52 protein-coding genes (1 of these 52 cut by a window edge) are annotated in these 56,793 nt (G+C 55.0%); 29 read left to right on the top strand and 23 right to left on the bottom strand.

From position 1 onward, the window contains the following. Nucleotides 1-111: the end of an NUDIX hydrolase gene (locus tag H6F46_RS06450; protein ID WP_099531695.1), read on the top strand. The gene continues 444 nt to the left of window position 1, outside the view; 111 of the gene's 555 nt are visible here — the last part of the coding sequence; its start codon lies beyond the left edge, outside the window; it ends in the stop codon at nucleotides 109-111. Nucleotides 112-266: 155 nt separating this feature from the next. On the opposite strand, the gene H6F46_RS06455 is transcribed toward H6F46_RS06450, so the two are convergent. After that, a complete protein-coding gene (locus tag H6F46_RS06455) occupies nucleotides 267-1,727 on the bottom strand; it encodes a sensor histidine kinase (protein WP_190354010.1) in 1,461 nt (486 codons plus the stop codon). Nucleotides 1,728-2,160: 433 nt separating this feature from the next. Between H6F46_RS06455 and H6F46_RS06460 the strand changes: the two genes are divergently transcribed. Continuing rightward, nucleotides 2,161-3,579, top strand: a complete 1,419-nt coding sequence (locus H6F46_RS06460) for an FAD-binding domain-containing protein (RefSeq protein ID WP_190354011.1) — start codon at nucleotides 2,161-2,163, stop codon at nucleotides 3,577-3,579. A 49-nt stretch (nucleotides 3,580-3,628) separates the two neighbouring features. On the opposite strand, the gene H6F46_RS06465 is transcribed toward H6F46_RS06460, so the two are convergent. The 6 genes from H6F46_RS06465 to H6F46_RS06490 form a co-directional block, all read right to left on the bottom strand. Continuing rightward, nucleotides 3,629-4,033: a type II toxin-antitoxin system VapC family toxin gene (locus H6F46_RS06465; RefSeq protein WP_190354012.1), complete on the bottom strand. Its 405-nt coding sequence runs from the start codon at nucleotides 4,031-4,033 to the stop codon at nucleotides 3,629-3,631. A 4-nt stretch (nucleotides 4,034-4,037) separates the two neighbouring features. Then, nucleotides 4,038-4,448: a hypothetical protein gene (locus H6F46_RS06470; RefSeq protein WP_190354013.1), complete on the bottom strand. Its 411-nt coding sequence runs from the start codon at nucleotides 4,446-4,448 to the stop codon at nucleotides 4,038-4,040. A gap of 26 nt (nucleotides 4,449-4,474) precedes the next feature. Further along, nucleotides 4,475-4,876, bottom strand: a complete 402-nt coding sequence (locus H6F46_RS06475) for a type II toxin-antitoxin system VapC family toxin (RefSeq protein WP_190354014.1) — start codon at nucleotides 4,874-4,876, stop codon at nucleotides 4,475-4,477. 5 nt (nucleotides 4,877-4,881) lie between these two features. Then, nucleotides 4,882-5,292, bottom strand: a complete 411-nt coding sequence (locus H6F46_RS06480; protein ID WP_190354015.1) for a hypothetical protein — start codon at nucleotides 5,290-5,292, stop codon at nucleotides 4,882-4,884. 266 nt (nucleotides 5,293-5,558) lie between these two features. After that, nucleotides 5,559-7,223, bottom strand: a complete 1,665-nt coding sequence (locus tag H6F46_RS06485) for an EcsC family protein (RefSeq protein ID WP_190354016.1) — start codon at nucleotides 7,221-7,223, stop codon at nucleotides 5,559-5,561. A 178-nt stretch (nucleotides 7,224-7,401) separates the two neighbouring features. Then, nucleotides 7,402-7,776: a hypothetical protein gene (locus H6F46_RS06490; protein ID WP_190354017.1), complete on the bottom strand. Its 375-nt coding sequence runs from the start codon at nucleotides 7,774-7,776 to the stop codon at nucleotides 7,402-7,404. Between the two features lie 212 nt (nucleotides 7,777-7,988). Between H6F46_RS06490 and H6F46_RS06495 the strand changes: the two genes are divergently transcribed. Next, nucleotides 7,989-9,359, top strand: a complete 1,371-nt coding sequence (locus H6F46_RS06495) for an AAA family ATPase (RefSeq protein WP_190354018.1) — start codon at nucleotides 7,989-7,991, stop codon at nucleotides 9,357-9,359. Then, the gene (locus H6F46_RS06500; RefSeq protein ID WP_242027818.1) at nucleotides 9,320-10,234 is read left to right on the top strand and encodes a DUF4435 domain-containing protein; all 915 of its coding nucleotides are present in this window, start codon (nucleotides 9,320-9,322) and stop codon (nucleotides 10,232-10,234) included. The genes H6F46_RS06495 and H6F46_RS06500 overlap by 40 nt, the downstream gene beginning before the upstream one ends. A 169-nt stretch (nucleotides 10,235-10,403) precedes the next feature. Here the strand turns inward: H6F46_RS06500 and H6F46_RS06505 are convergent, their stop codons facing one another. Continuing rightward, nucleotides 10,404-15,119 carry a glutamate synthase-related protein gene (locus H6F46_RS06505; protein ID WP_190354019.1) on the bottom strand — a complete coding sequence of 1,572 codons (4,716 nt, stop codon included), beginning with the start codon at nucleotides 15,117-15,119 and terminating at the stop codon, nucleotides 10,404-10,406. A gap of 879 nt (nucleotides 15,120-15,998) precedes the next feature. On the opposite strand from H6F46_RS06505, the gene H6F46_RS06510 reads away from it, so the two are divergent. Both H6F46_RS06510 and H6F46_RS06515 read left to right on the top strand, forming a co-directional pair. Continuing rightward, nucleotides 15,999-16,310, top strand: coding sequence for a carbon dioxide-concentrating mechanism protein CcmK (locus H6F46_RS06510; RefSeq protein WP_099531705.1), 312 nt, complete (start codon nucleotides 15,999-16,001; stop codon nucleotides 16,308-16,310). Nucleotides 16,311-16,402: 92 nt separating this feature from the next. Next, nucleotides 16,403-17,047, top strand: a complete 645-nt coding sequence (locus H6F46_RS06515) for a Uma2 family endonuclease (RefSeq protein ID WP_234406471.1) — start codon at nucleotides 16,403-16,405, stop codon at nucleotides 17,045-17,047. Between the two features lie 124 nt (nucleotides 17,048-17,171). Here H6F46_RS06515 and H6F46_RS06520 read toward each other — a convergent pair whose 3' ends face one another. Genes H6F46_RS06520 through H6F46_RS06530 form a run of 3 tightly spaced genes read right to left on the bottom strand, consistent with a single transcriptional unit; the run spans nucleotide 17,172 to nucleotide 19,320 of the window. Then, nucleotides 17,172-17,465, bottom strand: coding sequence for a putative quinol monooxygenase (locus tag H6F46_RS06520; protein ID WP_190354020.1), 294 nt, complete (start codon nucleotides 17,463-17,465; stop codon nucleotides 17,172-17,174). A 60-nt stretch (nucleotides 17,466-17,525) separates the two neighbouring features. Further along, a complete protein-coding gene (locus tag H6F46_RS06525; protein ID WP_190354021.1) occupies nucleotides 17,526-18,215 on the bottom strand; it encodes a response regulator transcription factor in 690 nt (229 codons plus the stop codon). Beyond that, nucleotides 18,196-19,320 (bottom strand): sensor histidine kinase KdpD, encoded by a 1,125-nt coding sequence (locus H6F46_RS06530; protein WP_190354022.1) that lies wholly within the window; start codon nucleotides 19,318-19,320, stop codon nucleotides 18,196-18,198. The genes H6F46_RS06525 and H6F46_RS06530 overlap by 20 nt, the downstream gene beginning before the upstream one ends. A 318-nt stretch (nucleotides 19,321-19,638) precedes the next feature. On the opposite strand from H6F46_RS06530, the gene kdpA reads away from it, so the two are divergent. From kdpA to H6F46_RS06560, 6 genes are all read left to right on the top strand, one after another. After that, nucleotides 19,639-21,279 (top strand): potassium-transporting ATPase subunit KdpA, encoded by a 1,641-nt coding sequence (gene kdpA, locus H6F46_RS06535; protein ID WP_190354210.1) that lies wholly within the window; start codon nucleotides 19,639-19,641, stop codon nucleotides 21,277-21,279. Nucleotides 21,280-21,496: 217 nt separating this feature from the next. Then, nucleotides 21,497-22,222 carry an FkbM family methyltransferase gene (locus tag H6F46_RS06540; RefSeq protein ID WP_190354023.1) on the top strand — a complete coding sequence of 242 codons (726 nt, stop codon included), beginning with the start codon at nucleotides 21,497-21,499 and terminating at the stop codon, nucleotides 22,220-22,222. 353 nt (nucleotides 22,223-22,575) lie between these two features. Next, nucleotides 22,576-24,666 (top strand): potassium-transporting ATPase subunit KdpB, encoded by a 2,091-nt coding sequence (gene kdpB / locus H6F46_RS06545; protein WP_199291431.1) that lies wholly within the window; start codon nucleotides 22,576-22,578, stop codon nucleotides 24,664-24,666. Nucleotides 24,667-24,837: 171 nt separating this feature from the next. Continuing rightward, nucleotides 24,838-25,089, top strand: coding sequence for a potassium-transporting ATPase subunit F (locus H6F46_RS06550; protein WP_190354024.1), 252 nt, complete (start codon nucleotides 24,838-24,840; stop codon nucleotides 25,087-25,089). Between the two features lie 3 nt (nucleotides 25,090-25,092). Then, entirely contained in the window at nucleotides 25,093-25,674 is a 582-nt protein-coding gene (gene kdpC, locus H6F46_RS06555; protein ID WP_190354025.1) for a K(+)-transporting ATPase subunit C, read from the top strand. A gap of 155 nt (nucleotides 25,675-25,829) precedes the next feature. Beyond that, nucleotides 25,830-28,679, top strand: coding sequence for a cyclic nucleotide-binding domain-containing protein (locus H6F46_RS06560; protein ID WP_190354026.1), 2,850 nt, complete (start codon nucleotides 25,830-25,832; stop codon nucleotides 28,677-28,679). 186 nt (nucleotides 28,680-28,865) lie between these two features. On the opposite strand, the gene H6F46_RS06565 is transcribed toward H6F46_RS06560, so the two are convergent. Further along, nucleotides 28,866-30,239 carry a TldD/PmbA family protein gene (locus H6F46_RS06565; protein ID WP_190354027.1) on the bottom strand — a complete coding sequence of 458 codons (1,374 nt, stop codon included), beginning with the start codon at nucleotides 30,237-30,239 and terminating at the stop codon, nucleotides 28,866-28,868. Between the two features lie 109 nt (nucleotides 30,240-30,348). After that, nucleotides 30,349-30,489: a hypothetical protein gene (locus H6F46_RS06570; protein ID WP_190354028.1), complete on the bottom strand. Its 141-nt coding sequence runs from the start codon at nucleotides 30,487-30,489 to the stop codon at nucleotides 30,349-30,351. 165 nt (nucleotides 30,490-30,654) lie between these two features. Between H6F46_RS06570 and H6F46_RS06575 the strand changes: the two genes are divergently transcribed. The 3 genes from H6F46_RS06575 to H6F46_RS06585 all read left to right on the top strand — a co-directional run bounded on the left by H6F46_RS06575 (nucleotide 30,655) and on the right by H6F46_RS06585 (nucleotide 33,052). Continuing rightward, nucleotides 30,655-31,818, top strand: a complete 1,164-nt coding sequence (locus H6F46_RS06575) for a GuaB3 family IMP dehydrogenase-related protein (protein ID WP_099531714.1) — start codon at nucleotides 30,655-30,657, stop codon at nucleotides 31,816-31,818. A 300-nt stretch (nucleotides 31,819-32,118) separates the two neighbouring features. Beyond that, entirely contained in the window at nucleotides 32,119-32,706 is a 588-nt protein-coding gene (locus tag H6F46_RS06580; RefSeq protein WP_190354029.1) for a Panacea domain-containing protein, read from the top strand. Continuing rightward, nucleotides 32,678-33,052, top strand: a complete 375-nt coding sequence (locus H6F46_RS06585) for a hypothetical protein (protein ID WP_190354030.1) — start codon at nucleotides 32,678-32,680, stop codon at nucleotides 33,050-33,052. The genes H6F46_RS06580 and H6F46_RS06585 overlap by 29 nt, the downstream gene beginning before the upstream one ends. Before the next feature lie 139 nt (nucleotides 33,053-33,191). Here the strand turns inward: H6F46_RS06585 and H6F46_RS06590 are convergent, their stop codons facing one another. From H6F46_RS06590 to H6F46_RS06605, 4 genes are all read right to left on the bottom strand, one after another. Then, nucleotides 33,192-34,031: a nitrate ABC transporter ATP-binding protein gene (locus H6F46_RS06590; RefSeq protein ID WP_099531717.1), complete on the bottom strand. Its 840-nt coding sequence runs from the start codon at nucleotides 34,029-34,031 to the stop codon at nucleotides 33,192-33,194. A 92-nt stretch (nucleotides 34,032-34,123) separates the two neighbouring features. Further along, a complete protein-coding gene (locus tag H6F46_RS06595; RefSeq protein ID WP_190354031.1) occupies nucleotides 34,124-36,121 on the bottom strand; it encodes a nitrate ABC transporter ATP-binding protein in 1,998 nt (665 codons plus the stop codon). Nucleotides 36,122-36,201: 80 nt separating this feature from the next. Then, the gene (ntrB, locus tag H6F46_RS06600) at nucleotides 36,202-37,038 is read right to left on the bottom strand and encodes a nitrate ABC transporter permease (protein WP_190354032.1); all 837 of its coding nucleotides are present in this window, start codon (nucleotides 37,036-37,038) and stop codon (nucleotides 36,202-36,204) included. A 105-nt stretch (nucleotides 37,039-37,143) separates the two neighbouring features. Next, nucleotides 37,144-38,517 carry a CmpA/NrtA family ABC transporter substrate-binding protein gene (locus tag H6F46_RS06605; protein WP_190354033.1) on the bottom strand — a complete coding sequence of 458 codons (1,374 nt, stop codon included), beginning with the start codon at nucleotides 38,515-38,517 and terminating at the stop codon, nucleotides 37,144-37,146. 631 nt (nucleotides 38,518-39,148) lie between these two features. Here H6F46_RS06605 and H6F46_RS06610 point away from each other — a divergent pair. The 7 genes from H6F46_RS06610 (at nucleotide 39,149) to H6F46_RS06640 (ending at nucleotide 44,968) form a co-directional block, all read left to right on the top strand. Further along, nucleotides 39,149-39,403 carry a hypothetical protein gene (locus tag H6F46_RS06610; RefSeq protein ID WP_099531721.1) on the top strand — a complete coding sequence of 85 codons (255 nt, stop codon included), beginning with the start codon at nucleotides 39,149-39,151 and terminating at the stop codon, nucleotides 39,401-39,403. A gap of 470 nt (nucleotides 39,404-39,873) precedes the next feature. Then, a complete protein-coding gene (locus tag H6F46_RS06615; protein WP_347278292.1) occupies nucleotides 39,874-41,088 on the top strand; it encodes an MltA domain-containing protein in 1,215 nt (404 codons plus the stop codon). A gap of 101 nt (nucleotides 41,089-41,189) precedes the next feature. Beyond that, on the top strand, nucleotides 41,190-41,684 hold the full coding sequence (locus tag H6F46_RS06620) for a hypothetical protein (RefSeq protein ID WP_190354034.1): 495 nt from the start codon (nucleotides 41,190-41,192) through the stop codon (nucleotides 41,682-41,684). 52 nt (nucleotides 41,685-41,736) lie between these two features. Further along, nucleotides 41,737-43,107: a UDP-N-acetylmuramoyl-L-alanine--D-glutamate ligase gene (murD, locus tag H6F46_RS06625; protein WP_190354216.1), complete on the top strand. Its 1,371-nt coding sequence runs from the start codon at nucleotides 41,737-41,739 to the stop codon at nucleotides 43,105-43,107. A gap of 147 nt (nucleotides 43,108-43,254) precedes the next feature. Beyond that, the gene (locus tag H6F46_RS06630) at nucleotides 43,255-43,548 is read left to right on the top strand and encodes a hypothetical protein (protein WP_190354035.1); all 294 of its coding nucleotides are present in this window, start codon (nucleotides 43,255-43,257) and stop codon (nucleotides 43,546-43,548) included. 183 nt (nucleotides 43,549-43,731) lie between these two features. Beyond that, on the top strand, nucleotides 43,732-44,178 hold the full coding sequence (locus H6F46_RS06635; protein ID WP_190354036.1) for a type II toxin-antitoxin system VapC family toxin: 447 nt from the start codon (nucleotides 43,732-43,734) through the stop codon (nucleotides 44,176-44,178). Between the two features lie 370 nt (nucleotides 44,179-44,548). Next, the gene (locus tag H6F46_RS06640; RefSeq protein ID WP_190354037.1) at nucleotides 44,549-44,968 is read left to right on the top strand and encodes a hypothetical protein; all 420 of its coding nucleotides are present in this window, start codon (nucleotides 44,549-44,551) and stop codon (nucleotides 44,966-44,968) included. A 25-nt stretch (nucleotides 44,969-44,993) separates the two neighbouring features. On the opposite strand, the gene H6F46_RS06645 is transcribed toward H6F46_RS06640, so the two are convergent. After that, nucleotides 44,994-45,788, bottom strand: coding sequence for a TIGR01548 family HAD-type hydrolase (locus H6F46_RS06645; protein ID WP_190354038.1), 795 nt, complete (start codon nucleotides 45,786-45,788; stop codon nucleotides 44,994-44,996). Nucleotides 45,789-45,846: 58 nt separating this feature from the next. On the opposite strand from H6F46_RS06645, the gene H6F46_RS06650 reads away from it, so the two are divergent. From H6F46_RS06650 to aguB, 5 genes are all read left to right on the top strand, one after another. Beyond that, a complete protein-coding gene (locus H6F46_RS06650; RefSeq protein WP_190354039.1) occupies nucleotides 45,847-46,008 on the top strand; it encodes a hypothetical protein in 162 nt (53 codons plus the stop codon). 93 nt (nucleotides 46,009-46,101) lie between these two features. Beyond that, nucleotides 46,102-46,401, top strand: a complete 300-nt coding sequence (locus H6F46_RS06655) for a 30S ribosomal protein PSRP-3 (protein ID WP_099531728.1) — start codon at nucleotides 46,102-46,104, stop codon at nucleotides 46,399-46,401. Between the two features lie 341 nt (nucleotides 46,402-46,742). Then, the gene (locus H6F46_RS06660; RefSeq protein WP_190354040.1) at nucleotides 46,743-47,783 is read left to right on the top strand and encodes an agmatine deiminase family protein; all 1,041 of its coding nucleotides are present in this window, start codon (nucleotides 46,743-46,745) and stop codon (nucleotides 47,781-47,783) included. 23 nt (nucleotides 47,784-47,806) lie between these two features. Continuing rightward, a complete protein-coding gene (locus tag H6F46_RS06665) occupies nucleotides 47,807-48,142 on the top strand; it encodes a nucleotidyltransferase family protein (RefSeq protein WP_190354041.1) in 336 nt (111 codons plus the stop codon). A gap of 53 nt (nucleotides 48,143-48,195) precedes the next feature. Further along, complete coding sequence (gene aguB / locus H6F46_RS06670) at nucleotides 48,196-49,056, top strand: N-carbamoylputrescine amidase (protein WP_099531733.1); 861 nt, start codon at nucleotides 48,196-48,198, stop codon at nucleotides 49,054-49,056. Between the two features lie 279 nt (nucleotides 49,057-49,335). On the opposite strand, the gene H6F46_RS06675 is transcribed toward aguB, so the two are convergent. Further along, nucleotides 49,336-49,497, bottom strand: a complete 162-nt coding sequence (locus tag H6F46_RS06675; RefSeq protein ID WP_190354042.1) for a hypothetical protein — start codon at nucleotides 49,495-49,497, stop codon at nucleotides 49,336-49,338. Between the two features lie 282 nt (nucleotides 49,498-49,779). Here H6F46_RS06675 and H6F46_RS06680 point away from each other — a divergent pair, with 282 nt between their 5' ends. Then, the gene (locus H6F46_RS06680; RefSeq protein WP_099531734.1) at nucleotides 49,780-50,625 is read left to right on the top strand and encodes an S-adenosyl-l-methionine hydroxide adenosyltransferase family protein; all 846 of its coding nucleotides are present in this window, start codon (nucleotides 49,780-49,782) and stop codon (nucleotides 50,623-50,625) included. Here the strand turns inward: H6F46_RS06680 and H6F46_RS06685 are convergent. Further along, nucleotides 50,617-52,827: a caspase family protein gene (locus tag H6F46_RS06685; protein WP_190354043.1), complete on the bottom strand. Its 2,211-nt coding sequence runs from the start codon at nucleotides 52,825-52,827 to the stop codon at nucleotides 50,617-50,619. The genes H6F46_RS06680 and H6F46_RS06685 overlap by 9 nt on opposite strands. A 117-nt stretch (nucleotides 52,828-52,944) precedes the next feature. Here H6F46_RS06685 and H6F46_RS06690 point away from each other — a divergent pair, with 117 nt between their 5' ends. Then, nucleotides 52,945-53,598 (top strand): class I SAM-dependent methyltransferase, encoded by a 654-nt coding sequence (locus tag H6F46_RS06690; protein WP_099531736.1) that lies wholly within the window; start codon nucleotides 52,945-52,947, stop codon nucleotides 53,596-53,598. Between the two features lie 88 nt (nucleotides 53,599-53,686). Here the strand turns inward: H6F46_RS06690 and H6F46_RS06695 are convergent, their stop codons facing one another. From H6F46_RS06695 to H6F46_RS06705, 3 genes are all read right to left on the bottom strand, one after another. After that, complete coding sequence (locus tag H6F46_RS06695) at nucleotides 53,687-54,370, bottom strand: hypothetical protein (protein WP_190354044.1); 684 nt, start codon at nucleotides 54,368-54,370, stop codon at nucleotides 53,687-53,689. Next, nucleotides 54,367-54,963, bottom strand: a complete 597-nt coding sequence (locus H6F46_RS06700; protein WP_190354218.1) for a DUF3318 domain-containing protein — start codon at nucleotides 54,961-54,963, stop codon at nucleotides 54,367-54,369. The genes H6F46_RS06695 and H6F46_RS06700 overlap by 4 nt, the downstream gene beginning before the upstream one ends. A 188-nt stretch (nucleotides 54,964-55,151) precedes the next feature. Continuing rightward, nucleotides 55,152-56,675, bottom strand: coding sequence for a NupC/NupG family nucleoside CNT transporter (locus H6F46_RS06705; RefSeq protein ID WP_190354045.1), 1,524 nt, complete (start codon nucleotides 56,673-56,675; stop codon nucleotides 55,152-55,154). Between the last annotated feature and the right edge of the window lie 118 nt (nucleotides 56,676-56,793).

The following is a 56,793-nucleotide window of genomic DNA, read 5'->3' on the forward strand; positions in this document are numbered from 1 at the left end:
GTGTTGATGACTCCTGAAGTGTTTGAAGAAACAGTGCGATCGGGGGCGATGGTCGATGCCAAAACCGTCACCAGCTATTTTCTAGCCAAACCCTTTTTCAGCAGTCTCTAGCTCAGCAGTTCCTTGCTCAGAGACTATCTGATCAGTCATTTGGAGATCTTGCAAAGTACCCATAGTCGTCGGGGCCAGAAGCTCAAGCCTCTGATCTTTGTCGATCAATCAGGCTTACAGTTACAGGGGCATAGTTCTGGCTTTTCAGGTATCTTCTAAGGCGCGATCGGTAGCTTAATTGTAAATGTTGTGCCTTGACCAGGGCAGGAGTTGACCTCAATCACGCCATGATGCATATCTGTGATGATTTGGTAACTCACGGCTAACCCAAGTCCTGTTCCTTTTCCGATGAGCTTGGTTGTGAAGAATGGGTCAAAAATTTTGGCTTGAACTTCCTCTGAAATCCCTGAGCCGTTATCAGAAATTAAAATTTGAATTTGGTGCTCTGAAATCAGGGATGTTTGAAGCCAGATATGACGAGAAAAATGATTGAGCGAGTCGCTTTTTCGGTCAAATTGCCGTTGTTGATCGAGTTCTTCTAAGGCATCAATGGCATTGTTCAGAAGATTTAAAAATACCTGATTGAGCTGTGCAGGAGAGCAATAAATATGGGGTAAATTACCATAGGTTTTGTTAATGGTGATCTTTGATGTTAGTCCCTCGGCTTGTAAGCGCCCCTGCACAATAACTAAAACAGACTCCAGACTTTCATGAATATCCACAAACTTGAAAGTCGATTCATCCAGGCGTGAAAAGGTTCGGTAGGACTTCACAATGTCACCAATTCGCTGGGAACCTTGCTGCATAGATTGAAACAGTTGATAAATGTCTGTTTTTAGAAAATCAAGGTCGATCGCTTCCAGCTTATCTTGAATGGCTTGGCTGGGCTGAGTATGTTCTTGTTCGTAGAGTCGGATCAGCTCCAATAGCTCATCAAAATATTGACGAGCATGGGATAGGTTTCCATGAATGAAGCTAATCGGATTATTAATTTCATGGGCAAGGCCCGCGACCATGTTTCCTAGGCTTGACATTTTTTCCGCATGAATCAATTGCATTTGAGTTTGCTTGAGCTGATTCAGCGTGGCCTCTAAGCGGAGATTTTTTTGTTTTAGTTCGCGTTCGGTTAGTTGTCGTTCAATTTCTGCTGCTGAACGAGCCGCAAAAATTTTGAGAATGGCTGCCTGCTCCTCATAACTGCGGGTTAAGGGCTGGACGTGCAAACCAGCAATGTGACCAATCGTTTCTCCTGCCATATTACAAATTGGGATCCCTAGATAGCTCTCTGCCCCCATGGTCACGAGGTCAATGTCTTCAGGGAATTTTTGCTGAATTTTGCAATCATAAATTTGCAGCCCCTTGTTAACCACAACTCCACAGGGTGTTCCCTCCAAAACATAATCAAAATCCATACCAAAATCATCACCAGCCCAAAAAGCTAGGGTTTTTGCCTTAGGAGGTTCACCATCAATAAACTCAGCAATTAATGCATAGCGAATTTGCAACAGCTCTGCTAGATATCGAACACAGGATCGAAAAAACTCTTCGCCAATTTGAGAAGCAATTCCTTCAACAATGAGCTTTAAATCTGACTCCCAATGTCGATGTTCGGCCGTGTCAGCGGGCGCTAACGAATGTGTGAGCGCAGCGTCAGGTGTATGAGGCTGAGAGTACATAGTTGTTTGATGAATTGGGGATTGACTAGGGATTGATCGAGGATGGCAGCCCGATCAGCCATTAGAGGATAAAACTCGTTTGATCGTCACCTTGGAGGCTACTCACGATCGCGCCCAGTTGCTTGATGCTGGGATTAAACAAAATCGAATAAGTCATCCTACTGGCTTAAGCTCTTCCATTTCTTAAAATACTGATTGAGAGCTACACAACGCCAAGACATGTTACTTTTGATACATAGAAAAACGATTGATGATGACTAATTGGGCATTGCTTGTTTTGATGATTAGGAATTTAGATACAAAACATTACATTTTTCTGAATTGTGTACAATGGGGTTATCAGTAATAAATCATTTTGCCCCAGGATATCGCACAGAATCGCGAATCACGAATAGGCATTGTGTGGAAACTTTGCAGAGCTTTTGTGTCACCTATGTCCGAATTGCTGTTGTTTTGGCATCGAAAAGACCTGCGAATTTCCGATAATTTAGGTCTAGCCCAAGCCGTTGCTCGATCGCCCAAAGTTGTCGGTATTTTCTGTCTTGATCCTGGAATTCTTGATCGGGATGATGTGGCTCCCGCACGGGTGGCTTATCTGATCGGTTGCTTGGCAGAATTGCAGCAAACCTATCAAGAACGGGGTGGGGATTTCCTGATCCTCAGAGGGGATCCCACGGTGGAAATTCCCAACTTAGCCGATCGCCTCGGGGCTGTGGCCGTGGCCTGGAATTGGGATGTGGAACCCTACGCCTTGCAGCGTGATCGGGCCGTCTTGGCTGCTCTGAAGGAGCGGGGCGTTGCTGCTCAAACCCAGTGGGATCAACTGCTCCATGCGCCGGACGAAATTCGCACCGGCTCCGGCACGCCCTACACGGTCTATGGGCCCTTTTGGAAAAATTGGCAGTCCCGATCGAAAGTGGCCCCTGCTCCCACGCCCGATCGCCTCTTGCCCCTCACCGAAGCTGAACGGGCCAAAACCCAGGCTATCCCGCTGCCCACCGCTCGCCAATTGGGGTATCCCTGGGATGGGCCTTGGATTTTGGAGCCGGGAACCGCCGCCGCCCGATCGCGCTTGGAAACCTTCTGCCAACGGGCCATTGAAGCCTACGATCCTGATCGCAACTTCCCCGCCTTGGAGGGCACATCGGGCCTGAGCGCCGCCTTGAAATTCGGGGCGATCGGGATTCGGGAAATTTGGCAGGCCAGCGCCAGCGCCCTCGACCATGCCCGCAGCGAAGAAGCCATCAACAGCGTTCGCACCTGGCAACAGGAATTAGCCTGGCGCGAGTTTTATCAACATGTGATGTATCACTTTCCCGAACTTGCGGAAGGAGCCTATCGTGCGCCCCTCAAAACTTTTCCTTGGGAGAACAATGAAGCTCTCTTTGAAGCTTGGTGCAATGGCCAAACGGGTTATCCGATCGTTGATGCAGCGATGCGTCAACTGAATGAAACTGGCTGGATGCACAACCGTTGTCGCATGATTGTGGCCAGTTTCCTAACCAAAGATTTGATCATCGATTGGCGTTGGGGCGAAAAATACTTTATGCAAAATCTGGTCGATGGCGATCTTTCGGCTAACAATGGTGGTTGGCAGTGGAGCGCTTCCAGTGGCATGGATCCGAAGCCGTTACGCATTTTTAATCCCGCTAGCCAAGCCCAAAAATTTGATGCGGAGGGTGACTATATTCGCCAGTGGGTTCCTGAGTTGCGCCGGTTGGATACGGGATCATTACTCACGGGAAAAATCACCCCGATCGAGCGGCGATCATTGGGTTATCCCACCCTGATCGTTGATCACAAAATTCAGCAGGAACGCTTTAAGCAACTCTACAAAGCCCAAAAAGCCTAATCATCCAAATGAAGGGCTGAAAAGTCGGTTGTGGGCAAGGGTTAGCAGTTTAGCGAATTAACCAATTCTCCAATTGCAGTCCTTGCACGCGAGAGAGATCAGAATCGTTGGAAATCAAAATCCAATTTTGGGCGATCGCCGTTGCCGCAATCAAAATATCTGCATCTTGAATCAAGCAACCGCGCGATCGCAGATCCGCATAGATCTCGCTAGCAATTTCCACAATTTCTGGATGCGTCACCGGCAAGATATCCACAGTTTGATAAAACCGCTGAAAAGCCGACAGCTTATTGGGCGAAGGCCTTGCAAGCAAGCCGCGCTTAATTTCGTAATAGGTTATTGCACTAATCGAGATCGATGCCCCCCGCAATTTAGCCTGATTGAATCGACTGACTGTCAAGGGATTACCCACCATGAGTGCCGTCACAATGTTGGTATCTAACAGGATTCCCATGAAGTTAATGAGTTCCGATCGCAGCTAACTCCGCCAACTCTTCCGCAGTGCAAGTTTGGGTTAATTCCGCTGTTGCAGCACTGGCAGTAGCAATGTCCGTAATTGCCTTTTGCAAAGACTCTGTTGATTGTTGTAAGACAGCTTGGCAAAGATCAGGATCAGCTATCAGTAACTCCTTCAAGTGTTCTAACAATGCCGATCGATCCACCGATTGGGCTAAGTCTGATGTCAACAAAATTGGGTCGAGTAGGCGTTCTATGCGGGCGATCGCCCGTTCTAGGCTAGGTTCTGCGGGCGCGGCCGGCTCAATCGCCCCATGCCAGCCCAGGAGCGATCGTACCAAGTCCCAAATCAGCCGCAATCGATCGCCCACTGATAATCGCAGCGCTGCCGATCGCAAGTCTCCTGGATTCATCGCTTGATCCTCCACTATTTTTAGATTCAACGAATCAGCCAATTTTCTAATCGTAATCCTTGCACGCGAGAGAGATCAGAATCATTGGAAATCAAAATCCAATTTTGGGCGATCGCCGTTGCCGCAATCAAAATATCTGCATCTTGAATTAGGCAACCGCGCGATCGCAGATCTGCATAAATCTCGCTGGCAATATTGACAATTTCGGGATGCGTCACTGGCACAATATTAACAAACTGGCAGAATCGATCAAATAGTTCTAATTGTTTGGGTGCGGCCTTCGCTAATAGACCCCGCCGAATTTCATAGTAAGTTATGGCGCTAATGGCTACGGACTCAGTTGCCAATAACAACCGAAGCTGAGACAGCAGTTGAGAATCCCGTTTTAAAAACTCACTGACAATATTGGTATCTAGTAAATAAACCATTCGGTTTATCGCCCTTCAATCAGTTGCTGTAATTCTGCCTGATCCGCTTCAGATTCATCCTCACTGGCTGCGAGTAAGGCTTCAGTAGCTAACAGCAATGCTACTTTTTCTGATAACGCCGTCTCTGACATGGTTAATAGGGTTTGCCAATGGCTAGGGGATTGGGCAAACGTGTGGCGCAAGTTATCCAGCAAACGGGTCTTGAGTTGTGCTTGATAGTGCGGCTGGTGACTTGCCGCCTGGTCAATCAGTGGCTCAATTCGGGCGATCGCCTGTTCTAGGTTAGGTTCTGCGGGCGCGGCCGGCTCGATCGCCCCATCCCAGCCCAGGAGCGATCGCACTAAATCCCAAATCAGCCGCAACCGATCGCCCACTGATAATCGCAGCGCTGCCGATCGCAAGTCCCCTGGGTTCATCGCTTGATCCTCCACTCGATCGTCTGCTGTGATCTTGGCACAAGCGCTTCTGCAACGGGCGATCAGCTTAAATGGCTCAGGTGGCAGCGATTGCTGGTGGTGGGAAATTGCGGATCGATCGCCGGGTAAGGCGAATCATCGTCGCAGGAGATGATTCACAAGGGCAATCAAAACAATTCTTGGTAATAGCCAAGCTTGGCTTGATCAACTCAGTTCGTTATAGATGCCAGTTGAGCCTCTACCAGTTTATTCAGTGTTGCAAAATATTAATCTAAATCAAGATTGGCTGCCTGAAGTTGTACTTGAAAACGTGCTTTTAAGCGATTCAAAATTACCTGTTCTTCAGGCGAAACTGTTCCGTCAGCCGCAGCAATAGTCTGACATTTGGCTAATAAGGCAACCCCAAAATCATCATTTACAATTGGCAGCAAGTCATCCAGACTAGGTAAGGCTTGAAGTCCTGAATTTAAGGCTTCCATAGAAGCAGGGCTTAAATTTAAAGTGTCTAGTTGTGGGATAAGGCCTGCTAGAGTCTTATCAGGATGACCTGCTAAAAACATCCAAACTAAAATCCAATCCATAGCCACCTGATCATCGGCAATTGAAGCTAAGTAGCTAATATTGGCATTCTCAGTTTCTGAAAGCGCTGCTTCCAAAGTCAAGCTCTTATTGACTAATTTCGCTTCATAGAAACGGCAAGCTGCGTAACCCATGGCATAGATTGCAGCTGCATTCGTACTTGCACCAATAACGCTACCGGCAATGGGGATATTTTTACCAACTGCTGTAAGTCCCAGCCGCGCCGTAAGCTTACCAGCTGCTTGGCTACCACCAACTGAAAGACCTAAAATTGCAGCTACTTCTGCTTTGCGAGCTGGGTCTTTGAGATCAAACCCATATAAACAAGCAATCTGATAGACCAATTCTGCCTGTAGCAGTGCATTGGCAGCTATATCTACGGCAAATAGAGCCGCTGCAAGACCTGGCAAGCTAGTAGCTAGACCGCTGCCACCAGCAATAATTGACTTCTCTACCATCAAGCGATGAGCCAAATTTCCCATCTGATCATTAGGATATTTCGACTTCAATCGCTGTACATGAGTCTCCGCTTTCACAATATCAACATTGAAAATTGGCTCAAGAAATTTTCCAATGCTGGGAATCTTGGTTGCGATAGGCCCAAAAAATTGTTGTAGCTCTGGACTGTTATTGAATAAATCAATGACGTAGCCTGCTTGGTCGGTCAAATTCAAAGCAGCACTACCAAGTGCACCGCCCGCACTGACAGCTGCATTAGCAATTGCTCCACCTGCATTAACAATTGCTCCACCTGCGCCCACAGCTGCGCCACCAACAGCCCCAGCTGCTCCAGCAACCAAACCAGCGGCCCCCGTTGCAGCGTTGCCAACGGCCCCAGTTGCATAACCCAGGTGGCCCATTAATCCTCCCCAAAAGGAATTGCTTTGGGCTTGAGTTTCTGTTGCCAGGGTTTGGGATGTTTCTGCCAGTTCAATGGCTCCTTCTAGAGCGCCTGCTAAGGTCGAACTTGAAGCGTCAGGTAATTCTGGAAGAGGTATGGTAGTGGCTTCTGCATCAGTTGAGCTGTTGACTGGCTGCTCTTCTGGAGCTGGTGACTCACAGTGAAGGATGAAAGTTGATGTCCAGTCATCAAATGGCTCGCCTTGTTTACGGCCCAAAACTCGCACCGAGGAAATAACTGGTGACGCAAGGCTGGTTAGCCACTGTTTCATGAGAGGCACGAATGTGGACTGAGGCGGTGAAGTGGGAGCCTCAATCAGAATAGTTAGACAGTTTTCTTTTAAAATGGCTGAGGCTCTAACCCTTTTAGGATTGAGCCTCTCATTCATTAGACTGGCAATTGCCCTTGCGTTACCTCGTTTCGCTTCGATCAGCAATTCTTGACGAGACATAGGGCCTCCACTTCACAGGGAGTTTGAAGTACTAGAAATTATTTAGCATATATTCCCTTGTACCACCTACTAATCGTTAACCTAAATGGCTCACTAGCAGCGCCGGTCGTGACTGCGCCCATTCCTGACCTGAAAACGATCAACCAAGAGTCTCGCGGTGTTGGGAAAATTGATACGCTCAAGCTGGGTTAATGGCTGGGAATTCGATCGCGGGTAAGGGTTCGATCGGGGCGGCGGTCGGAACCCACTGACAGAAGCAAACTGCGATCGCCTCAAACGCGCTGCCCATCTCCCGGGGTTTATAAAGCTCAACCCGTGTGACTTGCCAATTGCTGAGGCGGCTGTGGGTGCTGGCGGCGGGAAATTGCGGATCGATCGCCGACTCAACCCGCACATAATCGCGCAATCGATAGCCCGGTTGAGGTAAGGGGCGCTGAGACGCATCGTAATACTCAGCCAAAATATCCGTCAGGCTACCGCTGGGCATCAGTTGCCGATCGTCCCACCCTTCCGCGTCGGCCGTTTCCGTTTTGAAAATGATGTAGCGTCCCATGGTCTGCCTCAGTCTTCAGGGATGAGCCGGGCTAGTGACGACGAGGCTATATCGCCAGTTGCCCATCGCCCACCAAGTAACAGTGATGCTAACTTAGAGGTATCGCCTTTCTATTACACATCTGTCAATTATACTATTTGCAGGATAGCGCAACTTTTGACCTGCACTTTGCCAAGTCTGCCAATAGCAAATTGTGTAAATCTAGAAAAAACATGAAAATTCAAAAAATCTCTGTTGATGGACTTTTTGATGTTTTTAACCATGAAATATCGTTGAATTTAAGTGAAAAAATTACAATTATTCACGGGCCGAATGGGTTTGGAAAAACAGCTATCTTGAGAATGTTGAATGGATTTTTTAATGCTCAATATTCTATTTTCAAAAAAATTCCATTCAGGAACTTCCAGATTGAATTTGTTAATGGGGATAGTGTGGCAATTAAAGGGAATACAAAAGACAAGATGCAAAGCCATTTACAAGACATCGAATTTGTCTATCGTGAGCCAGGACAAGAAGACAAAGTTTTCTGTTTAAAAAGCAACCAAAGAATGACAAAGCGAAAAATGTCAAATTTTCGTTTTGATCCTGATGTATGGGAGGAAGTTATACCCGAAATTCGCCAAATCGGAAGCAAACTGTGGCGAGATTTGCGCACAGGTGAACCTCTTACGGCCCAAGAAGTGCTCGAAAAGTACGGTCATCTTCTGACTGATGAAGGAAATCCATACACAGAAGATGACTGGTTAATTAAGTTAAAAAGTGATGTTCATATTCGGTTAATCGAATCACAACGATTATTAAATTTTCTTCCGAGTCGTTCTTCTAGAAGCTACTCTGGTTCACCTTCAATGTCGCCCACAGTACTAGCCTATTCAGAAGAGATTGCTCAACTCATTAAATCGAAACTTGCAGAATATGGTGCAACTTCTCAGTCTCTCGATAGAACCTTTCCTGCAAGAGTGGTCAAGCAACCATTATCTCCTGAAGTTACAGATGAACAACTCCGCCAGCAATTAGATGAGCTAGAAGAAACTCGTTCTGGATTGATTGAGATTGGTCTATTAGATCAGGATGGGGATACAGAGTTACTAACTCAACTGCAATCAATTGATGAAAGTACTCGAAATGTTCTTTCGGTCTACATTGAAGATGTCGAGAAAAAACTTGACGTTTTCCGTGAAATCGCAAACAAAATTGACTTGCTTAAAAGGATCATTAATAAAAAATTCTCTTACTCCTATAAAGAGATCAGCTTTAGCAAAGACAAAGGATTTGTTTTTAATACACTATATCATCCTAATTCGCCAGATCATGGCACAGTTTCACCGACAGACTTATCATCTGGTGAACAACATGAACTAGTACTGCTGTACGAATTACTGTTCAAGGTTCAGCCAAATTCCTTAGTCTTAATTGATGAACCTGAACTTTCGCTTCACGTAGGCTGGCAGTCTCAGTTCTTAAAAGATTTGCAAGAGATTACAGAGCTTGCCGATCTTGATATTCTGATTGCCACCCACTCTCCTGATATTATTCAAGACCGTTGGGATTTGACTGTGGAGCTAAAAAGACCGCAGCAATGAGAGATCATATTTCTGTTAATCGCGAAGCGAATGCTATTCACATGAGGAGAAGCACATTTTCTGGTGCTTTTTTATTGATTGAAGGCAACTCAGATAGAACCTTCTATGAGCGCTTTATCGATGACAAAGAATGCCAAATAATAGTAACTTCAGGAAAGTCAAGAGCTATCAGTATTCTAGAGAGTCTGGAAGGTTTTAGTTTCCAAGGTGTGATTGCTATTGTTGATGCAGATTTTGATCGACTTGAAAATTTCGTCTCTACAAGTCCTAATTTGATTCAGACAGACACGCATGACTTAGAAACTATGCTTCTGATTTCACCTGCTCTTGAAAAGGTGATTCGCGAGTTTGGAATTCGGAGTGACGATGAAAGCTCTAGACAGAAAATGACTGATTTTAGTCATACAGTCAGAACGAAACTTCTTGACTGTGGAATACCTATTGGATATTTGAGGTGGATTTCTTTGCAGGAGTCACTGGACTTAACTTTTGATGGGATTGAATTTGCCAAATTTATTGATGGAAAAACAATTCAAATTTGTCTAAGAAATTTCATAAAGGAGGTTAAAAATAAGTCGCAAGCTCATTTATTACAAACTGAAGATCTGCAAAAGAAAATAGAAAATCAAAGAAATAATAGTCATGATCCTTGGCAAGTTTGCTGTGGACATGACTTAGTTGAAATTCTATCTCTTGGACTGCGCCAACTTGCTTCCAAGAAGAATAAATCTGAAGTAAAACCAGATGATTTAGAACGAAGCTTACGACTTGCTTATGAGGGAGTATTTTTCTACAAGACACAGCTTTATACAAAAATTCGCCTGTGGGAAAGCAGCAATCCTACGTTTCGAGTTCTACATAATAGCAGTGCTTGAAATCTATAGGCTTCAAAATGTTGTGTTGCCACCACAGTCTTCTTGACTGTCGAGTCAATGCCAACATTCATCGCAAAAATAACCCCAGTCGATCGCCCTGAATGAGCAACCAACTGGGGTCAAGGCATCGGGCAGCTCATCACCACCCGATCGCCCTAGGAAATTGAACCTAAACCGTCGCGGCTACCTTTTCCTCGGCGGGGTTGGCATTCGCCTCCGGCGTGTTCGCTTCCGACGGCGGCACCACTTGCCAGAACTTGGGCAAGCTGTTCGCCCAATCAGCTAGGATCGCCTTCGCCTTCGGACTACCGGTCTTTTCGGCATGGGCTTCGATCAGCGTCTTCAGTTGCTCCTCGCCTGCCGGGGTGCAAACGCGCTGGATCTTGACGATTTCGCCGTTCACCTTGCCGGGGAAGCTGCCATCTTCGTCGTAGCAGTAGGCCAAGCCGCCGGTCATACCCGCGCCCACGTTGCGACCCGTGGAACCGAGCACCACGATCGTGCCGCCGGTCATGTATTCGCAGCAGTGGTCGCCTGCGCCTTCGATCACCGCTTGGCCCTTGGAGTTGCGCACGCCGAACCGCTCACCGGCCCGACCGCTGGCGTAGAGCACGCCGCCAGTGGAACCGTAGAGGCAGGTGTTGCCGACGATCGCGTTGTGTTCCGGGGCGAAGGTGGCTTCGGCGGGCGGTCGGACAATGATTTCGCCGCCGTTCATGCCCTTGCCCACGTAGTCGTTAGACTCACCAATCAGCTCCAGGGTCATGCCGTTGATGTTGAAGGCTCCGAAGCTTTGGCCGGCGCTGCCCACGAAGGTGAGGTGCAGATGCCCTTCAAAGCCCTTGTCGCCGTAGCGCTTGGCGATGTTGCCGGAAACCCGCGTGCCCACGGAGCGATCGGTGTTGATGATCTTGATCGTCTTTTGCACCGTGCCCTGGTGGCGGATTGCCCGTTGGATGTCCTCATCGCCCAGGATCGCGTTGTCCAGCACCACATCGTTGCTGTGGGGGCGGGGGCTGTGGTTCAGCCAACTGCGATCGCTCCGCGTGTCGGGCAAATTGGTCAAGATCGACAGGTCGATCGCCTGGGTCTTGGTCAGGCTGGCATCTTCGCGCCGCTTCAGCAGGTCAGCGCGGCCAATCACCTCATCCAGGCGACGGAAGCCCAACCGGGCCAGCAACAACCGCACTTCTTGAGCCACAAAGTAGAAGAAGTTGACCACGTGATCCGGAATGCCGGGGAACCGCTTACGCAGGTTTTCCTGTTGGCTGGTCACGCCCACGGGGCAGGTGTTCATGTGGCAAACGCGGGCCATGATGCAGCCCTCGGCGATCATGGCGATCGTCCCGAAGCCGAATTCTTCGCCACCCATCAGCGCCGCCATCAACACATCCCAGCCGGTCTTGAAGCCGCCATCAACGCGCAGGACGACGCGATCGCGCAGGCCGTTTTCCATCAGGGACTTGTGCACTTCCGCCAAGCCCAATTCCCAGGGGCTACCGGCGTGCTTGATTGAGCTGAGGGGCGAGGCTCCCGTGCCGCCGTCATGGCCGGAAATTTGGATCACGTCGGCGTTGGCCTTGGCCACCCCGGCGGCCACCGTGCCGATGCCCACTTCGGCCACCAGCTTCACGGACACCTTGGCGCGCGGGTTGATCTGGTGCAGATCAAAGATCAGTTGGGCCAAATCCTCGATCGAGTAGATGTCGTGGTGGGGCGGCGGCGAAATCAGGGTTACGCCGGGCTTCGATCGCCGCAGCATGGCAATGTAAGGGCTGACCTTCTTCCCGGGGAGCTGACCGCCCTCACCGGGTTTCGCCCCTTGGGCCACCTTGATTTCGATTTGCTCGGCGCTCATCAGGTATTCCGGGGTCACGCCAAAGCGCCCCGAAGCCACCTGTTTGATCGCGGAGCTGGCCCGGTCGCCGTTCCGCAGGCCCTTCAGGTGCGGGAAGGTGGCGGACAGGCCGTTTTCGTCCACATCGTTCAGGGTGGTGTAGCGGCGCGGATCTTCGCCGCCTTCGCCGGAGTTTGACTTGCCGCCAATCCGGTTCATGGCGATCGCCAGCACCTCGTGGGCTTCCGGTGACAACGCCCCTAGGGACATGCCACCCGTGCAGAACCGCTTCAGAATCGATTCGATCGGCTCCACCTCGTCCACGGAAATCGGGCTGCGGCTGGTGTCGAAGTCCAGCAAGTCGCGCAGGGCCGTGGGCGTGCGCTGCTGTAAATAGCGCTTGTAGACGCTGTAGTGGTCGTAGGCTTCGGTGCTGAGGGCTTGGGCACCGGGCATCCATTCACCGTCGGGCGTTTGGGCCTTGAAGGCATCCACGGCCTTGTGCAGGGCCTTGGCCATTTCCGGCGAGTTCATGTGGTATTCGCCGCCCTTGCGGTACTGGACGAAGCCCATGTTTTCCAGCTTCTTAGCCGTCAGTTCGGGGAAGGCGGTCGCATGGAAGGTCATCACTTCCTGGGCCAGTTCCGCCACGCCCAAGCCACCAACGCGAGACGGCGTGCCCACAAAGGCCAGGTCGATCAGCTCGCGGCCAATCCCGATCGCCTCGAAAATTTGTGCCCCGTGGTAGCTAGCCAGCAGTGAGATCCCCATCTTCGAGAGGATCTTCAGCAACCCGGCTTCCACGGCGGCCCGGTAGTTGGCCTGGGCCTGCTCGATCGAGCAGGCCGGCAACTTACCGCTGCCCATCAGGTTTTGAGTGCGATCGCTGTTCCACCAATGGCGGATGCTTTCCAGGGCCAGGTAGGGGCAAACGGCGCTGGCCCCGAAGCCCACCGCACAGGCAAAGTGATGTGTGCTCCAACATTGGGCCGTGTCCGCCACGATCGACACCTGCATCCGCATTCCTTGGCGGATTAAGTGGTGGTGAACCGAGCCGATCGCCACCAGCGGCGGAATGTAGGTGGTCTCCGGCGACAGACCATCGGTGCGATCGCTCAGGATCAGGATTTCTGCCCCGCCTTGCACCGCCGCCACGGCCCGCTCTTGCAGGGCCGTAATCGCCGCCCGCAGACCCGCCGGGCCATCGGCCGTGCTGTAGAGCGTTGAAAGGGTGACCACTTGCATTCCGGACTCGGACAGCTTGCCCAGCTCCGTTTCATTCAGCACGGGCGAGCTGATCTTCAGCAGGCGGGCCGCTTCCGGAATGGGTTGCAGCAGGTTGCCGCGCCGTCCCAGGTGCATTTCCAGCGACATCACCAGCTTTTCGCGCAGGGGGTCGATCGGTGGGTTCGTCACCTGAGCAAACCGCTGCTTGAAGTAGTCATAAAGCAGGTGGGGGCGAGTCGAGAGCACCGCCAAGGGGATGTCATCGCCCATGCAGTAGGTCGGCTCCTTGCCGTTGGCCGCCATATCTACGATCACCAAATCAATGTCCTCGGCGGTGTAGCCAAAGGCCGTTTGGTGTTGTAGCAGGTTGCCCTCTTCCAGGGTCTTTTCGGCGGCAAAGGGTTGGGCGGTCAACTGTTGTTGATGGTCGCGAACCCAGTCGCCGTAGGGATGCTGGCGAGCTACCTTCAGCTTCAGATCCCAATTTTTCAGGACTTCACCGGCTTCCAGATCCACGGCGATCGCCTGGCCGGGGCCGAGACGACCCTTTTCGAGGATGTTCTCGATCGGGATGTCCACCACACCGGCTTCCGAACCAACGATGATGTAGTCATCGCGGGTGATGCAGTAGCGGGCGGGGCGCAGACCGTTGCGATCGAGCGTTGCGCCGACGATCTTGCCATCGCCAAACACCAGCAGCGCCGGGCCATCCCAGGGTTCTTGCACCCCGCGATAGTAGTTGTAGTAATCGACGATTTCCGGGTAGTCAGCCAAATCCGGCTGATTTTCGTAGGCTTCCGGAACCAGCAGGGTGACGGCTTCTAGGATGCTGCGGCCCGATCGCACCAACAGTTCCAAGGAATTATCCAAGTTGGCTGAGTCGCTGTTTTCGTAGCTGACGATCGGCTTGAGGGCGTTCAGCTCCTCGGTTGTCCAATTTTCATGGGCCAAATCCGCCTGCTTGGCCAACATCCAATTCAGGTTGCCCAGCAGGGTATTGATTTCGCCGTTGTGGCCCAGCATCCGCATCGGTTGCGCCAGGGGCCAGCGGGGCATCGTGTTAGTGCTGAAGCGTCGGTGGTAGACCGCCCAAGCGCTGGTGTAGTCCGGGTTGGTCAAGTCTTGGTAGAAGCGACCCAAAACCTCCGATCGCACCATCCCCTTGTAAATAATCGTGTGGTTCGAGAGGGAGCAAGCGTAGAATCCTACGGACTGGGATGTGACTTTTGTATCATCCTCACCGAGTGCCTTCACCACCGCATTTCCGAGCCGACGGCGCAGTTGGTAGAGTTGCCGTTCCAGGGCATCGCCGGTTAGGGTGGATTCAATAATCACCTGCTCGATCGTTGGCAGGTTCTCGCGGGCTTGGATGCCCAGCACCTCGGGGCGGGTGGGCACAACACGCCAACCCAGCAGGGTCAAACCGACCTCCGTGATCGTTGCGTCAATGGCGGCCTTGGTTTTGGCCAGCTTGTCCGCATCCAACGGCAGGAACAACATCCCCACCGCCGTGCGATCGCGATCGATGGTCTTGCCTTCGGTGGCGGCCCACTGCTCAATCAGGGTCCAGGGAATTGCCGTCATCACCCCTGCGCCGTCGCCCGAGTCGCGATCGGCACTGCAACCGCCCCGGTGCTCCATGCAACCCAGGGCGATCAGAGCTTTCTCCACCAAGTCGTGACTGGCTTGGGCCTGGCGCTGGGCAATGAAGCCTACGCCACAGGCATCGCGCTCCTCAGTCAGGTAGCGCAACCCGGATTCCGGCATTACCGGCAACGGATTGCTGGAAAACACAGGGGCTTGGCTGGTGCGGTCACTCATAGTGGATCGGGTGGACTAGGCGATCGGGGTGAATAAAAAAACAGACAGCGAGGGCGATCGAGCCACAGCGGCAATCAGGTAGCCGCTGCTGAGATCGATCAAGTTAGAGTCGATCGGATGCGATCGAAACTACAGAGTTTGCGTTATGACTGGGTTAAAAGACCGTCTGTTGAGCTTGGTCTTGAGTCCCCGGCAAAACGACCGGAATACATAGCCAGAGGGCCTTACTGATTGTCCGGTGAACGCGGTTGCACTGGTTGTATTGGCAACTACTGATTAGCACTGATCGGTAACGATCGTGTCAATCGCTGGCGGAACCGGCATCGGGAGCACGGGGTTAGCACGCGGGCGATCGACTTCAATCCCATGACCCAGTTCAATCCCATGACCCAGGGCCAAAACCGCTGGAAGCAGAACCAGTTAACCGCGATTGGGTTGGTCGGATCGGAAGATTGGTGCGCACATCCGCCAGCACAAATCGTCATTCATCGAGTCGTACAGATGACTGGGGAGTGAGGGGGTGCACCAAAATGATTCGAGCTTTCAGGATAGTCAGCAAACCCAATTCTAAAGAAACTGTAGCGCTTTAATCTAGATCGGCCCTTGGCGTTTATGCAACTGCTTAGCCAACGATTGTCGATCGAATGTTGATTGGACTCGATCTGAATTGCTAACTCAGTTGCCTAAACTGCCCGTTGGGTTGCTCATCTTTGCTGCCATTTCCCCGCGAGCGAAGAGACCCGGATGGGTTTCCTAGTCCCAATCCTGCCGTTGTGCAGATCCCTGGCGGCGATTCGACCCGATCGCGCTACACTTTTGCCAGGGTTGGCTTAGCCGCCCCGCGACCTGCGCCCTTCATTTTCGCGTCCCTGCTGTCCCATGCCCATTGCCGTTGGAACGATCGAAACCCTTGGCTTTCCCTCCATCCTGGCCGCCGCCGATGCCATGGTGAAAGGCGGGCGCGTCACCCTGGTGTTCTTTGACAAGGCCGAAAAGGGCAACTTTTTCATCACCATTCGCGGCCCCGTCTCCGAGGTGGAGCGGGCCATGGAAGAAGGGATCAAAGCGGCGAAAGCGGTTTATGGCGGTCAGGTAATGAGCCACTACATCATTCCCCACCCCTACGAAAACACGGAGGGCGTGATGCCGATCGACTACACCCCCGAAAGCGAACCCCACCGCGTCACCTAAACTTTCAATTATTTTTCTGTTCAAGCGAAAACGGGAATTGGATCCAGGGATCTGAGATAGCAACGCTGAAATGATCAAGGTGGAGCTGCATCGTGATTGCTCAAATTCAGCCTCCATTTCCGTCTCAGTTCATGACCGCTGCGGAGTATTTGGCTTGGGAATCTGAGCAGCCCATTAAGCATGAATATATCCATGGGCAGGTGTATGCCATGGCTGGCGGAACCTTGCCCCATAACGATATTGCGGTGAACTTAACCAGCGCCCTGCGGTTGTTTTTGCGGGGAACAGGCTGCAAAGTGCGAATGGCTGATGCCAAGGTGCAGGTCAGCGCTGCCGGGCCATACTTTTATCCCGATTTAGTTGTGAGTTGTGACGATCGCGATCAACGGGCGATCGAGGCCATCAGTTATCCCAAATGCATTGTTGAAGTGCTATCCCCCAGTACCGCTGGGTTTGATCGCGGTGACAAATTTCGCTACTATCGCCGCATTCCAACCTTGGAAGAATACGTGTTAATCGATGCGGAAAAGGTGGGAGTTGATTGCTACCGCAAAACGAGCGCGGGGAAGTGGGAATTAACCGCATATCCTGACGATGAAGCCGATCCGAACCAGCCGATTCTTGAGCTGGTGAGTCTCGATTTTGCTTGTCCGCTGTCGTTGGTTTACGAAGAAGTGGAACTGAGCCAAGCGATCGATCCAAATCCTATAGATTCCACTCGATCGGTTGAGTCATGATCGCCCGATTCAGCTCAGGTGTGCTCAATCGCCTTCTGCGCCGCCGCCAATGGCACAAGATAGGCGACTTGTGCTCCTATGGATGAATTGCTAGGAGAAACGACATTCTAGCTTCGAAGAGTAATCAATCTTCAGGCTTCAAAATTCCCGCTTCCAACTGATCGAGATAGATAAATTCTGGTGCTTTCACACCGGCTTGTTTGCGAATTTCTACCAACTTCGGTGACTCAAAGAATGCCCTAGCGTCTTGAATTGAAGTCCAATGGGAGAAGTGAACAATCTTGTTAGGATCGCATTCATCCCGCAATACCTGATAAGAGCGCTCGCCCGCCTGTTGGCGAATATTGGCAGCGCCGTCAAAAATCGCTTTCCAAGTGGCGTAATCTTCCACTTCATGAATGATCAACACATGGGCCATGATGCAATCAACCTCTTGCACGAATATCACGAATCTTAGGTGAAAAATCCCCAAGGCCACCTAGGAGATGGCGCGATCGCCCATCGGCGCTTGGTGTTGCAAGAGGTGAACTACGGCTTGGGTGCGATCGCGCACGCCCAGTTTTTGCAAGATCGCATGGACATGCACCCGCACCGTGCCGGGGGCAATGTGTAAGGTTTGGGCAATGTCTTGGTTGCTTTGGCCTTGGGCAATCAGGTTCAAGATTTCCTGTTCCCGTTGGGTGAGTTCCTCGATCGCCCCCGTGGCCAGGCGATCGCCCCGACTCGTGACGGTTTTGGGAAGGCTGGATGCGCCCGATTGGGCCATGGCTGCTTGGATTTGGCTGGTGGCCAGGTCATCCCACCAGGAGGCCCCGGCGGCGATTGATCGCATCGCCAGAATCAACGTTTCGGCGCTGATCCCCTTGCGACAATAGCCACGCGCTCCGGCGGCCACCAACCGGGCGATCGCGTCGGGTTCAGCACGGGAGGTGAGCACCAACACGGGCAAAGCGGGCTGAATTTGCACCAGTTGCCGACAGGTTTCCACGCCGCCCAGGCTCGGTAACCCAATATCCAGCAGGGCCACATCAAAGCATTGTTGGCGCGCCAGCTCGATCGCCTGTTCGCCATCGGCCGCCGCCGCCACCTGCCAATCGGCTTCCTGCTGGAGCCGGATCGTCAGCCCCAGGCGAAATAGCTCGTCGTCTTCAATCAGCAGAATTTGCATGGACTGCGGGGGTAGTTGGCGGAGGACAAGCGGCCAGCTCCACCAGGAAGGTTGCGCCTTGGGGCGATCGGTTCTCTGCCCAGATTCTACCGCCGTGGGCTTCGATGATTTGGCGGCTGAGATAAAGCCCCAACCCCGAGCCGGTGAGCTGGCGATCGCTGCCCGCTTGATAGAACCGATCGAACAGCTTGGGCAGCGCCGCCGGGGGAATGCCGGGGCCCGAGTCCGACACTTCCAGCCGATGGCAAGACCCGAGCGATCGCAACTGCACCAAAATTTGCGAGTCGCGCGGCGCGTGGTTGAGGGCATTCAGCAGCAAATTATCGATCGCCCGTTCCAACTGCAAGGCATCGGCTGCCACCCAAAAGCTGGCCCAAAAGCCCGAGTCGCCGCGCTCCAGCCGAATCGTGACGCGCCGCCCCGCCGCCAACACCCGCAACGGTGCGATCGCCCGTTCCGCTAGCTCCCCCAACTCCCAAGGCTGGCGATCGAGCAAAACCCCCTCCGCATCGTTGCGATAAATTTCCAGGACACTTTCCAGCAGGTGCAAGCTGTTGCGATGGCTGCGTAACATCACCGCCAACACCTGTTGCTGCTGTTCGGTGGCGGGGCCCAGTTGTTGAGCTTGGAAGGCTTCCAGGGTGGCGATCGCCCCGAGCAGCGGCGTTTTGAGGTCGTGGGTCAAGGTGGCGGCAAAGTCTTCGCGCAGTTGGGCGAGCTGGCTTTGGGCGGCCAGTTGGGCCTGTTGTTGAGCCAGCCGGGTGCGATCGCGCCGGGCCCGATCGCTCAACAGGGCCGTGACCAACAGGGCCAACCCAACCAACAACCGATTGGTGATGGCGGCCGGTGAACCCATCACCCCGGCCGGCACCCACAGGTTGAGCAACACCAGCCCGATCGCCCCCAGGGTGACAACCATCGTGGTTTTGGGCCGACCATAGGCCCCCACCAGCCCGACCGGAACCACATATAGATACCCCAACACGTAATCGGTGGGGGTCAAAAATTCAGCGGCGATCGCCAGCACCGTCCAAAGCACCGTGGCGCTACCGATCCAAACCCGTTGTCGGGCCAAGGGAGCTGATGGGGTCGATCGGCGGTTCATGTCATTGTCCTGGGGTTGGCAGTGGGAGCGATCCGGTGGCGTTTAAAAGATCATCTCGTAGGTTGGGTTGAGGCACGAAACCCAACGCCTGTAACCCTTGCATTGATCGCGTTGGGTTGAGCTGTGCGAAACCCAACCTACAGGACTAAACCGTTCTAAACGGTTGATATAGATCGACGATCGCCTAGGCCGGATGTTTAGACCGATTGATAGATGGCGGATTCGGGGCGATCGCCCGACGATCAAGAGGATTCCCTAGCGCCCGCGATCGGGTGGATGGGGGTCTGGTCTTTCGTCCGATCGAGCGATCGGGTCTTTATGCTATCGGGCTGGTTGCAAATTGCCCTGACGTTGTTGATCGTGGGGGCGATCGCCCCGTTTTTAGGGCGCTACATGGCGCGGGCATTCCAAGGGCCGGACTGGCTGCCCGAACGCTGGCTGTACCGGCAAATTCGCCACCGCACCGATGAGCCGATGACCGGCGGGCAATACCTGCGGGCGGTGTTGGCGAGTAACTTGGCGATCGCTCTGGTGGGGTTTGCTGGGTTTTGGCTACAAGACCGCTTGCCCCTGAATCCGACCGGTTTGGGTGCGCCCAGTTGGGACTTGGCGGTGCATACGATCGTCTCCTTTTTAACCAACACCGACCAGCAACATTACTCGGGCGAAACGGCGATTAGCTACGGTTCCCAAGTGGGAATTTTGGGCTATTTAATGTTTTTCTCGGCGGCCACGGGGCTGGCGGTGGGGATCGCGTTTATTCGTGGTCTGAGTGGGCAACCCTTGGGCAATTTCTATCGAGATTTGACGCGATCGATCACGCGGGTCTTGTTGCCCCTGTCGATCCCGATCGCCCTGTTGCTGTTGCTGAATGGTGTGCCGGAAACCCTAGCTGGGCCAGCAATGGCCAGCACATTGGAAGGCACAACCCAGGCGATCGCCCGCGGCCCTGTGGCCCACTTTGAAGCGATTAAGCAACTGGGGGAAAACGGCGGCGGATTTTTTGCCATTAACTCCGCTCACCCCTTTGAAAATCCCAACAATTTCACCAACAGTTTAGAAATTGTGGCGATGTTGCTGATTCCCACGAGTTTGATTTTTACCTATGGGGAAATCAGCCAGAATCGGCGACAAGCTTGGTGGTTATTTGGCTTGGTGGGCAGCATTTTTGTGGGCTTAATTGCCCTCAGTGCGATCGCGGAATGGCAAGGCAACCCGACCCTGGCTCCCGGCCCCAACCTGGAAGGCAAAGAACAGCGCTTTGGTTGGGCTCAAACGGCCCTGTGGGCAGTCACCACCACGGCCACCATGTGCGGCGCTGTGAATGGCATGCATGATTCCCTGATGCCGGGGAGCGGTTTAGCCACCTTGCTGGGGTTGTTTTTGCAGATGGTTTGGGGTGGCCAAGGCACTGGCACGGCTTATCTGTATGTGTTCCTGATTTTGACCGTGTTTTTAACCGGGTTGATGGTGGGTCGCACGCCGGAATTCTTGGGCCGCAAAATCGAGAAACGAGAAATCATTTTGGCCAGTGCGATCCTGCTGGTTCACCCGGTGTTTGTGTTGATTTCGGGGGCGATCGCACTGGCCTTTCCCGAGCAATTGGCGGGCATTTCCAACCCCGGCTTCCACGGGGTTTCCCAGGTGATTTATGAATACGCCTCGGCGGCCGCCAACAATGGCTCGGGCTTTGAGGGCTTGGGTGACGGGACCCTGTGGTGGAACCTGTCGGCGACGGTCAGCATTTTGGCGGGTCGCTACCTGCCGATCGCGGCGTTGCTGTTGCTCGCAGACGGCATGGCCCAGAAGCAACCGGCTCCGGCCACCTCGGGCACGCTCCGCACGGACACGTTTTTGTTCACAACGGTGACGGGCGTAACGATTTTGATTTTGGGCTTGTTGACCTTTTTCCCGGTGTTGGCCCTGGGGCCGATCGCCGAAGGATTCGCCCTGCATTAGGTCGCTTCGTAATTTCCCAAGACCCTGATTCCACGATCCCGAAACCGTTGAAGACAAGGAATTTTATCTGACGGCTTTAAAGTCTCCAATTAAAACAGAACTTTTTGCACAAGCTAATTTGTCACAATAAAGTATATTTTGTGATAATAAATAATTTTGCTTTTGCCTCATGAATGCCTATTTTGCTCTCAATTCAATTTCATGACTCCTGATCATCATGAGTGCTAAAATAAAAGAAGTGTTTGAGTGTTTTTGTAGCTCACTGCTACTAATCAAAAACTTTTTCTGGATATTAAAATCAATGCAGCACTATAACAGTTACTCTCAATGTGGTGAAGATGCTGTTCTAAGGCATTTACTGTCAGTATTAAGTGTTGATATTAGGTGTCCTGGTTTTTATGTAGATGTTGGAGCGTTTCACCCATCTCTCTACTCAAACACAAACTTCTTGTACAATGTCGGCTGGAAGGGAATTAACATTGATCCTAACCCCCACTCCATTGCTTTATTTGAGTCTGCAAGACCAAGAGATATTAATTTGAATTTTGGCGTAGGAAACACATGTGGCCTTGAAAAATTACATATGTTTTCTGATGGTGCAGTTAACACATTCTCCGATGCTATGGCTCAGGGATTTAAAGACTCAGGATTTCACTACCTGGGATCAAGATTAATTGAAATGCGAACACTCAACTCAATTCTTGACCAATATCTTCCCCCTAAACAATCGATAGATATCCTGGATATCGATTGTGAGGGTCTAGATGAGGAAATTTTGTGGTCATTTGATATTCAACGATTTTGCCCGAAAATTCTTCTTGTAGAAGCTCATGGATTTGATTTCTCTAAGCCCCTTCAGCATCCAGTGTTTAGATACATGGTTGGTCAAGGGTATAAGGTTGAGGCTAAGGTTGGTCCAACTTTAATTGCATCTCATAATTAAAGACCTCGACAAAATTTGTGAGATAATAATTTTTTTTAATAGTTAATTACTTAAGTCACAAAATTTTCACCACTTTGTCATTACTTAAGGCACTACTAAAAACTTTAGTTTTAGTAATTAAGTTTGCTTTAAGTTCGCGCTCTCAGTAAGCCTGCTTTCTCGGTAAGTCCGCTTTTCTGGTGTTGACCCTGGGGCTGATTGCCGAAGGATTTGCCCTGCGTTAGGTCGCTCCCTATTTCCCAAGACCCTGATTTCACTATCCCGAAACCGTTGAAGACAAGGGGCTTAAGCCCCTTGCCCCGGGTGGTGGAGCCGTTAATCCATTCAGCGCTTTTGTTAGGAACCATCTGTTTATGAACAGTCTTGCGAATAAGATGCGGCGTACCCCGGGCGGCCCCCGATCGCAACGTCGCCACATGCCCAAAGTCAGTCACCAAGGGTTATATGGCCGCGCCATTCAGCAGGCCTTCTGGAAACTCGACCCGCGCCAGGCGGTGCATAACCCGGTGATGTTCGTGGTGTGGTTGGGCACGGTGGTGACGCTGTTGGTGACGATCGCCCCGGATTTGTTTGGCCCCGTGGCCGATCCGAATGCCCGGGCCGTGAATGGCGCGATCGCCCTGATTTTGTTGGCGACGGTTTGGTTTGCCAACTTGGCCGAGGCGATCGCCGAAGGGCGCGGTAAGGCCCAGGCCGATGCCCTACGCGCCACCAAAGCCGACACGATCGCCCGGCGGTTGTTGCCCGATGGCAGCGAAGAGGCCATATCTGCATCTCGGTTGCAACGGGGCGATCGGGTGCGGGTGGCCGCGGGCGATGTGATCCCCGCCGATGGGGAAGTGCTGGCTGGGGTGGCTTCGGTGGATGAGTCGGCGATTACCGGCGAGTCTGCTCCGGTGCTGAAGGAACCGGGATCGGACACGGCCAGCAGCGTCACGGGCGGCACGCGGATTGTGTCCGACGAGCTAACGATTCGCGTCACCGCCGATCCGGGGCAGGGGTTTATCGATCGGATGATTGCCCTGGTGGAAGGGGCCGAGCGCCGCAAAACCCCCAACGAAATTGCCCTCACGGTGTTGTTGGCGGTGTTGACCCAGGTGTTTTTGTTGGCGATCGCCACCTTGCCGCCCGTGGCTGCCTATGTGCAAAGTCCCGCCAGCATTGCGATTTTGATTGCCCTGTTGGTGGCGCTGATCCCCACCACGATCGGGGGGCTGTTGAGCGCGATCGGGATTGCCGGGATGGATCGGGTGGCCCAGTTCAACGTAATCGCCACCTCCGGCCGGGCCGTGGAAGCTTGCGGCGACATCAACACCCTGCTGCTGGACAAAACCGGCACGATCACCCTCGGCAACCGCTTGGCAGAACAGTTCATTCCCGTGGGCGGCCACCCGATCGACACCGTGGCCCGCGTGGCCTGGGCCGCCAGTTGGTTTGACCAAACTCCCGAGGGCAAGTCGATCGTTCGGCTGGCGGAAAAACTGAGCGATCGCCCCCATCCCACCCCGGAAGCCGCCACGGGCCTGGACTTTTCCGCTCGCACCCGGATGAGCGGCACGGATTTGCCCGATGGCACGGAATATCGCAAGGGCGCGGTGGATGCGATCAAGGGATTCGCCCGATCGCGCGGTGGCTCGATTCCCGCCGATTTGGATGCGGCTTTCGAGCAGGTGTCGCGGTTGGGGGGCACACCCTTGGCGGTTTGCGAAAACAACCAAATCTACGGCGTGATCTATCTGAAAGACATGATCAAACCCGGTATCCGCGAGCGGTTTGACCAGCTCCGACGGATGGGGATTCGCACCGTCATGCTCACGGGCGACAACCGGATCACCGCCGAAGTGATTGCCCGAGAAGCCGGAGTCGATGACTTCATCGCAGAAGCCACGCCCGAAGACAAAATCGCCGCCATCCAACGGGAACAAGCCCAAGGCAAGCTGGTGGCCATGACCGGCGACGGCACGAACGACGCGCCCGCCCTGGCCCAAGCCAACGTGGGGGTAGCCATGAACTCCGGCACCCAGGCGGCCAAGGAAGCGGCGAACATGGTCGATCTTGACTCCGACCCCACGAAGCTGATCGACATCGTGACGATCGGGAAGCAACTGCTGATGACCCGGGGAGCCTTGACCACCTTCTCGATCGCCAACGACGTGGCCAAGTATTTCGCGATTATCCCGGCCCTGTTTGCCTCGATCGGGCTGGGGCCCCTGAACGTGATGGGTCTGACGAGTCCCAACTCAGCAGTGCTGTCCGCCTTGATCTACAACGCCCTGATCATCCCGGCGCTAGTGCCCTTGGCCCTGCGGGGGGTGGCGTTCCGGCCCCTGTCCGCCGATCGCCTCTTGCAGCGCAACATTCTGGTTTACGGCCTCGGCGGCACGATCGCCCCGTTCATTGCAATCAAGGCGATCGATGTGGCAATCGGCCGCTGGGTCGGTTGAGTTCGTTATTAATGCCCTCATCCCCCGGCCCCTTCTCCCAAGGAGGGCGAAGGGGAGAAAAGATTGCCCCTCTCCCGACCTGGGAGAGGGGTTGGGGTGAGGGCAATCCAAGGAACCGTCCCGTAGGTCAAGCAAGCATTTGAGCGTTTATCCAGCCGGAGCCTAATTTCCATGAAAACCCTCTTGCACCATTCAGCACCGGATCGATCGCCCGATCGCCGCCTCACGCCTTGGGTGCGCTGGAGCCTGCGCTGGGGCCTGGCTTGGCTCGCCGCCCTCGCCGCGATCGCCCCGGCCACCGCCGCCACCAGCCCAGCACCTCTGAACAGCGGCCAACTGGGGGCGATCGCCCTGTTGGGTCTGGCCACCATTGCCCTGTCGATTTATTTGTTCATGGCGATTTTTCAACCGGAGCGGTTTTAGATCATGGACTTCCTGCGCGAAATGGGGCGATCGCTGCGACTGTCGGCGGCCCTGTGGTTGTTGACGGCGGTGATTTACCCGGTGATTTTGTTGGTGGCGGGGGCGGCCCTGCCGTTCCAGGCCAATGGCAGTTTGCTAACGAATGATCAAGGCCAGGTGATTGGGTCAGCCCTGATTGGTCAACCCTTCACGAGCGATCGCTACTTTTGGCCCCGCCCCAGCGCGATCGCCTACAGCACCGATCCCCAGGTGGCCAAAACCGGCATCTCTGGCGCAAGCAACCTGGCCCCCACCAACCCGGCCCTGGCGGAACGAATCGCCACCGAAAAACAGCGCCTCCAACAGGCCGGCATCGAACCCACGGGCGATTTGCTCTACAGCTCCGGGTCGGGTCTCGATCCGCACATCAGCCCCGCCAGCGCGATCGCCCAGCTCGATCGGGTGGCCCGCGCCCGGCAAGTCACTCCCGACCAACTGCGGAGCCTGATTGACCAAGCCACCGATCGCCCGTTCCTGAACCTGTTCGGCGAGCCGGGGGTGAATGTGCTGAAGCTGAATCTCGCCCTCGATCGGCTCAATCGTTAGGAGACCGGCAGAGGAATCGTCGCTTCCCAACTTGTAATGGCGATTTTTTAAGATTGAGGTGCGGGGCTGGCCCTGCACCTCGTTCTGTGCGTTGATAGCAGGATTCATTGGCCTGGTTTCGTTTTTGTTGCTCCCCTATTTCGCTCAAAAAACTCATGTTCGCTCGCTTCTCTGAACGCACCTTTCATCGGGTTCGCTGGGTGCTGACGATCGGGTGGCTCCTGGCGATCGCCTCCCTGTTTTACGACCCCTTTTCCTCCGTCTTGACCCGCTGGGAACAAACCTGGAGTCCGTTTCGGGTTGACCCGACCCGGTGCATCACCGTCCAAGGCAACTGCTTGCCTGAGCAGCCCTACCCGATCGGGACTTCCCTGTTTTGGGGGATTGTGGTTCCGGCGGGGATTTTGATTTTGTTGGTGTTTGGCCATGAACTGTGGCGGCGGATTTGCCCCCTGTCGTTTTTGTCGCAAATTCCCCGGGCCTTGGGTTGGCAGCGGCAACGCACCAAAACCGACCCGAAAACCGGCAAGGTGCGATCGGAACTGGCCAAGGTGAAACCGGATTCCTGGCTGGGGCGCAACTATCTCTATCTGCAATTTGGCTGGTTGTTTGTGGGCCTGTGCTTGCGGATTTTGGTGATCAATTCCGATCGCCTGGCCCTGGGTCTGTGGCTGTTGGGGACGATCGCGATCGCCATTGCAGTGGGCTATTTCTACGGCGGCAAGTCCTGGTGTCAATATTTCTGCCCGATGGCTCCGGTGCAGCGGATCTATGGGGAGCCGGGCGGCCTGTTTGCCAGCAAGGCCCACACCAGCGAAACGCCGATCACCCAGTCCATGTGCCGGACGATCGACCCGGAAGGCAAGGAACGCAGCGCCTGTGTGGCCTGCCAAAATCCCTGCATTGATATTGACTCCGAGCGATCGTATTGGGACGACATCACCGATCGCACCACTCGCTGGCTCTACTACGGCTACGTGGGTTTGGTGGTGGGCTACTTTGGCTACTACTACCTCTACGCCGGGAACTGGAATTACTACATGTCCGGCTATTGGGCGCGGCAAACCGACGCGATCGGCCAATGGCTGAAACCTGGGTTCTATCTGGCGGGCCAGGCGATCGCGATTCCCAAACTGCTGGCCGTGCCCCTGACCTTGGGGCTGTTTACGGTGCTGGGCGTGGCGATCGGGCTGGCGGCGGAACGGGCGATTCGGCAATTGTGGGCCGGCAGCGCCAAGCTCCCCCGCGAAGTGCTGCAACACCGAATTTTCACGATTTGCACCTTTGCGGTGTTCAACTTCTTCTTTATCTTTGGCGGCCGGCCGATCATCACCCAACTGCCCTATAAGGTGCAGTGGTTGTGGGATGTGTCCCTCGTTCTGCTCAGTGCCTTTTGGTTGCAACGGGCTTGGGCCCGCAGTCCCCGGCTCTATTCCTTGGAGAACTTGGCCAACCGCTTCCGCAAGCAGTTGGTGAAAATGCGGTTGGATGTGGCGCAATATTTTGAGGGCCGGTCGATCGACGATCTGAACCCCCACGAGCTGTACGTACTCGCCAAGGTGCTGCCCGGCTTCACCCAAAATCAACGGCGGGAAGCCTACAAAGGCGTGCTGCGCGAATCCCTGGAAGAAGGTTTCACGGACACCGCCAGCAGCTTGGAAGTGTTGCGGCAACTGCGTCAAGAGTTGGATATTTCCGATGATGATCACCGGGAAATCCTGGCCCAGTTGGGCGTGGAAGATCCGGCCCTGCTCGATCCGAACCGCCAACGCAGCTTGGAAAATCTGGTGCGCTTGACGGGCTATCGGCGTGCTCTGGAGCGGACGATCGCCCTGCAAGAAAATCGGGGCGGCCCGCGCCAAAGCGCCCTGGAATCCTTGGCGGTCAACCCCGAAGAGTTGGCGGCCCTGCGGTTGGAATATGGGATTAGCGACAGTGATGAAGAACGGGCGATCGCCCAGCTCGATCGCGTCCAGGCGGCGGAACAGCGAGGCGATCGGTTGATCGCGCGGCTGACCGTGGAGGTCGATCGGTTCCGCCGCTTGCACCAACCGCAACTGCTGGCCCAGCCGGCCCTGTCGTCGTTGCTCACGGTGTTGCGATCGACCGTGCGCCACCAGCAGGAGTTGGTGATTCGCGGGTTGTTGGAAATTTTGGAGCGGTTGGGCAACGACCCGGTGGCCGAGCGGTTTGCCCAAACCCTCAGCACCTTGGCGGCCGTGACCCTACCGGATGTGCTGGCCGATCCGGACGATCGCTGGAGCGATCGACTGACTCCCGAGATTTGGCAGCAGCTCAATGCACCGGGGGGCGGCGCTTGTGCGATCGACCTGCCCGCCTCGGACATTGCCGACGACCTGGCCCATTTGCTGGGTGAGGTGGAAATGCCGCCCACGGCCCAAGCGGTGGCCCTGTTTGGCTTGGCGCGGGTCGATCGCCCCCGGGCCGTGAGTTTGGCGCGGGATTGGCTGGCGGCTCCCGACCCGATCGTGGCGGACACGGCCCAACGGGTGGTGGATGCCGACCCCGATCGGCCCCTGCTGTTGGTGGATTGTCCGACCCTGGAAAAATTGGCGGCCTTGGCCAATACCGATTTCTTCGCGGATTTGAACGGGCAACTGCTGCTGGAGGTGGCGGCGCGATCGGAAGTCCGCAGCTACCGGGCGGGCGCGGAAATCGTCGAAGCGGGCGACACCTGCCGCGAACTGCTGGTGTTGATCGAAGGCGACGCGCAAATCACCCGACCGGGCGAACCGGAGCCGACCGCCTTCCATCCGGGGCAAGTGCTCGATGAGCTGGAAGTGCTGGCCCATTCGGAGCAAACGGGCACGGTGGTGGCCCTGTCGGAGCCGACGCGGATTTTGGCCATGCCGGTCGATCGCTTTGATGACCTGCTGGATCAGGATCGCGAGCTGTCTCGCCGGGTGCTGGAGCTAGAAAGCCGCCGTCTGCAACAGGTCTTGAGCCTGCGATCGACCCTGGCGACCGCCGGGGCCGTGGGCTAACTGTTCCGATCGCTGGGGCTGCATGGCCAAACGGCATCAGCCCAATGCCATGAACTGAATAGTTGAAAGTGGGGGCGCATTTCGGTGCGCCCTTGCTTTTGGGGCGATCGCTCCATGGCTGGTGATTGCTGGGAGCTGGCCCGTTAGCTTTCCTGTCCGTTGCCTGGCCAGAATGCGGCCGATCGCCTAATCGCCCGATCGCCCCGTAATCGACAGGCCATCCACCACGATCGAGGGTGTGTAGCAAGAGCCGTTCCATTCCGCATCTCCCCCCAGCGCCACCACCTGTTTCAAGGCGGCATAAACATTGCCCGCCACCATGGTGTCCTTGACTCGGCCGACAATTTGCCCCTGCTCCACCCAAAAGCCCAGGTCAATATTCACGGAGAAATCTCCGGAAATGCCTGCGCCGCCGCCCAACATTTGGTCAATGATCAGGCCCGAGGGCAAATTGGCAATCAGTTGCTCCAAACTGTCTTGGCCGGGGGTAATCACCATGTTGAACAGGCCGGGAGCCGGATAGCTGCCCAAGCCGGGCCGGAAACCGTTGCCGGTGGTGCCAATGCCCAGGCGGCGACCGGTTTTGCGATCGGCGTAGAAACTTTGCAGCACCCCGTCTTTCACAAAATCAATGGCCCGGGTGGCCGTGCCTTCGTCATCAAAGGGGCAACTGTAGGGCCCCGCTTCGGGCTGCTGAGACAGGGTTACTCCCCCATCCAAGACCCGATCGCCCAGGCGGCTGCCTTCCAACTTGCCCGTTTGCCCACCCCAAGGCGAGGCTCCTTCGAGGGCTTGCTTGCCATTGAGGGCAGCTTGGACGGTTCCCCAAAGCATGTCGGCGGCTTTGGCTGTGAACAGGACAGGTAACCGGCCGGTGAGGGTGGCGGCGTTTTGCCGAGACCAATCGAGCCGCTGCACCACCTGTTGGGCGATCGCGATCGGGTCGAGTTGATCGCGCTGGGTTTGTCCATCGGCCACATATAAAAAGTCATCGCCCCTCACCCACTCGGCGGACAGGTAACAGCCCAAAGTGGTGTCGCTGTAGCCACAGTCGAGGCCGCGGGAGTTCACCAATCGGGTGGTTTCCACATCCGCTTCCCACTCCGCAGAACAGAGCACATCGGGATGGCGATCGCGAATATGGGCGATCGCGCTTTTGCCCCACTCAATTAACTGTTCCACGGCGATCGCCTGGCCCAAGTCTGGGTAGTGGTCGGCGGCGGCGCTGTCAGCCAGTTCAATGTCTTCCGGGTCGTTCAGCGCACTGAGGGCGATCGCTCGTTCCACCAAGGCCTGGGCATCCACGGGCCCATAGGCCACCGCCAGGCCGGGCCGACCATTTTTCCAAAGCCGCAGGGCCGTGCCCGCGGCCTGGGCGCTTTCAATTTGCTTCAGGCGGTTTGCTTCAAAGGAAACCGGCCGCGATAGGGACTGGGATTGATAAACTTCAGCGGCTTCGGCACCGGCCCGCTGGGCTAAATCGAGTAATTGCTCCGGTTCGATCGCACCTGTGGCGATTCCGTTGGTTGCAGAAACTTCCGGCCACTCAGCAGCACCCATAGGGCAATTCACAGGGGCAATTGACAACATCACTGCGGCTTTTGGGATTAGCACAGGGTCGGCCAGGGGCCGGCCAACACCAAGGGAGCCACGCGGGCAACCCCTCATTTCACCAGCGATCGAGCGCCAGCAAAACCGCGCCAGACCGCAACGCTGCCCCAAATTGTACCGTTGCGGGGGCCGCGCAACCCGCCCATTCCCGGCCCAGTCCTCCGAAAGTCAAGGGGGCGATCGCGAATCGATCGCCCAAGATTCTAGAAGCGATCGCGCCGTCTGCTAGATTTGATACCCTAGCTGGAATACATTTCGCCAACCCGCTCAATCACCCCCCGAATTCGCTCTGCAAAACGAATTCTAGGGTTATCTATATGAGCGATCGCAAACCTCGATTCGAGCCAAGGAGCAAGCAAGCGCAGTGGACATTCAATTGGGACGAGGCAAAACCGCTCGCCGGGCCTACGGTATTGATGAAATCGCCCTGGTGCCGGGGGGCCGCACCGTTGATCCAAACGTCACCGATACCCGCTGGACGATCGGCGGCATCGAACGCACGATCCCGATTATTGCCAGCGCCATGGACGGCGTGGTGGATGTCCAAACCGCCATCAAGCTGGCCCAGTTGGGGGCATTGGGCGTGTTGAACCTGGAAGGGATCCAAACTCGCTACGACGATCCCGAACCGATCCTCGATCGGATTGCCTCCGTCGGCAAAGATGAATTCGTGCCCTTGATGCAAGAACTCTACGCCGAACCGATCAAAGAAGCCTTGATTGCTAAGCGAATTCAGGAAATGAAGGCCGGCGGCGGCATCGCGGCCGTCAGCGCCACCCCGATCGCCGCCCAAAAATTTGGCAGCGTGATCGCCGAAGCCGGAGCCGATATCCTCTTTATCCAAGCCACCGTTGTTTCCACCAACCACGTTTCTCCCGAAGGCGTGACCCCGCTGGACTTGGCAAAATTCTGCAAAGAAATGCCGATGCCCGTGGCCTTGGGCAACTGCGTCACCTACGAAGTGACCCTGCAACTGTTGGAAGCCGGAGCCGCCGCTGTGTTGGTGGGCATTGGCCCCGGTGCGGCCTGTACCTCGCGCGGGGTGCTGGGCATTGGCGTGCCCCAAGCGACTGCCGTGGCCGATTGCGTGGCCGCTCGTGACGAGTTCCACGCCAAGACTGGTAAATACGTGCCGATTATTGCTGACGGTGGCTTGGTGACCGGCGGCGACATCTGCAAGTGCATCGCCTGCGGAGCCGATGCGGTGATGATTGGCTCGCCGTTCGCGCGGGCGGCCGGTGCGCCGGGTCGCGGCTTCCACTGGGGCATGGCCACGCCTAGCCCCGTGCTGCCCCGGGGGACGCGAATCAAGGTGGGCACGACGGGAACCCTGGAAGAAATCCTGATCGGCCCCGCAAAGCTGGACGACGGAACCCACAACCTGTTGGGCGCACTGAAGACCAGCATGGGGACGTTGGGAGCCAGCACCTTGAAGGAAATGCAGCAAGTGGAGGTGGCCGTTGCGCCGTCGCTGCTGACCGAGGGCAAGGTGTACCAGAAGGCCCAACAGTTGGGCATGGGCAAATAGTCGATCGCCTGCTGAGGTTGTCGATTCGTCTCAATTTATAGGGCGATCGGCCACAATCCTTATCGAGAGGCAAACTCAGCGTATAGAATAGAGGTATAGCGGAGACGCATGTTTCCGTTCACTCCTCACACCACACCCCGCTCGAACAAGCTTCGGGCGGTTTTTTAATGCTTTTGAATCGTCTGAAGCATGTGCGATCGCGTTTTTCCCGCATTTGGAACTGGATTTTGAACAGTCGAGAACTCTAGAATGGACTGAGAAGTGATTAGCGATCGACCAAAGCAGAGGGGAACCCAAGCCATGATTAGCTGCCTCGATGCTGCTCAATACTTCATTGCCCGAGCCTATGAAGATGGCTTGGAAGTCGATATAACCAATATGAAGGTGCAAAAGTTGCTCTATTACGCCCAGAGCTTGCACCTGGCTTTATACGATCAACCGCTCTTTGCTGAAGAGATTCAAGCATGGCGATATGGGCCCGTTTGCCCACCTGCCTATCGATTTTATAGTGACTTTGAAGCCCAGCAATTGCCATTTCCTGAGCGAAAAAAGCTATCTCATCTTTCAAAAGAAATCCAATCGGTTCTCGATGAGGTTTGGGATCACTTTGGTAACTATCATGCCTACCGATTGAGTGATATGAGTCATGGTGAATTTCCTTGGCAGAAGGCTCGTCGAGGACTGCCTGCGGAAGCGAGTTCAACACAACCCATTTCACTGAATGATCTCAAAGCATTAGGTGATCAAAAATTAGAGCAAATTGAGCGATCGTCGCCAGTTTATGATGCGGCGATGACCCAGACGCTCCATACATCCTTAACAAATCCACCCACCGCTACGATTGAGAAAGGAGCAGTGAATGACTGGCTTAACTCCCTTCTCGATTGAGAGTTCTGAGCAATTTCAGCGCTCTTTTAAAAAGTTGGTTAAGGCTACAGGTCAAGTGATGGTCAGTCAGATGACCTTCATATTAGAACAGTTGATGGATGATCCTCATCCACCAAGTTCTCGCCAAGAACCATTACCTAGTCGCTTCCGGTTGCCTGATAACTGGACGTTTCACAAACTGGAGCTGAAAGTAGGGCGCGGGGCATCTGGCCAGATTCGCTTAATGTATCTTGTGGATGCTGAAGCACGAATTATTCGGTTGGTGTGGCTATATAGCCATGAGCAGTTTGCTAAACGTCCATCAGATCCTGACTTGAGAAATGTTTTAAAAGCAGTTATTGATTGATCTGGTCTTCCTAGATTCTCCTTCGACTTCTAAATTGATATGGGTCACTCTCTATAGGCAATAAAAATCCCCGATCGCCTGGTGGGGCAAACGGGGAAGAAGCAAAGTTGCTGAGGAGAAAACTGAAAAATTGTCGCGCCTATTCGTCGTCGTGAGCGTAACGATTGAATAGGTAATCGAGGGCGTAGTTCCGCAGATCGTAGTAGCGCGGATCTTCCATAATCAGATCCCGATCGCGTGGGCGATCGAACGGAATTTCCATCACTTCCCCGATTTTTGCGGAAGGGCCGTTGGTCATCATCACCAACTTATCGGCCAAGAAGAGTGCCTCATCAATGTCGTGGGTGATCATCAACACCGTGCAGCGGCGACCACTCCAAATTTTTAGCAATTCTTCTTGGAGTTCTTCCTTGGTGATCGCATCCAGCGCACCAAAGGGTTCATCGAGAATCAACACTTCCGGTTGAATGGAAAGGGCGCGGGCGATCGAAACCCGCTGCTTCATACCCCCGGAAATTTGCGGTGGCTTCTTTTCCATGGCTTCGCTGAGACCCACCATGGCCAGGTTGTCGCGAGCCATAGCACGCTTTTCCCGTTCGGGTTTTTCGGGAAACACCGCATCGATCGCTAGATAGACGTTTTCAAACACCGTCAACCAGGGCAGCAGGGCGTAGTTTTGGAACACCACCATCCGATCGGGCCCGGGCTTTTTGATGTCTTGGCCCTTGAGGCGCACAGTGCCGTGGGTGGGCTGGGCAAAGCCGGAAACCATGCTCAACAGGGTCGATTTACCGCAACCGGAGTGACCGATCACGCAAATAAATTCGCCCTCATTAACGGTGAGGTTCACCCCATCCAAAACGACGTAGGGGCCTTTACCGGTGGGGTAGGTTTTGTTAACCCCTTTGAACTCTAGAAAGGGCGTGCCGGAAGACTGGAGCGGCGCAACTTTTTGAGCGCTGTTGGTGGCGATCGACATCCTAAAAACCTCCGACGAATCGGTTAATTCGGATTGCAAACTGAAGCGATGTGGGTTGGTAGGGGCGCACCGCCGTGCGCCCTTTCCGGGATTTACGCAGCCAAGATTCGTGGCGGATCGAGGTGAACTTCGGCGATCGAGATATTGGCCTTAATCGCCAGGCTGTTCAGGTAACTGATCGGGTCTTCCGCGTCGAAGGCCGAACCATCAAACAGTTCGATCGCCCCGCGCCGGAACTTCTCATCCAGCAAGCCCAGCTCCCGAGCGGCAATGCTGTAGGTGGTCGGACGTACCACCCGCTCCAGCACTTCCAGCCAGTTGCGCGGGAAGGGCACATCGCCCCAACGCGCCATCTGCGCCATCATCCACAGGTGCTCCGTGCGGCTGGGACGGTTGGCCCCTTCGCCATAGAACCAGTGGTGGGCATACTCGATCGGGTTGCCCAGGTCGCAGGTCAGCTCCTTCGGATCGCCCAGGTGGATGTATTCCTCGCGAGTGCCCACATAGGCGCGATCGCTCAGGATTTTGCGGACTTCCAAGTGGTTTGCCGGGTCGGAGCAGTAGCGGCAGGCATCCAGCAGCGCCTTCACCAGGGCCACGTGGGTGTTGGGGTAGGCGTTGGCCCAGTCCTCGCGCACGCCCAGGACTTTGCCCGGGTGCCCTTGCCAGATTTCTAGGTCGGTGGCGATCGTCACGCCCACGCCTTCCATAGCAGCCCGCAGGTTCCAAGGCGAACCGACGCAATAGCCGTCAATGCTGCCCGCTTTCAAATCCACCACCATTTGGGCCGGCGGAATCGTTTCCAAATGCACATCATGATCGGGATCAATTTCGTTGGCTGCTAGCCAATAGCGCAGCAGCAAATTGTGCATGGAAGAGGGGTGAACCATCCCCAAAATGTGGGATTTACCCGGCGTTTCCCGCAGCAGCTTTTTGAAGTCGGCGGCGGTTTGGACACCCGCATCAAACAGCTTTTTGGAAAGGGTGACGGCGTTTCCGTTGCGGCTCATGGTCAGGGAAGTGACCGTGGGCAAGGGGCGATCTTCATGACCACCAACGGTTAACCAAATGGGCATCCCCGAGGGCATTTGGGCCGCGTCGATGTAGCCACCGGCAATCCCGTCTACGATGCCGCGCCAACTGGTTTCCCGCACCAGGTTGACTTCATCGAGACCGTATTTTTCAAAGAAGCCCTTTTCCTTGGCCACAGCCAGGGGCGCACAGGCGGTGAGGGGCACAAAACCGATTTCCAAATTGACTTTTTCCAAGCCATGTTTGGCGACCACTTCCACCTTGCGGGCGCGAATTTTCTTCACCCGTTTCTGTTGGTTTAGGAAGTAGATCATTTCCGATCGCAGCTTGTAGTAGCTGGGGTGTTCCACCACTTCCATCCGTTTGCGGGGGCGGGGAATATCCACTTCCAAGATTTGCCCAATTTTGGAGCCGGGGCCATTGGTGAGCATCACGATTCGATCGCTCAACAACACCGCCTCATCCACATCGTGAGTCACCATCACGGCGGTGACTTGGTTTTCCTCGCAAATTTGCATCAGCTTTTCTTGCAAATTGCCGCGAGTCAAGGCATCCAACGCACCGAAGGGTTCATCCAACAGCAACAGCTTGGGCTTGAGGGCCAGCGCTCGGGCGATCGCCACCCGTTGTTTCATCCCGCCGGACAGTTGACCGGGGCGCTTTTCGGCGGCTTGTTTCAAACCCACCATATCAATGTGGGTCTGCACCATCGCATCGCGATCAGCCTTGGGCAAATCACCCATCACTTCATCGACAGCCAAGGCGATGTTTTCGCGGGCGGTCAACCAGGGCAACAGCGAATAGTTTTGGAACACCACCATTCGATCGGGCCCAGGTTTTTTAATTCGTTGCCCTTCCAGGGTGACGAGGCCATCGGTGGGAAAATCCAACCCGGAAATCATGTTTAGCAGGGTGGATTTGCCGCAACCGGAGTGACCAATCAGGGAAACGAATTCACCCTTTTTGATCGTCAGGTCAATGCCCTTGAGGGCGAGGTATTCACCTTGGTTGAGGGGAAAGACTTTTTCGAGATTCTCGATCGCAACGAATGCACTCATGGGGCAATCCTCTAAAAACCAGCGGAGGGAATAGGTAGGGGCGCAACGCTTGCGCCCTCTGGAACTGGCGATTTACCGATTTATTCCGGCAGGATCAGGGTTTGGATGTAGGCAACAGCGCGATCGAGAATCAAGCCCACAGCTCCGATGTAAACCACGCCCAGAATGATTTCGCTGACGTAGTTTTGCTGATAGGCATCCCAGATAAAGAAGCCGATTCCCAACGTGCCACCAATCACGATTTCAGCCGCAATAATTGCCAACCAAGACAGACCGATCGCAATCCGCAAGCCCGTGAAGATGTAGGGCAGGGCCGAAGGGAATAGAATCTTGAAGAAGAAGGTTTTTTGCTTCAGTTGCAACACCTGTTTGACGTTGATGTAGTCCTGGGGAATTTGCTTCACACCCACCGTGGTGTTAATCAAAATCGGCCAAACAGCGGTCACAAAAATCACGAAGATGGCGGAGATTTCTGGTTGTTGGAACGTCACCAGGGCGATCGGAACCCATGCCAACGGTGCAATCATCCGCAAGAACTGAAAAACCGGATCCAGCGCCTTATCAATGGCCGGTGAAAGACCCACTAAAATCCCCAATGAAATGCCCACGACCGAGGCGATCGCATAACCCTGGGCCACGCGCACCAGACTCGCCATCGTTTGCCAAAACAGACCCTTATCCAACCCGCCGCGATCGTAGAAGGGATAGAGCAGCAGGGTGCGGGTGCGATCGTCGGTAAACACGCTCAGAGGGCCGGGCAACCGGGTCACACCCGACCAAGCAATCAGTTGCCAGATGGTCAGGAATCCCAAAATCCCGATCGCGGGTAATAGGATCGTGCTGCCATTTTTCTTCAGCCATAGGTCAAAGGCGGAGGGCTTGGAAATGCCGTTCGATCGAGATACAGAAGGTGCCATGGTGATGTTCTCTCGAAGGTCGAAGAAAGAAGTTGAATGAAGCGAAATTCAACCAATTGGGTGTGTGAGTCGTCCTGAAGGAGTTGGTTCCTTGGGAGCAAATTCCTAAGCCTTAATGGCCAAGCTCTTGAGGTAATCTTCGGGCTTTTCAGGATCAAACTTGATGCCGTCGAAGAAGGTTTCTACCCCACGGGAAGGGCTGCTGGGCACATCGGTGATCCCAGCTTCCTTAGCAGCTTCCAGCCAAATGTTGTCGCGATTGACCCGCTCAACTAAATCCTTAGCCTTAGCAACCGTGAAGCCGTAATCCTTGTGGAAGCCCCAACGAATCGTTTCCGTGAGGAACCAAAGATCATGGCTCTTGTAGGGATAGGAAACACTCCCGATCGGGTCTTTCCAATAGAGCGGGCCCTTGTTGAAATCGTTGATGTCGGGTTTGCCATCTCCCATGGCATATTTGCCTGAGAAAGGCGGCTCCAGAATGTTGGCAGGAATGTTGAAATAGTTCCGGCCGGAAACAATTTTCACCAATTCTGCGCGGTTTTCGGGCTTGTCGCACCATTGCTGGGCTTCCATGATTCCCTTCAGCAACGCCTTGGTGGCCTTGGGATGGGCATCCACCCAATCTGCCCGCATCGCGAAATATTCTTCGGGATGGTAAGGCCACATTTCGGTGACCAAACAAGACATAAACCCAATCTTGTCGTTCACAATCCGATAGGGCCAGGGATCACCGGTACTGAAGGCATCCATCGTCCCAATTCGCATCCCTTGCACCGTTTCGGGCGGGGGAACAGCTAGCAGGTCGATATCTTTGTCGGGGTTAACGCCACCGGCTGCAAACCAGTAGCGAATCCAGAAATCTTGGTTAGCAGCGGGGAAGGTGAAGGCGGCTTTGAATTTACGCCCATTTTGTGCGGCGTAGCCCTTGATGTAGGCTTGAGCACCTTTGAGATCCAAGCCCAATCCTTTACCGGCATTTTTGCCAGAAACGGCAATCCCGTTAGCATTGGTCACCAGTTGGGCCAACACGTACATGGGGGTTTTTTTACCGTTGGTGATGATGCCCTCGGTGATCAAGTGGGGCATGGGCATTTGCCATTGGCCACCATCAACACCACCGGCCTTGGAACCGATCACAATGTTGTCGCGAGCGGCGGCCCAGTTGGCTTGCTTGGACACCTCCACTTCGGTCATGCCGTACTTGGCAAAAAAACCTTTTTCCTTGGCAATGATCAGCGGTGCAGATTCCGCGATCGGGAGGTAGCTGAGTTTGGCTTTGGTGACTTCCGGGGTGGTTTCCGGGGTCAGGGCCGCGGGGCTACCGGTGCTGGCGGGCGATCCTCCGGCGGGACTAGCGGCAGTGCCACCGGGTTCTGGGGGATTTCCCAAACATCCTTTTAAAAGAATGGAGCCTGCGGCGGAGGCTCCAGCGGTCAATAGAAAGCGACGACGCGAAAATCCGAACTCATCAGACATGGCGCTAGCAACCTTAAGTGAAAGTTGAGCACGACAAACCGGGCGATCGGGGGGTCGCTAAATTTGTCATGAGTTGTGAAAAAGCCGATCGCTAAGAGCCAAGGAAATTTAAATCGGAGCTTGATGATGGGGGCTGAATCCCGCTTGTCAAGCGCCTTCCCGCTTTAGCAACTTCAGACATGCTAAAGGTTCTTTCATAAAAAGTCTAGATACTTGACCGGCTCGGGAATAATAAAAACTAAATTATCTTCATAAGCTTATCTTTATAATCCTTTCGTTGAAAACAAGTTTTGATTATCTTGATTAGATCTCACAATCTAAGATTTCACAGATTTCACAAGTTGACTAATCGATCGAGTCAGGCTGCTTTATGGATATCCCGGCCGATGCTTTGCCCGCCCCGATCGATCAGCCACTCCACAAGGGCGGGGCTTTAAACCCATTTTTTTGGTAAAGTCTGGGCAAGCTCCATGATTAAGGTGGCCAAGATTAAGGTGGCTAATTGCGGGTCACTGGTTGTTTGGGGCGATCGCCGCTGGCAACCAAGCTGCCTTGGAACGAATGTTGATGAGTGTGTTGATGGGTAGTTTGCTGCGGCAGCAGTTGTTGTTGTTATAAGGATCCCGGGCCGATGCCGAGAACACCTGATGAGTTTGCGGTGCATATCCTGTTGGCGGGCGGTCACCGCGAGGAAGTTCGCTTCCGCACGATTCAAGACTTCCAAAAGTGGTACAGCACGGACTTGGTTCCGAAGCAGGACTCTTCGGCCTTCATTAGCGTGCCGATCCAAAATCTCCAGGGTGAATATATGGTGGTGCGGCCATCGCAGGTGTTAGGTATCCGGGTGGAACCGGTGTTTAACTCCAGCATTGATCGATCGTTTTAAGGATGCCTGGGATGCCAAAGCTGCTCCTTTGTGGGTCTCTTCGATCGACTAGGAGTTCTTAAGCAGTCGCTTCAGGGGCGATCGGGGTTGAACGGTGGTTGGCCATTGGTCTCAAAACTGGTGTGGCGATGCAATGGGGCGATCGAGGAAGCAATTCCCCGATCGGGGCTTGCGCGATCACCCGCCAGTCTGATAGCAATAGTCCGTCGATCCCCAACCCGATCGCCTCTGAGCCGATCGCTGTCGCCCCATGCCGATCGGGGATCGCGATTGCTCCTCACCGCTTCACCCCAACCACCCCCATGAGTCTGAAAGATTCCCTGAAAGATCTCCTGTGCCATCGCTTCCGCCATCGCTCCGATCAATCCGATCAACCTGAGCTAAGGGCTAAGTTCGATCACCTGGCCACCAATCGCCGTTCTGGCCATCATGCCGCTCCCAAGTTTGGTTACTGGGGGGCGGTTTTTAGTCTGAGTTCTCTTCTGGGTTCCCTGGCCTTGAGCGGCTCCACCTTCAGCGGTTCCACGGCCCTGGCTCAGTCCACCACTCGGCCCACTCCGCCCCCCCTGCACCAGGGAGAAACCCCCCTTTCACCAGCGGAACAGCGGATTCCCCTACGGCCGGTACAGGCGCGATCGATTGCGGGTCTGTTGGGCTTAGATGAGCAACTGTTCGGCCGATCGGGCGATCGCCGTAACCTGTTGCAATCGATCGATTACAGCTTGCGCTATTTGCAATCGCCAGCGGCCGCCACGGCTTACCAAAACTATCCCGTCGCTGGCATCACGCGCGATCGGGTGTTGCGGAGTGTGCGGCGGTTTCGGCAACTGGTGACCCAGGCGCGATCGGCCCGCGAGTTGGCCACCTTGGTCGATCGGGAATTCATGCTCTACCAATCGATCGGGCGGGATGGCAACGGTGATGTTTTCTTCACGGGCTATTACGAACCGATTTATCGCGCCAGCCGCACCCCCTCCGCCACCTATCGCTATCCGATTTATCGGGAGCCGGCCGACTTGGCCAGTTGGCGCACCCCCATGCCCACCCGCGAAATCCTGGAAGGCAAAGACGGCCAAGGCACCAACAGCCCCCTGCGCGGCCAGGAAATTGCTTGGTTAAGCGATCGCCTAGAAGCCTTTTTGGTGCATATCCAAGGTTCGGCCCGGCTGCAATTGCCCGATGGCAACGTGATCACCGTCGGCTATGCCAACCACAACGGCTATGGCTACACCAGCGTGGGCCGCGAGTTGGCCAAAGATGGCAAGCTGCCCTTTGAAGGGTTGACCCTGCCGGTGATGATTCGCTATTTCCGCCAAAATCCCCAGGAATTGGATAACTACTTGCCCCGCAATACGCGGTTTATCTTCTTCCGGGAAACCTTTGGCGCACCGGCCACAGGAACCTTGGGTTTACCCGTTACGCCCGATCGCTCGATCGCCACCGATCGCTCCCTGATGCCCCCCGGAGCCTTGGCTTTGGTCAACACCACGCTGCCCTATGCCAGCGCGGACGGGCGCGTGGTGAATCGCAACGTCAGCCGGTTTGTGTTGGATCAAGACACCGGCAGCGCCATGATTGGCCCCGGCCGAGCCGACTACTTCATGGGCACGGGCCCGATCGCCGGGAATCGAGCCGGGGTCACCGGGTCACGCGGCCGGCTCTACTACCTGTTGCTGAAAAATTAGTTGCTGAGAAACTAGTTGCTGAAAAATTAGTTGCTAAGAAATTAGTTGCTGAAAAATTAGCAATTGTCCGCAAGCAGTTGGCAACCATTCGGAGATCGGCCATGAGCAACCAAGGGCTGAATGGGGCAGGGCCCCTGTCCCACGAGCAGGTCACCCAATGGATTGGGGAAATTCAAACCCTCAAACAACAGGTGACCGACCTGAAACGCGATCGGGATGCGGCCTACCAGGCCGCCGACGCTTGGCAAGCCCGTTACACCACGGAAGCCCAACAACGCCGAGCCGATCGGGAACAGTTTCAGCAACAACAGACCCGGCTGCAAGGGGAAGTCGATCGGCTGCGGGGCAATCCCGATGCAGTGCTGGATGGGTGGGAACCGCTGGGAGAGCCTGCCAGCACCGGGGCCGCCCTGCCCGCCAGCACTCCGGCCACCCTGGCCGAGGCTCAAATTGAATGTCGGCAACTGCGCGAGCAACTGGCACAACTGGTACGGCAGCTCCAGGCAGAACGGGAAGCCCACGATCGCACCCGACGGGATTTGACCACGGCCCTGGGCGATGCGATCGATGCCTTGGAACGGGAACGGCAGCGCTAAAAAGAGTCTGATTCAAAAACAGCAGTTCAGAGACAAAATGGGAGCCTTGAGCGTGCAAACGGCTTGGATTGTGGGATTGGGTAAATCTGGAGTGGCGGCGGCGCAACTGTTGGCGGCCCAGGGCTGGCAGGTGACCGTGAGCGATCGGGGAACGGGCGATCGCCTAGCCCCGATCGAAGCCACACTCACCCAGTTGGGCATCCAAGTCCGATTGGGCGACACCTTCAACCCCGACTCGATCGAGCCGCGACCGGATTTAGTGGTGGTCAGTCCCGGCGTACCTTGGGATAGCCCCGGCGTGGCCCGGGCCCGGGCGCTCGGCATCGACACGATCGGGGAAATGGAGTTGGCTTGGCGCAACCTGCAACAGACCCCTTGGGTGGCCATCACCGGCACTAACGGCAAAACCACCACCACCGCCCTCACCGCTGCCATCTTCCAAGCGGCCGGCCGAAAAGCGCCCGCCTGCGGCAACATTGGAGCCGCCGCCTGTGGCTTGGCCCTGCCGGAAGCCGACCCGATCGATTGGGTGATTGCCGAAGTCAGCAGCTACCAAATTGAATCCTCCCAAAACCTGGCCCCCAAAATCGGTATTTGGACCACCTTCACCCCCGATCACTTGGCTCGCCACTACAGCCTAGACAACTACTTCAACATCAAAGCCAGCCTGATTGATCGAGCGGCCCTGCAAATTTTGAACGGTGACGATCCGGCCCTGCGGGCCCAGGCGATCGCCCCCTATCCCAACGCCATTTGGACGAGCGTGGCCGGGCGTGACCAGTTGCCCGCCAACCCCGATCGGGGGGCTTGGGTCGAAGACGGTTGGGCCGTGGTGGCTGGCCAAGCGATCGTGCCCGTGAGCGCCCTGGCCATGACCGGCCGCCACAACCAACAAAACCTGCTGATGGCCGTGGCTGCGGCCCACTATGCGGGTATTGCCCCGGAAACCATTGCCCAAGCGGTGCGCGACTTTCCCGGCGTGCCCCATCGTCTGGAGCGGGTGGGCAGTTGGCAAGGCATCGACTTCATCAACGACAGCAAAGCCACCAATTACGATGCGGCGGAAGTGGGGCTGAAGGCGGTGGCCCAACCGGCGATCCTAATTGCGGGCGGCGAGGCCAAAGAAGGGGACGATCGCGCCTGGATTTCGGCCATTCAGTCCCGAGCCGCCGCCGTTTTGCTGATTGGCAGCGCGGCCGAAACCTTCCAAGCCAATCTGCAAGCGGCTGGCTATGGGGCTACGGAAATTGTGGAAACGCTCGATCGGGCAGTGCCCCGGGCCGCCGAGTTGGCCAAAGCACACGAGGCCCCGATCGTCTTGTTGTCGCCTGCCTGTGCCAGCTTTGACCAGTTCCCGAATTTTGAAGTTCGGGGCGATCATTTCCGCCAATGTTGTCTCGATTGGATTGCCCAACAAAGCTAAGGCAAACTGAGCCAAAATTGAAAGGTGAAAATTTCCAGGTCAGCGCTGGGAGATCTAATGCTTTTTCGGAGTCGGCTGCACCGTTGTTATGCTGCCTCCAACACTAGCCTCCAACACTAGCCACGAAAGCTCAAAGAGGTGGCAAATATGGCTTTTTTAACTCTTGAAGTATCGCTGGATATCTTAAAACAAGCGATCGTGGCTTTGTCCCCGGATGATCAGGCAGAGCTACGAGCCTGGCTGAATCAAGATCCGCCACTTTTGACAGATATGGGCCCTGAGCGATCGCCCAAATCAACAGGGCGATCAATTTGGGAAGCTCTGCAAACAATCGGCTCTTGGGTTGGTGATGATTTGGATGAGTGTTTACAGCAAGTTCGCGCTAATCGCAGCGCAGCTCAGTTTGACTGGCAGCCCAATCCCTTTGATTCAATTCTGTAATTCTTGACGTTTGCTTTAGGGTTGCTGTGATCATTCATAAGTCCCAGAAGGAGAATTCTCTTTTTGGGGCTTTCACTTTTTTGCTAATTTGGGATGTAAAGTGCTTAAATCATGGATCTAGAAAACTGCGCTTGAGTTCGGAAATTCTCAAAACAAGCTCATAAACCTAATCAGGAGGAAGCAATGGCTTTTTTACTTGACACAAATCATTGCAGCAAAATAATTCGCAGAGATAGCCGTGTCCTAAGTCATCTTCAAAGCCTTGACCAAGATACCGTTGCAACTTGCGCCATTGTTCGTGGAGAGCTGATTTATATGGTTGCCAATTCAAAATATAAATCCGAAAATCAGATAATAGTTCAAAGCTTCCTAAGCTCTATTCATGTCTATGAGATCAACTCGGACGTGGCTGATACTTATGGAGTGCTTAAGGCAAGAATCATTGAAAAATTGAGACCTAAAGATCAAAGAAAGCGTCAAAAGAATATTTTTCGCGATTCAGGTTTTAGTGACAATGACTTATGGATTGCTGCAACTGCAATCACTCATCAATTAGTTCTAGTGTCGGCAGATGATGACTTTCTCCGAATGCAGGAAGTTATTGACTTCCAAATAGAAAACTGGCTTTAATCATCTCAGTACAAGTTAGACTTTAGCCAGAATATGTTAACTCAGAGCGCTTGGTTTTTGCGATGAATTAGCGCTCTGTGAGTTTTGACCCTAATCTGAAAGCATCAATGGCTTTCTTGTACTACTGATTTGCTCGATCGCTTGGGGGTCGATCGAGCGCCCAGGGCCCGACGATCGCTTCACCTTGTTGTTCTTTTTCTGCTAATTCCAAATTCAGCGCCAACAGTTTTTCCAAAATGTCGTCGCTGGCTTTGAATCCGTAGGCTTTCAGGACGGCTTGATCAAGTCTGCAGGGTGGAAAATTATCAAAATTCTTTGACCTCAAATGAAAATATTATTGCCATTTCTATTTCTGTTGGGAAGTCTAACCGTGAGCGAACTGACATCTAAAAATCTCAGCTTTGGTTATTTGACGCAAACTCAGAAGACTCAACCTTCTAGAATTAATCTGTCAGGAATTTGGGAAGGTGACTATACGTGCAATCAAGGCCAAACCCGACTGAAACTTGATCTGAGAATTGATGCATTCGAGAGAGTAAAAGCTATCTTTTATTTCTCTGCTCACCCCCATAATCCTTCCATACCCTCCGGGTCTTTTGAGATGCAAGGCTTTTACAGGAGGCTTGATTCAGGTCGTGCTTGGCTCAGCTTGAGTGGTACTCGTTGGATTAATCAGCCTTCAGGTTATGAAATGGTCGGGTTGAGCGGGATTGTCTTTCTAAATGAACAGCGCATTATTGGTGATGTGGTCTATCCAGGATGCAAAAACTTCAACTTGAGACGGATGTAAACGCTACCGCCATCAACCGCCGCAGTTAATGCCAATCTCGAATTCGATCGCCCGTTAATTCCGTTACCGACGACAACACAACATCTGCGCCATTGGCCTTCAAAGTGGCAGTGTAGCGATCGCGCGTGGCCGAATCAACCAGGGCATGGGGCGGCAAAATGCCCACCGCAATCCAACGACGATCGGGGGCGATTTTGCGCGCATTCAGCACCGTTTGCATGTCCGCCGCCGTGTCGCCCGCATAAATCACCGGCAGTTGTAACCCGGCCGGTTCCAGGCGATCGACCACCATTTGCAAGCCCGTGGGGTCAGGTTTTTCCGGCGCATCATTCATGGCCACCAACACCGGATCAATTAGCCCCACCCGCTGAGTTAAAACAAAATTGGCCGAGGCCGGTGTTGCGCCGCTAAAAAATCCCCAGCCCGTTTGGGCCGCGGTGAGCTGTTCAAAATAGGCGCGATCGACCAGCAGCGGTTCATCGCAAATGTAGCCCGTCCAACTGCTGGGATCTTCGGGATTGGGGCCGCGATATCGCTTTTGGAAAAACAAGACCAATTCGTCATAGTTCAGGGCCAATTCTGCGCGCGATCGCCCCTGACTTTCCCAAAATCGATAGACAAATTCCTGAGAGGCTAACCAATCGTTATTCCAAGATCCTTCGGCTTTAATCGCGTCAATGTCCGCCATCGTTGGGCGAAATTGGCCATCGGTGAAGGCTTCCACCGTGTCCGCCAAGGCGCGGCGGTAGGACTGGCCCACATCCCGAATTACGCCATCAATGTCAAAAACTGCGATCGCCTGGAGAGAATTGGAAGTCATGGAAAGGGTCAATCAACAGAATAATCTGCAATCCTGTTTCAACAGCCGCAACCATATCATGGCGACATCGCGGCGACATTATGGCGATCTCGTGGCGACCTGGGGGCCTGTGGCGATGACCCGATCGCTGCTAATTGCGGAAAGGCGATCGTCAACCGCCTCCTTGCGGTACGATAGACTGCTGTGCTGTCGTCAGTTGCGATCGCCCTGGACGAGTTGAAGACCCGCTGGAGTCGCGTAAATTTCGTCTGAAGATCCCGACTGGCCGAACCCTTGCCAAATACCCGTAGCAGTCGATCTTGGAGGCATCAGCTTGTCGAAGTTTATTTTAAAGGTTCTCTGGCTTGAAGAAAACGTCGCTTTGGCGGTGGATCAAGTTGTGGGCAAAGGAACCAGCCCGCTGACGGCCTATTTCTTCTGGCCGCGGAACGATGCGTGGGAACAACTGAAGTCGGAGCTGGAATCCAAGCATTGGATTTCGGAGTCCGATCGGGTGGAATTGTTGAACCGCGCCACGGAAATCATCAACTACTGGCAAGAAGAAGGCCGCAAGCGTCCTCTGGCCGAAGCCCAAGACAAATTTCCCGATTTGGTGTTCACGGGCAGCAACTAGTGAGCAATGGGGGGCGATCGGGCTGCAAAGCTGTCGATCAATCCCCGTTGAATCGCTGTTTTCAATCAGCGCGGTGGCCTTGGGGCGATCGCGCTTGATTTTTGGCTGAATTGGGTTTGAATGCAGTTTGAATTCCGTCGGGCTTAACCGGCTGTTCACCTCGATCGGCTAGGGTGAACGCAGCATTGACCCCATCAGCCCGGTAGTAGCGCGGTTAGGCCAAAGTACGCCAAAGATGGGCGCACGGCGGTGCGCCCCTACGAAATGTGCTTGATCGCCATTTCAAACCGCCATTTCCAATCGTTTGATCATCTCCAGTCCTGCAATTCTCATCACGTCCCATGTATTTCCCTCCTGAATGGCACGAACATGCGGCGGTTTGGTTGGCTTGGCCCAGCCATCCCGATTTGTGGCTCGATGCCTATCGCGATGTGCAATCGGAGGTGTTGGGTCTGGCGCGGGCGATCGCCGATTGCGACCCCGCCACCGGCCAGCCGCGTGGGGAAGCGCTGCACGTGCTCGCCTGCGGTTCGGCCCAGGTGGCGGAAGCCCAAGCCGCCCTGGAACCCTTGGGAGCCACAATTTACGACGAACCCTTTGGGGACATTTGGTTGCGGGACACGGGGCCGCTGTTTTTGCGCGACAGTTTGGGGGAACCGGTGGCGATCGGGTTTCGGTTCAATGGTTGGGGTGGCAAATATCTGCTCGACTATGACGACTCGGTGGCGGAACGGATCGCCCTGCAATCGGGGGTGGACTTTTTGCCCCATCCTTGGACGCTCGAAGGCGGGGCGATCGACCACGACGGTGAAGGCACGTTGCTAACCACCCGCCAATGCTTACTGAACCCCAACCGCAATCCCGATTTGTCGCAAGCGGACATCGAAGCCAAGCTGCAATCCAACTTGGGCGTTGAGCAAATCATTTGGCTGGGCGATGGGCTGCAAAACGACCACACCGATGGCCATGTGGACAATTTGGCGCGGTTTGTGGCTCCGGGAACGGTGGTGTGCATGGAACCCAGCGGCCCCGATGATCCCAACCGGGAGGCGCTCCTAGAGGCGATCGCCACGTTGAAGGCGGCGCGGGATGCCAAGGGCCGGGCGATCGAGGTGCTGACGATTCCGTCGCCGGGTCGCGTGGAAGATGAGGAGGGCGAGCTGATGGCCGCCAGCTATGTCAATTTCTATATCAGCAATACGCGAGTGATTGTGCCCCAATACGGTTCGCCCTTTGATGGGGCAGCGGTGGCGGCCTTGCAGGCGATCGCCCAGGATTTGCGAGATATTTGGGGCGATCGGGAAGTAATCGGTTTACCCGCCAAAAATATCCTGCAAGGGGGTGGCTCCTTCCACTGCATTTCCCAACAGCAACCCCGCTAGCGATCGCGATTTGGAATCGTTCTATGCTCGATCGTCCAATTACCCATCAGGTCGCTCCTAAAGCTCTCCCAATTGAAATTCCTGAACCGGCCATTCAGGATTTTTGTCAGCGTCACCACATTCAAGTGTTGGCGCTCTTTGGTTCTGTTCTGCGCGAAGATTTCCGAGATGATAGCGATGTGGATATTTTGGTGCAGTTTTTACCAGGTAAAACACCAGGGTTCCAAATTGTGACGATGCAGGACGAACTGACTCAGCTCTTTGGAAAAGTTGTTGATTTGCGCACACCCGCAGAACTCAGCCGATATTTTCGCGATCGCGTTTTATCTGAAGCCTATATTCTCTACAAACTCAGATAGCAAGTTTAGATTTAGAGTCTATTTCCATCACCAACAACCATCCTTTTCAACCCATGACAAACCATCGCACTGTTACCGTTGCTGCCCTGCAAGATGCCTTTGAAACCTGGAATTTACAGGACAATATCGATCGCGTTGTGGCCGCCGCTCGCCAAGCAGCTAGCCAAGGGGCGCAAGTAATTTTGCCGCCGGAATTATTTCAAGGGCCCTATTTTTGCAAAGAAGAACGGGCGGAGTTTTTCGCCTCGGCTTACCCCGCCACGGAACATCCGGCGGTGGTGGCCATGCAGCAGGTGGCGCGGGAAACGGGCACGGTGATTCCTACCTCAATTTTTGAGCGCGACGGCCAGCACTACTACAACAGCTTGGTGACGATCGACGCGGACGGCTCGATCCTCGGTCTCTACCGCAAAAGCCACATTCCCGACGGCCCCGGCTACGAAGAAAAGTTCTATTTCCGGGCGGGCAACACGGGCTTTAAGGTTTGGCACACCCGGTTTGGCTGTCTCGGTGTCGGCATTTGTTGGGATCAGTGGTTCCCGGAATGCGCCCGATCGATGGTGTTGATGGGGGCGGAGGTGCTGCTGTATCCCACGGCGATCGGCTCGGAACCCCAGGAGCCAAATCTGGATACGCGGCCCCTGTGGATGCGGGCGATGTTGGGCCATGCGGTCTGTAATGTCGTGCCCGTGGTGGCGGCCAACCGAATTGGCAATGAAGAGGGGCAAAAGTTCTACGGCACGAGTTTCATTTGCGATCACCGAGGCGAGTTGCTGACCCAAGGGGCGATCGATCAACCCGAGATCCTGATGGCTCAGTTGGATTTGACTCAGACGGCGCTCGATCGGGCCAGTTTTGGTTTTTTCCGCGATCGCCGGCCCGAGTTCTATGGGGCACTGACGGAATCCGCCTAAAGCAACTATCTGCACAGCCGCCTGGGTTGCCGGTTCGTGGCAGACCCGAGGCGGATCGCAATCTTGATCGAAACTGATCGATCGAAACCTGCTGGGAAGAACTGCTGAAAGCAGCCTAAACACAAAGCTGCCCAGGTTTTTCGACCCAGGCAGCTTTGATGTGATGACTTTTCCTTGGAAGATCAGACGGGCGGGAATTTGCGACAACGCAGAACCCAAGCGCCGATCGGCAAGCGATTCTGAACAAATTGAATCAGCTCTTAATTGACGGATTGACAGTTATTTCAGGTACTCAGCTTCGGCTTCGAGGCTACGAACCAAATCGTTGTCACCCTTGGCGCGAGCCACTTCAATGCGGTGTTCCAGCAGCTTGCGCAGATTTTCGCGGTGAACTTGCGCAACTTGGGCGGGGTTGGGGCGATTGCGGCGGATTCCAAACATGGCTAGGAAACGATCGACGAAAGGTGGATAGGGGTTGAGAGTGCCTGGGACGATCGTTGAAGTGACCAACCAGACGACAGAAGGCGCGAATGCTGCGATGATTCAGCTTGCAGAAGCCAATCATTAGCTTCGGCTGGCGACACTAGCCACTCCTGAGAGGGCCTTCCATTGCTAAGATAGCGTAATTTTGATTCAGAAAGTATCAGCTATTACAGAAAATTTATCTTTTTTCAGAATCGATTCAAGTAACTGATGTTCAAGGCCCCCATCTTCCGGTAACCCATGGATTTTTCCTCAACAGTTCCCCTCACCGCTTGGTTAGCGCCGCCTCGGCCGATCGCCCTGTTGACGGACTTTGGCACGGCCGATGGCTATGCGGGGGTGCTGAAGGGGGTAATCGCCCAGGTCAATCCCGCCATTCCCACCATTGATCTGACTCACCAAATTCCCCCTCAGGATTTGTGGGCGGCGCGGTTTGTGTTGGCCAATTCGGCGGCGGCGTTTCCGTTGGGGACGGTGTTCTTGGCGGTGGTGGATCCGGGAGTGGGGGGCGAACGGCGGCCGATCGCGATCGCCTTTGATCGGGGCTGGTTGGTGGGCCCAGACAACGGCCTTTGGAGTGGCCTGTTGGCGCAATTCCCGGCGGAGTCGGCCGTGGTGCTGACCCAGCGCAACTTTTGGCGATTGCCGAACCCGAGCCACACATTCCACGGCCGCGATATTTTTGCGGCGGTGGCGGCCCACTTGGCTAATGGGGTTCCGTTGGCGGATTTGGGTAACCCGATCGACCCGGCCAGTTTAGTGAATTTGCCGTTGCCGGGTTTGGTGTCCCATCCGGCGGCCGGGGCCAATCCGGCCAGCTTGGAAGGAGTGGTGCAGCATGTGGATCACTTTGGCAATCTAATTTCCACCATTCCGGCCCAACGGGTGAGCGATCGCTCCTGGCGCGTGCGCATTGGCGAGCAACTGATTCCCTCGCAACTCACCTACAGCAGCCGATCGCTCCATGACTTTGTGGCACTGGTGGGTAGCCACGATTGGGTGGAGGTGGCCTGTGCGGGGGGGAATGCGGCCCAGCGGTTGAATTTGAATCGGGGCGATCGAATCCTGGTGGAGTTTCTAAATTAACCGAAAGGGCAATTCCCAGGCCATCCATTGCCGACAGTCGAGGGTATAGCTATCGGGGCTGGGCGATCGACTGGGCGGCGCAGCATGATTCACGCTGATTTCCTGGAGATCTTCCAGCAGTTGGCGGGCCAGGGCCAGCGGTTGGGCCAGGGGCCACAGGCGATCGCCCTCACCGGTTTGCAGGCTGGGCAAGCTGGCCTGCACCCGCTCCAGGGGATCTCGACTGAGCCACACCAACAGCGACCCCAAGCCCCGACTGGGGGCAGCGGGCCAACTGAGGGTTTGGCGACTGTTGGGGGCCAACAGGGTTTGGCCCGGCTCCGTGTCCTGCCCCAGGTCTTGCACCAGGGTGGCTCGTCCCAGGGAATCCAGTTGCAACACCAAGGCCCACAGGGGAACGGTTCCGGCATTTTCCAAGGTGAGTTGGGGTCGGCTGCCGCTGGTGAAGGTGGCCGGGGCGATCGAACCGTTGGGGCCGATCGCACCGCCAACATTGGGCAAAGTGCTCCATTGCAGAAGGGGGCGATCGGGCGTTTCCAAAGCCGCCAGGGTGATGCGCACGGGCCAACCGGCTCCCTGATTCAGCGTGGCCCGCCAAAGTTTCCGCGCCAACAAACTATGTAATTGTGGCCCTAAGCGCTGCACGGCGGTCTTGAGCGCTTCGCCACCTTCGCCCACCGTGTTGGGCCAGAGGGTTTGGCCCGGTCGCCAGAGGCCATAGGCGGTTTTGGTTTCGTCTCCGTTGGGGTCAGGATTGGCAATGGGGCGGGTCGCCCGGGCAAACCAAGCATCGATCGCCCGGTTTTCGGGATTCACCACCGTCACATGGGACAAGGCATCAAAGGCGCTGGTGGCATCAATCCGCTCAATGCGCTCAAAGTTTGGATCGAGAGCCACCTGTAGCCCCAAGTTGCGGGACAAAATGCGCCACCGTTCCCGCAAGAGTTGCCCCGATTGCCAGGCGAAGGCCTCAACCGGGCGATCGCGGCTGTCTTCGGCCACGGGTTGCCCGATCGCCCGCCAACCATTGCGGCTGGTGATGCGCAGTCCCCCAATCCAGGCTGTGTCATCCGCTGAATTCGTGGCTGCGGGTTCCAGAATGAGACCCTGGGTTGCGCCTGCCAACACCGCAGGGGCCAAACCGGCCAAGCTCACCGTCACCGTGCGATTCACCGAATCCGTTGCCAAGACTGTGCCCGCGCTGGGCCCCGCTGCCGTGGCTAACCATTGCCCCAAGTTTTCCCCAACATTTCCCCCAATTTTTTCCCCAATATTCTCCCGAATCGCGGCGGCCCCCAGCCGTTGGGCGATCGGCTGTTGCTGGCCCCCTTGATCCGTAACCTGGGCGGCGGTGCGAGCCAGGTCAAACCACAGGGTGCTGGCGGGGAGGCTGTTCCAAAGTTGTTGCACCAAGGCCCAGGTGAAGGCCCCGGCCACAAATCCCGATTGGGGCAATTCCAGCACGGGGCGATCGGGCTGGCTGGCCCGTAACCACCACCCGCTGGCGGCGGTCGATCGCCCCGATCGGGCGCGGCGTAACTGTTGCTGCCAAGCCAGTTCTTCCGGATCCAGAGCACCAGGGGTGAGCACCGGGCGCGATCGATGGCGAACCCAAGCTTGGGCCGGAGCAGGGGCAAATCCCGCATCCACAACGCCCAGCACCCGTTCCGTGGGCAGCGATCGCAGCCAGTCTTGAATCGTGACTTCGCTCCAATCGCGCAGGGGGGCGATCGGCTCTGGAGGGGTCGCCTCACGGGTTCCGGCGGCCAAATGGCCATCCACCGGAACCAACAGGCCCGTTCCATCGGCCAACAGGCCCCCATAGCCACTGAATTGCCACACCACCGCATCACCGGCCCGGAGTCCCGCCGCGCAGTCCTCTAAAGCCGCTTGCCATTGGGCCCGCCCCGCCGCCCGATCGGTCAAGGTCACCACATCCGCCGCCTGAAAGCCCAACCGCGAAGTTAGGAGTTCTTGCCAAAGGGCCACATCATTCAGGCAACCTTCCAAGGCCACCGAGGCCGCGTTGGGGGCGATCGCCGTCGGTTCGTATTGATTAATGCCAATTAACAGGGCCTTGCGCCGGCCGGTTGGTTCCGCCAACACTTGCGCCACCCGTTGGGCTGCGATCGCCTCTGCCAGCCCCCACCCGGCCAGCGCCGCTCCCGATCGCCCCAAAAAGTCTCGTCGCGAAAGTGCCATAGCTTTCAACTCGCCGCCGTCCGCCTCATCCTAGCGCGGTGATTCCCCGGCTCAACCAGCAATTTTCTGTACCCTAGTATTGATTGCCCATTTCTATCGCTTTTCTGCTCGATCATGATGCTGCTCCGTCCCGACGATCGCACCAAACTCGATGACAGCAACGACAACTTTTTTTACCAAGACCCACGGTTGGTAACCCATGTGGATGAGGGGTTTATTGATCGGCTGACTCAGCTCTATGGCCAACAACTGCAACCCAACACCAAGATTCTGGATTTGATGAGCAGTTGGGTTTCCCATTTACCGGAAAATTTAACGTTTGCGGAGGTGGTGGGCCATGGGATGAATGCGGCGGAATTGGCCAAAAATCCTCGGCTCGATCGCTCCATTGTGCAGAACTTAAATGTAGATTTGAAACTTCCCTTTGAGGATGCCTATTTTGATGCGGTTTTGAATACGGTTTCCGTGCAATATTTGCAATATCCGGAAGCAATTTTCAGTGAAATTCATCGCATTCTGAAACCCGGCGGCATTGCCATTGTCAGTTTTTCCAATCGGATGTTTTATCAAAAGGCGATCGCAGCCTGGCGCGATCGCTCCGAAACCGATCGAGTGGCCCTGGTTTGTGAATATTTCAACCATGTGCCCGGCTTTGGCAAACCGAAATACATAATCGAGCGATCGAGCGGGCCCGCCTTCCTGAGAATGTTGGGGCTAGGCGGTGGTGATCCGTTCTATGCCGTCATTGCTCAACGGGAACCGGTTGCTTAGATTGCTTGATTTGGGATTGCTTGATTTGGGATTGCTTGATTTGAAATCAATTTCGGGGGATTAACTCACGGGAACTCAATCCTTGGGGTTAATCCACCGGGGTGGGATCAGGGCGATCGGGCGAATTAGCCGGTTCAGCGGGGACGGGATCGATCGGGCGGAAGGATTGGAAAAAGGCCCGAGATTCCGGCCAACCCATGGATGACTCCGCCGCCGTGGTACCAAAAACCAGCACAAATAATTGGCTATAGGCGGGGCGAAAAATGGCGCGGGCTTCGTATTGAATGCCGCGCTTATTTTGAAAGGAAAATTTGAGAGTTGGCCATTGGCTCGATCGTACCCATTCCGATCGTTGAACCCGTTCGGCCCCAAACTGCAACGCCACCCCCGTGGCCACATGCTGAAGGTAATGTGGCAATGAACTGGAATTGGCGGAATCGATAGCCGGCCCCGCCTGATCACCCCTGGCGTAATAGAACCGCGTGCCGCCGTCGTAATGAGCGGAAACCCAGGGATCCGTTGAGCTGTCGGGTATGGCCGGAAACCAAATTTGAAAACTGCGATTGGGCGCTTGGTACTGATACCCCGCCGTGCCCGTTGGGGTGGGGCGGGTGGTCTCCGTGGCCGTCAGCTCCGCCGTTGGACCGGGGGCCCTGTCTGGAACTGAAACTCCCGGGTTCGATCGACCACAGGCCCCCAGGCCCCCACCGAGGCCCACTGCCAGCACCACTGGCATCAGGGCAACCCGTCGCACCAATCGCCTAGGGATCATGACTCATGCCGGAGGGGAGATAAACCGGCGATCGCGCGTAAGCGTTGACAACGAAGCAATTCCAAAAATTCCATGCCCGGTCGCCGTTCCAATTGGGCCACTGCTTCGATGCCTTCAAGCAACAACCGGGCCGCTTCCGGTTCTTCGTAGCCCCGACGCACCGCCACCGCGATCGCATCGAGATCCACTTCCAATTCCCGCTCGGTTCGCTGGTTGTTGCGCCAAATTTGCCAGCCGGCCAAGCCCGCCAGCCCACCAGAAGCCACCGCCCCCAATGCATCGCCTTGGCTAATTTGCCAAGCGGCGCTGGCCAAACCCACCAAGGCCGCCCCTTGATACCAGTTGGGTTCAACCCAGCGCACCCCCATTACCCAACAGGATTGGCGCAACATCAACAAATCTCGCTGGGGTCGGGGAATTCGCCGCCACAGTTCAAAATTCACATAGATTGGGCGCTCGCGCTGCCAAGGCAACGGCAAGGCACTCGACAACACTTGAGGTTGCTCTGAACGACCCACAATCTTGATTGTCATCCGTGCCGAAGCCGGCAACAGATCCAGTAAGCGCAATATTTCTGGCTCAGGATTCGGCATCGATCGCCCCACAACCCACCTATCCCATCAAACTCAATACCGTAGTCGAAAAAGGGGCAGTCTGGATCTGTTGTGGCCAAGTCTGTTGCGGCCAAGTCTGTGCCACTCTCGGCCCAGTCACGGATAAAGCCAGTTTGCCGAATTCGATAATGCATCCCAAAAATGCATCCCAAATTCGATGCTCCACCCTAGCGCGGCGCGGGGGCCGGAGTTGCGGGTGGGGGGCTGGGTTTCACCAAGGTTGGCGTGGCCGGCGCAAGCTTGGCGGGCGGCATGGGTGTGCCCAGAATATGGGGGCTGCCATCGTCATAAAAACCCGCCACGCAGGCAATCATCAGGGAAGCTATTGTGCCCACAAACAGGGCCCGCCAACCCAAATTCAGTAACTCTCGTCGCCGCTGGGGAATCAGGGCGCTCAGACCACCCACAAAAATGCCAAAGGCCGGCAGGTGGGCAAAGCTGGAAAGCGCATAACTCACAATCAACAGGGTGCGATCGCTAATTGCGTCGTTTCGGCGCAGTTCCGCCAGGGTTTGATAGGGCGGAATGGCAGTTTCCAAGAGCCGCCGACCAATGACCACCGCCGACTCCCAAGCATCATCCCAAGCCACCCCCGTCAGCAGTGTGAGCGGAAAGAAACAAATTCCCTCCAAGTTGGCCAGGGTAACCACTCGAAATAATTCCCCGATCGGCCCGGGAACCAGCCCTAACGCAACAAAGAAGCGATCGACCAGCGACACCAACCCCACAATCAACACCAGGGCCGCCACAATCCAGCCACAAATGCGTAACCCTTCCAGGGCCCCCGCCATGGCGATCGCCCAGGGACTACTATCCGGCTCGATCGCCCCGCCGGCCATGTCTCGATCGGCCAAGGCTCGATCACCTAAGGAACTTTCAGCCGCATTAAAAGGATTCAGGGGATAGTGTTCTGGTGTGCTGGGACTGGCTGGATTCAGAGGATTTTGCGATAAATTTGCCATCATTACCCCCGACAGGCGATCGCGCGTCAGGGGCACTTGGGTTTCCGGAACCAAAATTTTGGAAAGTACAAAGCAAGCCGGAATACCAATAATGGCTGCCGAAATTAAATGACCTAAAATGTTTGAAAAAACCGGCTGCAAAAAGTCCACATAGATCGCCAACGTGGAAGAGGAAGCCGTTCCAAAACAGCAAGCCAAAATAGCGCATAGCTCGCTGCGCGTCATTCGCGACAAAAACGGCCGCACCACGATCAACGCTTCAACCCCCGTCACCACATTCACCACGCCGCTTAGTGCTTCCGCTCCGCTCAGTCGGGTAGTTCGATAAAACAACCGCGAAAAACCATTCACAACCGCTTGCATGACCCCCAAGCTGTAGAGCAGGGCCATCAGTCCTGAAAAAAAGACCACCGTGGGCAAAGCGCGAACGGCAAAGATATAGCCCAAAGGTGGGTTTTCGCCAAAATCTTTAGAAACAAACTGGGAACCAAAAATGAATTCTGCCCCCGATTCGGCAGCGGCAAAAATCCCATTGAGAGCACTATTTAAAACATCAAAAATATCGCGCGTGATGGGCAGCCTGAACACCAGAAACCCCAACACCAGCTGCAGGCTCAGCCCCCAAATTAACGTAGCCCAAGGAATGAGTTTCCGATTTTCCGAAAAGAGCCAAGCCACACCGCAAAGCCCAAAGATGCCCAAAAAGGAAACGAGATTGAGATAACTCATGAGCAGGACAAGGAAATGAATTAGCCCCACGCCGCTACCGCTTAGCCTATTTTGGGCGGCGCTATTTTGAGCGATCGAGTTCAGGAGCGCTCCCCCAAATTAAAATGCAAGGAGGGGT

The organism is Limnothrix sp. FACHB-1083 (genome assembly GCF_014696485.1).
Taxonomy (GTDB): domain Bacteria; phylum Cyanobacteriota; class Cyanobacteriia; order CACIAM-69d; family CACIAM-69d; genus CACIAM-69d.

Excerpts from the sequence above, each read along its gene's own strand:
- H6F46_RS06520 (WP_190354020.1), bottom strand. The coding sequence starts at position 17,465 with ATGGCCCATGTGTTGATCATTCATGAAGTGGAAGATTACGCCACTTGG.
- H6F46_RS06465 (WP_190354012.1), bottom strand. The coding sequence starts at position 4,033 with ATGGGAATCCTGTTAGATACCAACATTGTGACGGCACTCATGGTGGGT.
- H6F46_RS06540 (WP_190354023.1), top strand. The coding sequence starts at position 21,497 with ATGAGTGCTAAAATAAAAGAAGTGTTTGAGTGTTTTTGTAGCTCACTG.
- H6F46_RS06605 (WP_190354033.1), bottom strand. The coding sequence starts at position 38,517 with ATGTCTGATGAGTTCGGATTTTCGCGTCGTCGCTTTCTATTGACCGCT.
- H6F46_RS06665 (WP_190354041.1), top strand. The coding sequence starts at position 47,807 with ATGCTCGATCGTCCAATTACCCATCAGGTCGCTCCTAAAGCTCTCCCA.
- H6F46_RS06685 (WP_190354043.1), bottom strand. The coding sequence starts at position 52,827 with ATGGCACTTTCGCGACGAGACTTTTTGGGGCGATCGGGAGCGGCGCTG.
- H6F46_RS06630 (WP_190354035.1), top strand. The coding sequence starts at position 43,255 with ATGGCTTTTTTAACTCTTGAAGTATCGCTGGATATCTTAAAACAAGCG.
- H6F46_RS06590 (WP_099531717.1), bottom strand. The coding sequence starts at position 34,031 with ATGTCGATCGCCACCAACAGCGCTCAAAAAGTTGCGCCGCTCCAGTCT.
- H6F46_RS06635 (WP_190354036.1), top strand. The coding sequence starts at position 43,732 with ATGGCTTTTTTACTTGACACAAATCATTGCAGCAAAATAATTCGCAGA.
- H6F46_RS06495 (WP_190354018.1), top strand. The coding sequence starts at position 7,989 with ATGAAAATTCAAAAAATCTCTGTTGATGGACTTTTTGATGTTTTTAAC.
- H6F46_RS06595 (WP_190354031.1), bottom strand. The coding sequence starts at position 36,121 with ATGAGTGCATTCGTTGCGATCGAGAATCTCGAAAAAGTCTTTCCCCTC.
- H6F46_RS06550 (WP_190354024.1), top strand. The coding sequence starts at position 24,838 with ATGAAAACCCTCTTGCACCATTCAGCACCGGATCGATCGCCCGATCGC.
- H6F46_RS06585 (WP_190354030.1), top strand. The coding sequence starts at position 32,678 with ATGACTGGCTTAACTCCCTTCTCGATTGAGAGTTCTGAGCAATTTCAG.
- H6F46_RS06470 (WP_190354013.1), bottom strand. The coding sequence starts at position 4,448 with ATGAATCCAGGAGACTTGCGATCGGCAGCGCTGCGATTATCAGTGGGC.
- H6F46_RS06510 (WP_099531705.1), top strand. The coding sequence starts at position 15,999 with ATGCCCATTGCCGTTGGAACGATCGAAACCCTTGGCTTTCCCTCCATC.
- H6F46_RS06675 (WP_190354042.1), bottom strand. The coding sequence starts at position 49,497 with ATGTTTGGAATCCGCCGCAATCGCCCCAACCCCGCCCAAGTTGCGCAA.
- H6F46_RS06565 (WP_190354027.1), bottom strand. The coding sequence starts at position 30,239 with ATGGGTGCTGCTGAGTGGCCGGAAGTTTCTGCAACCAACGGAATCGCC.
- H6F46_RS06660 (WP_190354040.1), top strand. The coding sequence starts at position 46,743 with ATGTATTTCCCTCCTGAATGGCACGAACATGCGGCGGTTTGGTTGGCT.
- H6F46_RS06485 (WP_190354016.1), bottom strand. The coding sequence starts at position 7,223 with ATGTCTCGTCAAGAATTGCTGATCGAAGCGAAACGAGGTAACGCAAGG.
- H6F46_RS06505 (WP_190354019.1), bottom strand. The coding sequence starts at position 15,119 with ATGAGTGACCGCACCAGCCAAGCCCCTGTGTTTTCCAGCAATCCGTTG.
- aguB (WP_099531733.1), top strand. The coding sequence starts at position 48,196 with ATGACAAACCATCGCACTGTTACCGTTGCTGCCCTGCAAGATGCCTTT.
- H6F46_RS06705 (WP_190354045.1), bottom strand. The coding sequence starts at position 56,675 with ATGAGTTATCTCAATCTCGTTTCCTTTTTGGGCATCTTTGGGCTTTGC.
- H6F46_RS06580 (WP_190354029.1), top strand. The coding sequence starts at position 32,119 with ATGATTAGCTGCCTCGATGCTGCTCAATACTTCATTGCCCGAGCCTAT.
- H6F46_RS06560 (WP_190354026.1), top strand. The coding sequence starts at position 25,830 with ATGTTCGCTCGCTTCTCTGAACGCACCTTTCATCGGGTTCGCTGGGTG.
- ntrB (WP_190354032.1), bottom strand. The coding sequence starts at position 37,038 with ATGGCACCTTCTGTATCTCGATCGAACGGCATTTCCAAGCCCTCCGCC.
- H6F46_RS06650 (WP_190354039.1), top strand. The coding sequence starts at position 45,847 with ATGGCGACATCGCGGCGACATTATGGCGATCTCGTGGCGACCTGGGGG.
- H6F46_RS06695 (WP_190354044.1), bottom strand. The coding sequence starts at position 54,370 with ATGATCCCTAGGCGATTGGTGCGACGGGTTGCCCTGATGCCAGTGGTG.
- H6F46_RS06480 (WP_190354015.1), bottom strand. The coding sequence starts at position 5,292 with ATGAACCCAGGGGACTTGCGATCGGCAGCGCTGCGATTATCAGTGGGC.
- H6F46_RS06645 (WP_190354038.1), bottom strand. The coding sequence starts at position 45,788 with ATGACTTCCAATTCTCTCCAGGCGATCGCAGTTTTTGACATTGATGGC.
- H6F46_RS06525 (WP_190354021.1), bottom strand. The coding sequence starts at position 18,215 with ATGCAAATTCTGCTGATTGAAGACGACGAGCTATTTCGCCTGGGGCTG.
- H6F46_RS06690 (WP_099531736.1), top strand. The coding sequence starts at position 52,945 with ATGCTGCTCCGTCCCGACGATCGCACCAAACTCGATGACAGCAACGAC.
- H6F46_RS06680 (WP_099531734.1), top strand. The coding sequence starts at position 49,780 with ATGGATTTTTCCTCAACAGTTCCCCTCACCGCTTGGTTAGCGCCGCCT.
- H6F46_RS06530 (WP_190354022.1), bottom strand. The coding sequence starts at position 19,320 with ATGAACCGCCGATCGACCCCATCAGCTCCCTTGGCCCGACAACGGGTT.
- kdpC (WP_190354025.1), top strand. The coding sequence starts at position 25,093 with ATGGACTTCCTGCGCGAAATGGGGCGATCGCTGCGACTGTCGGCGGCC.
- H6F46_RS06700 (WP_190354218.1), bottom strand. The coding sequence starts at position 54,963 with ATGCCGAATCCTGAGCCAGAAATATTGCGCTTACTGGATCTGTTGCCG.
- H6F46_RS06620 (WP_190354034.1), top strand. The coding sequence starts at position 41,190 with ATGAGCAACCAAGGGCTGAATGGGGCAGGGCCCCTGTCCCACGAGCAG.
- H6F46_RS06490 (WP_190354017.1), bottom strand. The coding sequence starts at position 7,776 with ATGGGACGCTACATCATTTTCAAAACGGAAACGGCCGACGCGGAAGGG.
- H6F46_RS06610 (WP_099531721.1), top strand. The coding sequence starts at position 39,149 with ATGCCGAGAACACCTGATGAGTTTGCGGTGCATATCCTGTTGGCGGGC.
- H6F46_RS06460 (WP_190354011.1), top strand. The coding sequence starts at position 2,161 with ATGTCCGAATTGCTGTTGTTTTGGCATCGAAAAGACCTGCGAATTTCC.
- kdpB (WP_199291431.1), top strand. The coding sequence starts at position 22,576 with ATGAACAGTCTTGCGAATAAGATGCGGCGTACCCCGGGCGGCCCCCGA.
- kdpA (WP_190354210.1), top strand. The coding sequence starts at position 19,639 with ATGCTATCGGGCTGGTTGCAAATTGCCCTGACGTTGTTGATCGTGGGG.
- H6F46_RS06455 (WP_190354010.1), bottom strand. The coding sequence starts at position 1,727 with ATGTACTCTCAGCCTCATACACCTGACGCTGCGCTCACACATTCGTTA.
- H6F46_RS06475 (WP_190354014.1), bottom strand. The coding sequence starts at position 4,876 with ATGGTTTATTTACTAGATACCAATATTGTCAGTGAGTTTTTAAAACGG.